At 39.8% G+C, this 57,338-nt stretch carries 63 protein-coding genes (2 of these 63 cut by a window edge); 26 read left to right on the top strand and 37 right to left on the bottom strand.

The window, feature by feature from the left end:
* Positions 1–471 carry the beginning of a peptidase domain-containing ABC transporter gene (locus tag AACM45_RS11305; RefSeq protein ID WP_339142747.1) on the bottom strand. It extends 1,194 nt beyond the left edge of the window, so the window shows 471 of its 1,665 coding nt (coding positions 1–471); it begins with the start codon at positions 469–471; the stop codon falls past the left edge of the window.
* Between the two features lie 8 nt (positions 472–479).
* Positions 480–1,151, bottom strand: coding sequence for a TetR/AcrR family transcriptional regulator (locus AACM45_RS11300; RefSeq protein WP_339142745.1), 672 nt, complete (start codon positions 1,149–1,151; stop codon positions 480–482).
* 137 nt (positions 1,152–1,288) lie between these two features.
* Here AACM45_RS11300 and AACM45_RS11295 point away from each other — a divergent pair, with 137 nt between their 5' ends.
* The 3 genes from AACM45_RS11295 (at position 1,289) to AACM45_RS11285 (ending at position 2,489) form a co-directional block, all read left to right on the top strand.
* On the top strand, positions 1,289–1,663 hold the full coding sequence (locus AACM45_RS11295) for a hypothetical protein (RefSeq protein WP_339142743.1): 375 nt from the start codon (positions 1,289–1,291) through the stop codon (positions 1,661–1,663).
* Positions 1,664–1,671: 8 nt separating this feature from the next.
* Positions 1,672–2,055, top strand: coding sequence for a hypothetical protein (locus AACM45_RS11290; protein WP_339142741.1), 384 nt, complete (start codon positions 1,672–1,674; stop codon positions 2,053–2,055).
* Between the two features lie 113 nt (positions 2,056–2,168).
* Positions 2,169–2,489: a hypothetical protein gene (locus AACM45_RS11285; RefSeq protein WP_339142739.1), complete on the top strand. Its 321-nt coding sequence runs from the start codon at positions 2,169–2,171 to the stop codon at positions 2,487–2,489.
* Positions 2,490–2,498: 9 nt separating this feature from the next.
* Here the strand turns inward: AACM45_RS11285 and AACM45_RS11280 are convergent, their stop codons facing one another.
* On the bottom strand, positions 2,499–3,434 hold the full coding sequence (locus AACM45_RS11280) for a LysR family transcriptional regulator (RefSeq protein WP_339142738.1): 936 nt from the start codon (positions 3,432–3,434) through the stop codon (positions 2,499–2,501).
* An 80-nt stretch (positions 3,435–3,514) separates the two neighbouring features.
* Here AACM45_RS11280 and AACM45_RS11275 point away from each other — a divergent pair, with 80 nt between their 5' ends.
* Genes AACM45_RS11275 through AACM45_RS11250 form a run of 6 tightly spaced genes read left to right on the top strand, consistent with a single transcriptional unit; the run spans position 3,515 to position 6,839 of the window.
* On the top strand, positions 3,515–3,757 hold the full coding sequence (locus tag AACM45_RS11275) for a hypothetical protein (RefSeq protein ID WP_339142737.1): 243 nt from the start codon (positions 3,515–3,517) through the stop codon (positions 3,755–3,757).
* An 11-nt stretch (positions 3,758–3,768) separates the two neighbouring features.
* Positions 3,769–4,062, top strand: a complete 294-nt coding sequence (locus AACM45_RS11270) for a hypothetical protein (protein WP_339142736.1) — start codon at positions 3,769–3,771, stop codon at positions 4,060–4,062.
* A 3-nt stretch (positions 4,063–4,065) separates the two neighbouring features.
* Complete coding sequence (locus tag AACM45_RS11265) at positions 4,066–5,028, top strand: sodium-dependent bicarbonate transport family permease (protein WP_339142735.1); 963 nt, start codon at positions 4,066–4,068, stop codon at positions 5,026–5,028.
* Between the two features lie 6 nt (positions 5,029–5,034).
* Complete coding sequence (locus AACM45_RS11260) at positions 5,035–5,598, top strand: DNA-3-methyladenine glycosylase I (protein WP_339142734.1); 564 nt, start codon at positions 5,035–5,037, stop codon at positions 5,596–5,598.
* On the top strand, positions 5,588–6,163 hold the full coding sequence (locus tag AACM45_RS11255; RefSeq protein ID WP_339142733.1) for a hypothetical protein: 576 nt from the start codon (positions 5,588–5,590) through the stop codon (positions 6,161–6,163). The genes AACM45_RS11260 and AACM45_RS11255 overlap by 11 nt, the downstream gene beginning before the upstream one ends.
* Positions 6,150–6,839 carry a DUF2490 domain-containing protein gene (locus tag AACM45_RS11250; protein ID WP_339142732.1) on the top strand — a complete coding sequence of 230 codons (690 nt, stop codon included), beginning with the start codon at positions 6,150–6,152 and terminating at the stop codon, positions 6,837–6,839. Before AACM45_RS11255 ends, AACM45_RS11250 begins: the two co-directional genes overlap by 14 nt.
* Here the strand turns inward: AACM45_RS11250 and aat are convergent.
* From aat to AACM45_RS11235, 3 genes are read right to left on the bottom strand one after another with little or no spacing between them, the layout of a single operon-like run.
* Positions 6,822–7,490: a leucyl/phenylalanyl-tRNA--protein transferase gene (gene aat, locus AACM45_RS11245; RefSeq protein ID WP_339142731.1), complete on the bottom strand. Its 669-nt coding sequence runs from the start codon at positions 7,488–7,490 to the stop codon at positions 6,822–6,824. The genes AACM45_RS11250 and aat overlap by 18 nt on opposite strands.
* Positions 7,491–7,526: 36 nt before the next feature.
* A complete protein-coding gene (locus AACM45_RS11240; RefSeq protein WP_339142730.1) occupies positions 7,527–8,903 on the bottom strand; it encodes a short-chain fatty acid transporter in 1,377 nt (458 codons plus the stop codon).
* 3 nt (positions 8,904–8,906) lie between these two features.
* Positions 8,907–9,284, bottom strand: coding sequence for a DUF3127 domain-containing protein (locus AACM45_RS11235; RefSeq protein ID WP_339142728.1), 378 nt, complete (start codon positions 9,282–9,284; stop codon positions 8,907–8,909).
* Positions 9,285–9,406: 122 nt separating this feature from the next.
* On the opposite strand from AACM45_RS11235, the gene AACM45_RS11230 reads away from it, so the two are divergent.
* Together AACM45_RS11230 and AACM45_RS11225 are read left to right on the top strand one after the other, a co-directional pair.
* Complete coding sequence (locus tag AACM45_RS11230) at positions 9,407–10,555, top strand: sensor histidine kinase (protein ID WP_339142727.1); 1,149 nt, start codon at positions 9,407–9,409, stop codon at positions 10,553–10,555.
* A gap of 1 nt (position 10,556) precedes the next feature.
* Complete coding sequence (locus AACM45_RS11225; RefSeq protein WP_339142725.1) at positions 10,557–10,907, top strand: hypothetical protein; 351 nt, start codon at positions 10,557–10,559, stop codon at positions 10,905–10,907.
* Here the strand turns inward: AACM45_RS11225 and AACM45_RS11220 are convergent.
* Both AACM45_RS11220 and greA read right to left on the bottom strand, forming a co-directional pair.
* On the bottom strand, positions 10,900–11,292 hold the full coding sequence (locus AACM45_RS11220) for an HIT family protein (RefSeq protein WP_339142724.1): 393 nt from the start codon (positions 11,290–11,292) through the stop codon (positions 10,900–10,902). The two genes, AACM45_RS11225 and AACM45_RS11220, sit on opposite strands and share 8 nt — an antisense overlap.
* 69 nt (positions 11,293–11,361) lie before the next feature.
* Positions 11,362–11,838 (bottom strand): transcription elongation factor GreA, encoded by a 477-nt coding sequence (greA, locus tag AACM45_RS11215; RefSeq protein WP_339142722.1) that lies wholly within the window; start codon positions 11,836–11,838, stop codon positions 11,362–11,364.
* 173 nt (positions 11,839–12,011) lie between these two features.
* Between greA and AACM45_RS11210 the strand changes: the two genes are divergently transcribed.
* Positions 12,012–12,449: a Rieske (2Fe-2S) protein gene (locus AACM45_RS11210; RefSeq protein ID WP_339142720.1), complete on the top strand. Its 438-nt coding sequence runs from the start codon at positions 12,012–12,014 to the stop codon at positions 12,447–12,449.
* A 1-nt stretch (position 12,450) separates the two neighbouring features.
* Here the strand turns inward: AACM45_RS11210 and AACM45_RS11205 are convergent, their stop codons facing one another.
* The 6 genes from AACM45_RS11205 to AACM45_RS11185 form a co-directional block, all read right to left on the bottom strand.
* Positions 12,451–13,434 (bottom strand): Gfo/Idh/MocA family protein, encoded by a 984-nt coding sequence (locus AACM45_RS11205; protein ID WP_339142719.1) that lies wholly within the window; start codon positions 13,432–13,434, stop codon positions 12,451–12,453.
* Between the two features lie 21 nt (positions 13,435–13,455).
* Positions 13,456–14,361: an ABC transporter substrate-binding protein gene (locus AACM45_RS11200; protein WP_339142718.1), complete on the bottom strand. Its 906-nt coding sequence runs from the start codon at positions 14,359–14,361 to the stop codon at positions 13,456–13,458.
* A 4-nt stretch (positions 14,362–14,365) separates the two neighbouring features.
* Complete coding sequence (locus AACM45_RS11195) at positions 14,366–16,522, bottom strand: TonB-dependent receptor (RefSeq protein ID WP_339142717.1); 2,157 nt, start codon at positions 16,520–16,522, stop codon at positions 14,366–14,368.
* A gap of 60 nt (positions 16,523–16,582) precedes the next feature.
* Positions 16,583–16,747 (bottom strand): hypothetical protein, encoded by a 165-nt coding sequence (locus tag AACM45_RS20395; protein ID WP_445227728.1) that lies wholly within the window; start codon positions 16,745–16,747, stop codon positions 16,583–16,585.
* Positions 16,748–16,822: 75 nt separating this feature from the next.
* Positions 16,823–17,137 (bottom strand): hypothetical protein, encoded by a 315-nt coding sequence (locus tag AACM45_RS11190; RefSeq protein WP_339142716.1) that lies wholly within the window; start codon positions 17,135–17,137, stop codon positions 16,823–16,825.
* A gap of 289 nt (positions 17,138–17,426) precedes the next feature.
* Positions 17,427–17,636 (bottom strand): hypothetical protein, encoded by a 210-nt coding sequence (locus tag AACM45_RS11185; RefSeq protein WP_339142715.1) that lies wholly within the window; start codon positions 17,634–17,636, stop codon positions 17,427–17,429.
* A 161-nt stretch (positions 17,637–17,797) separates the two neighbouring features.
* Here AACM45_RS11185 and AACM45_RS11180 point away from each other — a divergent pair, with 161 nt between their 5' ends.
* Positions 17,798–20,257, top strand: a complete 2,460-nt coding sequence (locus AACM45_RS11180) for an ATP-binding protein (protein ID WP_339142714.1) — start codon at positions 17,798–17,800, stop codon at positions 20,255–20,257.
* Here the strand turns inward: AACM45_RS11180 and AACM45_RS11175 are convergent.
* From AACM45_RS11175 to AACM45_RS11150, 6 genes are all read right to left on the bottom strand, one after another.
* Entirely contained in the window at positions 20,232–21,587 is a 1,356-nt protein-coding gene (locus AACM45_RS11175) for a sigma-54-dependent transcriptional regulator (RefSeq protein ID WP_339142713.1), read from the bottom strand. The genes AACM45_RS11180 and AACM45_RS11175 overlap by 26 nt on opposite strands.
* 113 nt (positions 21,588–21,700) lie before the next feature.
* Positions 21,701–22,000, bottom strand: coding sequence for a hypothetical protein (locus tag AACM45_RS11170; protein WP_339142712.1), 300 nt, complete (start codon positions 21,998–22,000; stop codon positions 21,701–21,703).
* A gap of 201 nt (positions 22,001–22,201) precedes the next feature.
* Entirely contained in the window at positions 22,202–24,301 is a 2,100-nt protein-coding gene (locus AACM45_RS11165; protein WP_339142711.1) for a DUF4301 family protein, read from the bottom strand.
* Positions 24,256–24,894, bottom strand: a complete 639-nt coding sequence (pnuC, locus tag AACM45_RS11160) for a nicotinamide riboside transporter PnuC (RefSeq protein ID WP_339142710.1) — start codon at positions 24,892–24,894, stop codon at positions 24,256–24,258. The genes AACM45_RS11165 and pnuC overlap by 46 nt, the downstream gene beginning before the upstream one ends.
* Positions 24,878–25,138: a hypothetical protein gene (locus tag AACM45_RS11155; protein WP_339142709.1), complete on the bottom strand. Its 261-nt coding sequence runs from the start codon at positions 25,136–25,138 to the stop codon at positions 24,878–24,880. The genes pnuC and AACM45_RS11155 overlap by 17 nt, the downstream gene beginning before the upstream one ends.
* A 147-nt stretch (positions 25,139–25,285) precedes the next feature.
* Positions 25,286–25,918: a 4'-phosphopantetheinyl transferase family protein gene (locus AACM45_RS11150; RefSeq protein WP_339142708.1), complete on the bottom strand. Its 633-nt coding sequence runs from the start codon at positions 25,916–25,918 to the stop codon at positions 25,286–25,288.
* A 67-nt stretch (positions 25,919–25,985) separates the two neighbouring features.
* On the opposite strand from AACM45_RS11150, the gene ahcY reads away from it, so the two are divergent.
* Together ahcY and AACM45_RS11140 are read left to right on the top strand one after the other, a co-directional pair.
* The gene (gene ahcY / locus AACM45_RS11145; protein WP_339142707.1) at positions 25,986–27,302 is read left to right on the top strand and encodes an adenosylhomocysteinase; all 1,317 of its coding nucleotides are present in this window, start codon (positions 25,986–25,988) and stop codon (positions 27,300–27,302) included.
* A gap of 86 nt (positions 27,303–27,388) precedes the next feature.
* Positions 27,389–28,492 (top strand): SDR family oxidoreductase, encoded by a 1,104-nt coding sequence (locus AACM45_RS11140; protein ID WP_339142706.1) that lies wholly within the window; start codon positions 27,389–27,391, stop codon positions 28,490–28,492.
* Here the strand turns inward: AACM45_RS11140 and AACM45_RS11135 are convergent, their stop codons facing one another.
* Both AACM45_RS11135 and AACM45_RS11130 read right to left on the bottom strand, forming a co-directional pair.
* Entirely contained in the window at positions 28,493–29,248 is a 756-nt protein-coding gene (locus AACM45_RS11135) for a LytR/AlgR family response regulator transcription factor (protein WP_339142704.1), read from the bottom strand.
* A gap of 1 nt (position 29,249) precedes the next feature.
* Positions 29,250–30,335, bottom strand: a complete 1,086-nt coding sequence (locus AACM45_RS11130) for a sensor histidine kinase (protein ID WP_339142703.1) — start codon at positions 30,333–30,335, stop codon at positions 29,250–29,252.
* Positions 30,336–30,570: 235 nt separating this feature from the next.
* Here AACM45_RS11130 and AACM45_RS11125 point away from each other — a divergent pair, with 235 nt between their 5' ends.
* A complete protein-coding gene (locus tag AACM45_RS11125) occupies positions 30,571–32,955 on the top strand; it encodes a TonB-dependent receptor (protein WP_339142702.1) in 2,385 nt (794 codons plus the stop codon).
* 159 nt (positions 32,956–33,114) lie between these two features.
* Entirely contained in the window at positions 33,115–33,654 is a 540-nt protein-coding gene (locus tag AACM45_RS11120) for a DUF1569 domain-containing protein (protein ID WP_339142700.1), read from the top strand.
* Between the two features lie 51 nt (positions 33,655–33,705).
* Here AACM45_RS11120 and rpmA read toward each other — a convergent pair whose 3' ends face one another.
* The 3 genes from rpmA to AACM45_RS11105 all read right to left on the bottom strand — a co-directional run bounded on the left by rpmA (position 33,706) and on the right by AACM45_RS11105 (position 35,256).
* The gene (gene rpmA, locus AACM45_RS11115; protein ID WP_339142699.1) at positions 33,706–33,966 is read right to left on the bottom strand and encodes a 50S ribosomal protein L27; all 261 of its coding nucleotides are present in this window, start codon (positions 33,964–33,966) and stop codon (positions 33,706–33,708) included.
* A 40-nt stretch (positions 33,967–34,006) separates the two neighbouring features.
* Positions 34,007–34,705, bottom strand: a complete 699-nt coding sequence (gene rplU, locus AACM45_RS11110) for a 50S ribosomal protein L21 (protein WP_339142698.1) — start codon at positions 34,703–34,705, stop codon at positions 34,007–34,009.
* Between the two features lie 104 nt (positions 34,706–34,809).
* Positions 34,810–35,256, bottom strand: a complete 447-nt coding sequence (locus AACM45_RS11105; protein WP_339142697.1) for a DUF4199 domain-containing protein — start codon at positions 35,254–35,256, stop codon at positions 34,810–34,812.
* 172 nt (positions 35,257–35,428) lie between these two features.
* Between AACM45_RS11105 and AACM45_RS11100 the strand changes: the two genes are divergently transcribed.
* Positions 35,429–36,751, top strand: a complete 1,323-nt coding sequence (locus tag AACM45_RS11100; RefSeq protein ID WP_339142696.1) for a M16 family metallopeptidase — start codon at positions 35,429–35,431, stop codon at positions 36,749–36,751.
* A gap of 1 nt (position 36,752) precedes the next feature.
* On the top strand, positions 36,753–38,825 hold the full coding sequence (locus AACM45_RS11095; RefSeq protein ID WP_339142695.1) for a M16 family metallopeptidase: 2,073 nt from the start codon (positions 36,753–36,755) through the stop codon (positions 38,823–38,825).
* 20 nt (positions 38,826–38,845) lie between these two features.
* Here the strand turns inward: AACM45_RS11095 and AACM45_RS11090 are convergent, their stop codons facing one another.
* Entirely contained in the window at positions 38,846–39,760 is a 915-nt protein-coding gene (locus AACM45_RS11090; RefSeq protein WP_339142694.1) for a DMT family transporter, read from the bottom strand.
* Between the two features lie 56 nt (positions 39,761–39,816).
* Between AACM45_RS11090 and AACM45_RS11085 the strand changes: the two genes are divergently transcribed.
* The gene (locus AACM45_RS11085) at positions 39,817–40,230 is read left to right on the top strand and encodes a hypothetical protein (protein ID WP_339142693.1); all 414 of its coding nucleotides are present in this window, start codon (positions 39,817–39,819) and stop codon (positions 40,228–40,230) included.
* A 32-nt stretch (positions 40,231–40,262) separates the two neighbouring features.
* Here the strand turns inward: AACM45_RS11085 and gldD are convergent, their stop codons facing one another.
* The 4 genes from gldD to mutY are packed head-to-tail and all read right to left on the bottom strand — an operon-like array spanning position 40,263 to position 43,671.
* Positions 40,263–40,820, bottom strand: a complete 558-nt coding sequence (gldD, locus tag AACM45_RS11080; RefSeq protein ID WP_339142692.1) for a gliding motility lipoprotein GldD — start codon at positions 40,818–40,820, stop codon at positions 40,263–40,265.
* Entirely contained in the window at positions 40,810–42,138 is a 1,329-nt protein-coding gene (locus AACM45_RS11075; protein ID WP_339142691.1) for a gliding motility-associated protein GldE, read from the bottom strand. Before AACM45_RS11075 ends, gldD begins: the two co-directional genes overlap by 11 nt.
* A gap of 24 nt (positions 42,139–42,162) precedes the next feature.
* The gene (locus tag AACM45_RS11070) at positions 42,163–42,618 is read right to left on the bottom strand and encodes a single-stranded DNA-binding protein (protein WP_339142690.1); all 456 of its coding nucleotides are present in this window, start codon (positions 42,616–42,618) and stop codon (positions 42,163–42,165) included.
* A 15-nt stretch (positions 42,619–42,633) separates the two neighbouring features.
* Positions 42,634–43,671 (bottom strand): A/G-specific adenine glycosylase, encoded by a 1,038-nt coding sequence (mutY, locus tag AACM45_RS11065; protein WP_339142689.1) that lies wholly within the window; start codon positions 43,669–43,671, stop codon positions 42,634–42,636.
* 112 nt (positions 43,672–43,783) lie between these two features.
* Between mutY and AACM45_RS11060 the strand changes: the two genes are divergently transcribed.
* The 4 genes from AACM45_RS11060 to AACM45_RS11045 all read left to right on the top strand — a co-directional run bounded on the left by AACM45_RS11060 (position 43,784) and on the right by AACM45_RS11045 (position 47,220).
* Positions 43,784–44,074, top strand: a complete 291-nt coding sequence (locus AACM45_RS11060) for an HU family DNA-binding protein (protein WP_010516435.1) — start codon at positions 43,784–43,786, stop codon at positions 44,072–44,074.
* 257 nt (positions 44,075–44,331) lie between these two features.
* Entirely contained in the window at positions 44,332–45,879 is a 1,548-nt protein-coding gene (locus tag AACM45_RS11055; protein WP_339142687.1) for a ribonuclease E/G, read from the top strand.
* 156 nt (positions 45,880–46,035) lie between these two features.
* Positions 46,036–46,734: a DUF3667 domain-containing protein gene (locus AACM45_RS11050; protein ID WP_339142685.1), complete on the top strand. Its 699-nt coding sequence runs from the start codon at positions 46,036–46,038 to the stop codon at positions 46,732–46,734.
* 9 nt (positions 46,735–46,743) lie between these two features.
* Positions 46,744–47,220, top strand: coding sequence for a regulatory protein RecX (locus tag AACM45_RS11045; protein WP_339142683.1), 477 nt, complete (start codon positions 46,744–46,746; stop codon positions 47,218–47,220).
* A gap of 24 nt (positions 47,221–47,244) precedes the next feature.
* On the opposite strand, the gene AACM45_RS11040 is transcribed toward AACM45_RS11045, so the two are convergent.
* The 6 genes from AACM45_RS11040 to AACM45_RS11015 form a co-directional block, all read right to left on the bottom strand.
* The gene (locus AACM45_RS11040; protein ID WP_339142682.1) at positions 47,245–48,132 is read right to left on the bottom strand and encodes a cupin-like domain-containing protein; all 888 of its coding nucleotides are present in this window, start codon (positions 48,130–48,132) and stop codon (positions 47,245–47,247) included.
* Positions 48,133–48,190: 58 nt separating this feature from the next.
* Positions 48,191–49,291 carry a biotin synthase BioB gene (bioB, locus tag AACM45_RS11035; RefSeq protein WP_339142680.1) on the bottom strand — a complete coding sequence of 367 codons (1,101 nt, stop codon included), beginning with the start codon at positions 49,289–49,291 and terminating at the stop codon, positions 48,191–48,193.
* 117 nt (positions 49,292–49,408) lie between these two features.
* Positions 49,409–50,833, bottom strand: a complete 1,425-nt coding sequence (locus AACM45_RS11030) for a flotillin family protein (RefSeq protein WP_339142678.1) — start codon at positions 50,831–50,833, stop codon at positions 49,409–49,411.
* A 4-nt stretch (positions 50,834–50,837) separates the two neighbouring features.
* Positions 50,838–51,416 (bottom strand): hypothetical protein, encoded by a 579-nt coding sequence (locus AACM45_RS11025; RefSeq protein WP_339142677.1) that lies wholly within the window; start codon positions 51,414–51,416, stop codon positions 50,838–50,840.
* Positions 51,417–51,482: 66 nt separating this feature from the next.
* Positions 51,483–52,664: a beta-ketoacyl synthase N-terminal-like domain-containing protein gene (locus tag AACM45_RS11020; protein ID WP_339142676.1), complete on the bottom strand. Its 1,182-nt coding sequence runs from the start codon at positions 52,662–52,664 to the stop codon at positions 51,483–51,485.
* A 124-nt stretch (positions 52,665–52,788) separates the two neighbouring features.
* Positions 52,789–53,859 (bottom strand): hypothetical protein, encoded by a 1,071-nt coding sequence (locus tag AACM45_RS11015; RefSeq protein ID WP_339142674.1) that lies wholly within the window; start codon positions 53,857–53,859, stop codon positions 52,789–52,791.
* A 158-nt stretch (positions 53,860–54,017) separates the two neighbouring features.
* Between AACM45_RS11015 and AACM45_RS11010 the strand changes: the two genes are divergently transcribed.
* Complete coding sequence (locus tag AACM45_RS11010) at positions 54,018–55,256, top strand: hypothetical protein (RefSeq protein ID WP_339142672.1); 1,239 nt, start codon at positions 54,018–54,020, stop codon at positions 55,254–55,256.
* Positions 55,257–55,313: 57 nt separating this feature from the next.
* Here the strand turns inward: AACM45_RS11010 and bioA are convergent, their stop codons facing one another.
* Complete coding sequence (gene bioA / locus AACM45_RS11005) at positions 55,314–56,588, bottom strand: adenosylmethionine--8-amino-7-oxononanoate transaminase (RefSeq protein WP_339142670.1); 1,275 nt, start codon at positions 56,586–56,588, stop codon at positions 55,314–55,316.
* Positions 56,589–56,710: 122 nt separating this feature from the next.
* On the opposite strand from bioA, the gene AACM45_RS11000 reads away from it, so the two are divergent.
* A protein-coding gene (locus AACM45_RS11000) for a glycosyltransferase (protein WP_339142668.1) crosses the window boundary here: on the top strand, positions 56,711–57,338 show its 5' portion. The gene runs 107 nt beyond the window's last position; the window shows 628 of its 735 coding nt (coding positions 1–628); its start codon is at positions 56,711–56,713; its stop codon lies off the right edge, out of view.

The raw sequence follows: 57,338 nt of genomic DNA, 5'->3' as shown, positions 1-57,338 counted from the left end.
AAGTGACAACAAGAGTAAGCCAAATATAATCTGTAACAATGCCGTTGGAAAGTCAATCAATAACTTCGACACCCCTTTTTGAATATTCAAAGTATCAAAAAATCGGTTGGCCAGCTCAGGGGGATAGTAATCACGTAACTCTGACATTTTGATTTTCGGGAATCGATATGCGAATTCAAAAGAACTTCTTGTAAAAATCTTTTGTTGAATGTTTTCAATAATGCGTATCTGCATTAATTGTAGCAACCCGCCAAATGCCACTCCCAAGGTGACCAAAATTACAAGTATTATCCAAGAAGTACTTACCTGGGCACCTTGAATCAGATTAATGATGGCCTGTATACCCAATGGAAGGGTAAGTGTAACGAGACCCGCGAAAATTGCGTAATAGAATACTTGTCGTACATCTTTCTTGTCAAGTTTTAGTAGGTTGACCAGGCGTTGCCACGCCGTCAATATGTTTTTAGCCATTTGTACTTTTACTTTAAAGTTTTGAAAACCAAATCAGTGAAAAATTGACCTGGTGTTTTTGAAGTATCACAATTCGTAAGTGTAGGAAAATGATCCTTTAAAAAGTATTGATGAAGCACACCTTCCAATACGGTACTTGCCAGACTGGAAGGATATTCATATTGGGGCGCGATTTCACTGATCATCGCCTCAAACCTGCTGACCATTCTTTTATATATGGTAAAATACCCATCTTTATTTTCTATGTCGACCTCTTTTGTCAAAAAAGATTTTGAAGATTCATTGACCACTATCTTACTCAAAAGAGGTTCGTTGATATGTGAGAACGTGCTATCTTCCACGATGGTCTGGCTTACGATATCGATGGCCCTTTTTAGTTTCTCTTTGGGATCTGCCATACTGTTGGTCGAGAACACCAGTTGATACTCTAACCAACCCCAATACCATGACGTCAAGTAGACCAATAGTTTGTGCTTATTCTCAAAATAGCGATAGATGGAACTCTCATTTGAACCAATGACGGCTCCAAGCTTTTTAAAAGTGAAGCTTTCGAAACCAATATCATCGATCATCAAAATACTATGCTCGATGATTCTTCGACCCAGCTCTGAAGATTCAGGGTCTTTCAAATAAATGTTGGCATTTATGGCAATTTTTACGGTCTGTAATAGCTTTTCCATATTCAAGCATATTTTGGTTTCTCAAATTTAATAGTAATACTTCTATAAAATAATAGTTTAACTTACTTTTAACGAATGTATACCATACTTTTAAAATAGTATCCATTATATTTATGTTCAGCAAAATTCTATAGCCTATGCGAAAAATTACTTTTTTAGTGTGTGTTGCATTTTTAGCCAATACCGCTTTCGGGCAACAGGAGGCCATCCTCAAAAAATTCGATCATTTCCAAGAAAGTCGTGGAAATATGGAAAGTGGTTTGATTTTGACCCTTCCCCATCAGGAAATGGTGCGTCTTGAACAAAATTTAAAATCAAATTCAGGCTTAGGTCCTTCATTTAATTATTACGGTACCGTGGTTGTGATAGACCAAGTGAATGTCTTGGAAAATGGCAACAAACAGGTCATATTACGTCGTGAGGACGGACGGGATTTTTATGGTTACAGGCCTACCTTAAAGGCTATTTTGGTAACCAACATCGATGAAGATACTAGTATAAACGTTAACTAAAACAAGCCATGAAAAAATTATTTTTTTTAGCACTTGCACTGTTCTTTTTAAACGGTTTGAGCGCACAAGAAAATTTCAAAAATTCCATTAACGTCGGTGATGAACTTATAATTTCAAAGCCATCTTCGAATGATTATCGGTTCATTGACGTACCGAGAAAGAATTTCATCATTAAAAGGGGGGGCATCGCCAATATGGCGTCTTTAGAAAATAATATAGTACGCGTCACCAAAATAACGGATTCAAAAAATCCTACCATCACCATTGAGAAAGCGAATGGCAGAAAGTTTTTTAGGGTGTATCGAACCCTGAAGGCCAATCTCAATGGAGCCATAAACAACGGGGAATTGAAATTTCCCCAGAACGGTAAGAAAGACTCATTGGCAAAATAGTTTTGTTCTCCAAAGCATTTGTCTTTTTTTGGCATTCGCTAGCTGTCAAATCTAGGCAGATGCTTTTTTAAGGGAGTGTCACCCATATCATTGAACCATGATAACCCTGAATAATGGACCTCAAAAAATTAAACCCTTTTCATACTTCATCCCCAAAACGGAATAGCACTATATTTCAATTGGTATCGGGCACTTTTGGACCCGGGGAGGCGGCCGATGTTCTTCTTTCATTGGTCAACTACAAGATTAAATTTCATTCCGTACAACTTTTAAACCTACCTGATAACGAAAGGGCCGCAATCGAACAGTCAGAGCAACGGATTGCAGAACTCAAAATCGTGAAGCAACAAATGACGGCCCTTATTCTGGATGCCCGAAAAAATGGACAGCATCTTGAAATCAATAGCGACCTTTCCGTTACGCTCAAACCATAACCTTTATAATCAAAGACTTTCCGTGTACTGGGTAAACCAGTCGAATTTAGATTTTATAATGTTTTTCTTTTCTTCCCCCAGGTACTTTAAAAAAGCCATTGCAACAGGTGAAAACCGCTTCGAAGGCATCCATATAAGGTTCCAATTGGTCTTTATCGGCAAACCAGGCAAGCTATAGATTTTCAAGCTATCGTTCATTAATTCGTTCTTAATCCCTATCAGTGGCATGATTGAATACCCTAAACCAGCTACCACAGCTTGTTTTACCGCTTCGTTCGAAGTAAGTGCCATCTTTTTCGACACTGTGATATTCTTTGAATTTAAATAGTTTTCCATCGCCATACGTGTTGCCGAACCGTTTTCCCTGAATATCAACGGAGCTTTAGCCAAGGTACTTATATCCATTTTTGTTCTTGCAAAACCAAGGTCATGGCTTCCCACGAGATAAAGAATGTTCTCCATAAGTTCGACCCTGTCAACGGTCAAATGTTTGGGCAATACCGAGACCAGTGCAAAATCAACTTCATTGTTCTCCAAATTTTGAATAACCGATGCCTTATTGGTCACATCCATAATGAGATCAACCCCTGAATGTTCTGCCATGAAACCCGATAAGAAATAAGGCATCACATACTTTCCTGTAGATACTACGGCAATTTTCAATTGCCCCGCCAGCTTTCCACCATATTCCAATGTCTTATAGTTTATGGCGTGGATTTCACTCAATGCCTTTTCGGCTACTATTGCAATCTCCTTTCCGAATTCCGTCAAGAACAACCTTCTTCCAACCACTTCAGTCAATGGAATCGGAAACTGATCTTGAAAATTTTTCAACTGAATTGACACCGCGGGTTGTGTCAAATGCAGCTCCTCAGATGCCTTTGTAATACTTTGATTTTGAGCGACTTTAACGAAAATTCGCAGTTGATTCAAAGTGTAATTCATAAATATTATTTATATAATTCATTATAAATATAAATAATTATATATAAATAATTTCACTCAACTTTGTCAAAAAATCGATTATGCTGTTCAAACTTACTATTTCACAAAAACGTGCCGAAAGAAACAACGCCTTGCTTTCAAGTGATGCGCTATATCCTGTTTATTTCATTATCATGGGCCTCATTTTTGGTGGTGTTTTAATGTTATCAGCGCTAAATGGTTTTCTCTTTTTCGGATGGTTGGCCGGTTCAATGGCAATAGTCTTAGGTTTAATGACCATCCATTTGATTGGAAACCAACAAACAAAAAAATACGAACATTAAAAAATCGAAACATGGAAACAATGACGAAAACAGATCAAAAAATTCAATTGGTAGATGGTAGTTTCACTCCTTCTGAAGCTTCAGATGTAATTCTTGCCCTGCTTGACGAAAAAATAAATTTCCACAAGCTTCAAAGAATCTCATGGTGTGAAGGTAGTTCTGATGCGGATACCAATTACCCAGATGGAAGAATCCAAGAATTGGAAAACGAAAAAAGAATTACAAAAGAATTCATCGCAAGCGTCAGAAATCAAGGCAAAAGGTTACGAATCAACGGTACCCTTGAGATTTCGCTAGAAGAATAGTACATGGATCTACACCTACTGGTTGATAATTTGACAAATCCGGCATTATTGTTCTTCTTTTTGGGAATACTAGCCGTACAGCTCAAAAGTGATTTAGAAATACCACCAAACTCATCAAAGTTCATATCATTATACCTGCTTTTTGCTATAGGTTTCAAAGGGGGAATCGAGCTTTCGCACAGCGAGCTGAATATGGAAATTATTTGGTCACTCATCTTCGGAATCGTGCTCGCCGTTTTAGTACCCATTTATGCCTATTTTATACTGCGAAGAAAGTTCTCGGTGGAAAACTCGGGTGCAATTGCAGCGGCCTATGGTTCAGTAAGTGCGGTCACCTTCGTGACCGCACTTACTTTTCTTGAGATGGAGCAAATTCATTTTGGTGGACATATGGTTGCCGTTATGGCCCTTATGGAAGCTCCCTCGATTATTGTCGGGGTGCTCTTGATGGCTTTCTTTAAAAAGGAAAAACCTAAAAATGGTGACATTAAAAAAGTATTGCACCATGCCTTGACCAATGGCTCGGTACTTTTGATATTAGGCAGTTTGGTCATAGGGTTTTTGGCCAGTGATCAACAGGCCGAGGGTATTAAACCGTTTACCACGGATATCTTCAAAGGGTTTTTGGCCGTATTTCTTTTAGACATGGGAATTACCAGTGGTCGAAAACTCAAGGATTTTATAAAAAAGGGGAGTTCTGCACTTATATTCGCCCTTGTCGTACCCATTATCAATGGCATCTTTGTGGCGTGGTTCAGTCAATTTATCACAGGTACTGAGGGTAATCGCTTTCTTTTTGCCATTCTTGCGGCAAGCGCATCTTATATTGCGGTGCCGGCAGCAATGCGATTGGCAGCGCCCAAGGCGAACCCCAGCCTATACCTACCCATGGCGTTGGCCATAACCTTTCCATTCAACATTACCTTGGGCATGCCCCTTTATATGTATATTGTACAAAACTTCTAGTACAAGATGGAAAAATACCGATGCGGATGGTGCGTGGGTGACACGCTTTACGAGGCTTACCATGATGTTGAATGGGGCCTACCCCTAAAAGATGACGATAAACTGTTCGAATTTTTGATATTGGAAACATTTCAGGCCGGCTTAAGTTGGATTACGGTTTTAAGAAAGCGCGAAAACTTCAGGCGGGCCTTTGATAACTTTGACTACCAAAAAATAGCATTATACGATCACGAAAAAATTGCTGCCCTTTTACAAGATTCCGGTATCATACGAAATAAGCTCAAGGTGAATGCTACAGTATCAAATGCCCAGGCCTTTATTGAAGTACAAAAAGAGTTCGGGAGTTTTAGCCGGTATATTTGGGGGTTTGTTGACGGAAAACCGATTAAAAACAGCTTTGAAAACTATAAAGATGCCCCAGCAAAGACCGAACTTTCAGATAGGCTTAGTAAAGATTTAAAGAAAAGGGGGTTTAAATTTGTAGGCAGTACAGTAGTTTACGCTACCATGCAGGCCATTGGTATGGTCAACGATCATGAAACCAATTGTTTTAGATACCATGAAGTTTAAGCTGTTCATTTTATTGTTTATCGGTTGCCTCGCCCTCACGGCCCAAGTAAAGAAGGAACAAGAGTTTCGAATTGAAGGGGATGAATTTCCAGAAATCGCCTTAAAATCCCTTCAACCTTACTTTACCGACGCAAAACGTATTCGATTCTATAAAGAGTTTGACGGAAAAAAAATCAGTTATGAATCCAAATTCAAAAAAGACAGGTTAAAGTATAGTGTAGAATTCGATTCGTTGGGCAAACTAGAGGACGTAGAATTCATTATAAGGGAAAAAGACCTCCCCAGCGAAACCTGGCTTACCCTTCAACACTATTTAGGGGCCAATTACGAAAACCCTAAAATCAAGAAAATACAACAACAGTACCCCCTTGGAAACCGAAGTACTCTTCAGGTATTGAAAGCGGCGTTTCAAAATTTACTGTTACCTGACATCAACTATGAGCTCATCGTAAGCACTAAAACCAAAAGTGGTTACGTATCATATGAAATTACATTCGACGCCAATGGAAATTTTTTAAGTACGCGAAAATTGGTAGATCCAAATTATGACCATGTACTATACTGAATGCCGTAAATGGTTCTTTTCTTTGGTGTGCCTTTTAAATGCGTCACTCGGTTTTTCACAAGAAAACTTTACGGCATTTTGGCAACCTTCCGTAGCGGTAAACTACGATTTGACCAGTACCTATTCGCATAACTTTTCAGTTCAAAACCGTAATTTCATTTATGAGGATGAAACTGCCACGCTAAACACACGTCAAGTGGATGTCGTTCATTTTTCAAATCTTCGCATTAGGGAAAATCAAAGTATTGCGCTCGGAATTTTGTACCGATTTCGAGACGTTTTTGAAAATAGTTCGAATGAACTTCGATTAACACAACAGTACAATATTCAAAACAGGCCGTTAAGCGTTCGTTATGGCCATCGGCTTCGATCAGAGCAACGAATTTCAACTATCCGTACAGTTCATCGGTTTCGATACCGTTTTAGTTTGGATTTCCCTCTAAAGGGTGAAAAATTAGATATTGGAGAACCCTATTTGGTAGGAAACCTAGAGAACCTACTTAGTGTGGCAAAATCGTTAAAGCCCCAATATGACTTGAGGTTGACGGCACACATCGGTTGGAAATTAAGTCAGAAGACCAAAGTTCAAATCGGTTCTGAATATCGATTTGAAGACTATGGCCAAAATCTCGAAAACGTCTTCTTTATATTGACCAATCTAAACTTTTCCCTTTAAGATCTCAATAAAATCAGCCCTTGCTATTTCTTCAGCACCCAAACTCTCTAAATGTCTGGTGTAAACTTGACAGTCGATAAGTTGGTACGCTTTCTTTTCTAACTCTTGCGCAAGCTTAATGAAGGCGAATTTAGAGGCGTTTGACACCGAACTGAACATGCTTTCACCACAAAAAATAGTTTCAAGGTCTATACCATACAGCCCGCCGACCAATTTATCATCTTGCCAAACCTCATAAGACCTTGCAAAACCTTTTTCATGCAATTGCGCATAGGCTTCCTTCATTTTAGGGGTGATCCAAGTACCTTCTTGTCCTTTTCTTTTCAATAGTGCACATTGTTCGACTACCTCATCAAAGCAAGTGTCCATGGTCAACCTAAATTGATCGCCGTTCATGATTTTTTGCATGCTTTTCGATACTTTGAGCTTTTGGGGATAAAGCACCATTCTGGGATCCGGCGACCACCACAGGATAAGGTCATCTTCATTAAACCAAGGAAATATTCCGTTTTGGTAGGCAAGAAGTAGTCTTTCAGGAGACAGGTCGCCCCCAACTGCCAACAAACCCTCGGCATTGGCCTCCGTTACCGGAGGAAAATACAACCTATCATTCAAAAAAAACAATGGCTTATTCTTACCCTTGTTTTCCATCGCAGCAATTTTCGACTAAAATTAGCCAATCTTCCACTAAAACAGTAGCAATCCTACAATATAAATTATACTTCCGACCAACATAAACAACAGGGTATAGGGCAATATTTCCTTTGCACGCAACTTGGTAATCGCCAATAGCGGAAGTGCCCAGAAAGGTTGTAACATATTCGTAATCTGATCGCCGTAGGCCAATGCCATTACGGCTTTTGGTAGCGGTACGTTCAATTGTAAAGCGGACTGGATTACCAGAGGGCCCTGAATCGCCCATTGCCCTCCCCCACTGGGCACGAAAACATTTACGAGGCCTGCACTGAAAAATGTGAAGATAGGTAAAGTAGCATCCGTACTTATTGTCACAAAAAAATTGGAAATCCGATCGATCATTCCGCTGTTGGCCATAATGCCCATAACCCCGAAATAAAGTGGAAATTGTATCAAAATACCAGCTACGTCTTTAATGGCACTATCTACAGCAGCCAAAAAACTTTGAAAATTACCATGAAGTATGATGGCGAGCCCCAGCATAAAAAAATTAAGCATATTCGGTGTAATATTCAACTTACGTAATGCCGGCAGGTATTGAATTAAAAATACCAGTAGAATCAAAACACCGAACGTCAGCGCCAATGGTCTCGAAAAATCCAACTTCTCAGCACCGACAAGTCCTTCTTTCGACCTAGCTTTGAAAGCGTACTTGGTCAAATCCATTTTGGTTGGCGCGGTTCGTTTACCTAAATAAAAGACCAAAAGTGAGATGGTGATCAGCACTACGGTGAAAATTAGAATATTTGAAAGACTGAATACCGTGGACGAAGTAGAAATTGATACTGGTAATTTCGTTAGCCATTCATCAGTTGAAACAAACTGCATTAGGCTTTTTAAGTGTCCATCCTCTGAAACCTTTATGGGAGCTGAGCCACTTATTCCGCCATGCCAAACCATAAGCCCGGCGTAACCACAAGCCCCTATAAGTGGATAATTCAAAGGTATTCCATTCCCTTGTGCATACTCTCCCACCTTACGGGCCAATAGCGCCCCAAAAATCAATCCCAATCCCCAATTGAAAAAAGAAACCATCATGGTCGATACCACTACTAAAACAGCAGCATTTGAAGTATTCCTCACATGCTTTACAATGCTTGAGATAACACCTTTCATGGGCTTACTAAGCACCAATACATGGCCTAATACCAAAATCAGCATCATTTGGTAAGCGAATACCAATAGGTCATTGTTCCAAATACCATTTTCCCAATAAGAAAATATGGCGAATAGATGGTTTTGTTCTACCGAACTGCTTGTGAAGAAAAACGCTATTGCAAAGGTTAAGAGCGTCAAAAGTACCGCAATAGTGAAGGGCGAAGGCAAATACCTTCTAAAAATATGCGCTATAAACTTGGTAAGGCGCATTCGTTAGAATGGCAGATCGTCATGCTCTTCTTCGTTGAGATCATCAGCCGGCTCAAAAGCTTCCATCGGAGGAACCGGGGGCATACCCCCTGGTGCCGTTTCTTGTTGTAAATTCTCGATACGCCAACCTTGAACGGAGTTGAAATACTTAGTCTCACCTTGGGGATTCACCCATTCACGCCCCCTAAGGTTGATACTTACCTTCACCATCTGGCCCTCATTGTAACTGTTGAGCAAATCACATTTATCTTGAACAAATTCGACCAAAATATGCTGCGGATATTGCTCTTCCGTCGTTATAACCACCTCTCGTTTTCTGAAACCGTTATTACCATATGTCTTGGTTTCATCTATCATTTTTATTCTTCCCTGAACTTCCATTATATTCTCATTTAATAAGAGCCAAAAATACGTAAAATCACATCCAATCAAACGGTCTGACGAATGGGGTTTTCAACAAATCCTTGCTTTTTACGTTATCTTTGATAGCAATACGTATTTTAATGAAATTCAACCCTAAAAGGCGAACTTCAAATATCATCCTACTGATTTCGGCTTTTGTCATTGTCAGCCTAATCCTCTGGAACACAAATATCTTCTTTGAAAAATTCAAGCAGGAAGAACGGTTGAAAATTGAAAATTGGGCCGCGGCCCAAGCAGAGATCGACAACGCCCCTGTAGATGTGGAACTGGGCAACCTACCCGTTCAAATTCTACAGAACAATACGACCACCCCAATGATCTTGGTCAATAAGAATGGATCCGTAAAAACGCATAACATTCCCCCAGATGGCATACAAGACTCTATGCAGCTGCAACGTACGATTAAGAAATTCAAAAACGAAAATGAACCGATTCCAATGACCTATAAGGGTGAGGAACTCGCGATGTTGTATTACGGAAATTCCGAAGTATTGAATAAATTGAAATATTACCCCATTGCCCTATTACTTATTATATTTTTATTTGGGGCCGTTATATTCTTCTTCTTTAAAACCAATAAGGCTTCTGAACAGAACAAGCTATGGGCCGGTATGGCGAAGGAGACTGCCCACCAAATAGGCACACCCCTTACTTCTTTATTGGGCTGGAACGAAATTTTGAAGTCAGAAAAAATCAGTCCTGAAATCACCAAAGAGATTGAAAAGGATATTGACCGTCTTCAAACGATTACAGAGCGTTTTTCAAAAGTGGGTTCGGTACCTGAGCTTGCTTTGCACGACATTGTATCAGAAACTGAAAAGGCATATCAATACCTGAAACGAAGAAGTTCGAAACTCATCCATTTCACCTTTGGTTCTGACATTGAAAAACTACCGGTCTTGCTAAACCCGGCGTTATACAATTGGAGTATCGAAAATCTGGTCAAAAATGGTATCGATGCCATGAAAGGCAAAGGCAACATCGCCATTCATATTGAAAAAAACGGAAACCTGGTCCATATCCTTATTTCAGATACCGGACATGGTATTTCAAAAAGTGATTACCAAACCATTTTCAACCCTGGTGTGACAACTAAGAAAAGAGGTTGGGGGCTCGGCCTGTCTTTGGTTAAAAGGATAATTGAGGAATACCATAAAGGTAGGATCAAAGTTCTTACTTCCAGTAAAGAAGGCACTATTATGCAAATTTCATTAAAAGCAGTCGATTAACATGGCAAAGCAAAAAATGGTCGTAATCAAAGAAGCGGATATTACCAACAATTGTCCGGAATGTTTTAATCAAGAACTGAAATTATCGTTCTATCAAAAACATACCTACAACGCCTTATTCAAAAAGACGACAAATGAGGTAACCCATGAAATCAAGTGCAAAAAATGCTTTTCAATGATTTATCCCGTGAACTGGACCCCAGATATTGAACGTGTTTTTGAGTATTATAATAAACTAGTGACCCCGGCGAAAACGGCAATCAAATTCACCTCACTATTTTTTATCCTTCTCATGGTCGTGTTAATCATCGCTGCGGTGGTAGCCTATCTTTTTCTTGAGGGCATCATTTAAGCTGCGCCCTAATCCGTTCCGCAACGGTTTCAAATTCTTCTTTAGTATGGCTTGCTTTATGTTGAAATGTCGCGTCTTGCATCGATTGAAGCGGTATCAAATGTACATGTACATGGGGTACTTCGAGACCAATAACCGTCATTCCCACCCGTTTGCAATCGATTGAGGCCTCAATTGCCTTGGCCACTTTTCTGCTAAAGGCCATTAAACCGGTATAAGTGGCCTCATCTAAATCGAAGATTTTATCCACTTCCTTTTTAGGTATACATAATGTATGCCCCTTAGCATTCGGATTGATATCTAAAAAAGCAAAGAAATTAGCATCTTCCGCAATCTTGTAACATGGAATTTCTCCGTTAATGATTTTGGTAAAAATACTTGCCATTGCCCTTGGTTAAACTAGATGATCCTAATGAAAATTTAATCAGGATTAAATATACTGTTTTTGCCTATCCTATGATCTGGTGATTTCTAAAATATCAAATTTCATGGTGCCGTTAGGTACCGTAATCTCTGCTACATCGCCCACCGATTTTCCTAATAACCCCTTACCTATGGGGGAATTGACTGAGATCTTACCTGCCTTTAAGTCCGCTTCGCTCTCTGCCACTAAGGTATACTTCATTTCCATACCGTTGGTCTGGTTTTTTAACTTAACGGTAGATAGCACTAATACCTTTGTGGTATCCAATTGTGATTCGTCTATTAAACGGGCATTGGCAAGGGTTTCCTCCATTTTGGAAATTTTCATTTCAAGCAGCCCTTGGGCCTCTTTGGCCGCATCATATTCTGCATTTTCAGACAGGTCGCCTTTATCACGAGCCTCGGCAATTGCCTGTGAGGCCTTGGGGCGTTCTACATCCCTTAATTGATCTAATTCTTCCCGTAAGTTTTTCAATCCTTCTTTGGTATAATAAGATACTTTACTCATGGTCATACTATTTTGGGCAGTATGACGTTTGAAGGGCAATGTATCTTCATGATGTCACACTGTTATTTTAATTGAAAAAATCCTCTGCTAAGCCTATATACTGTTATAGTTTTAGCGAGGATTTAACGCAAAGATATATAATTTTTAATGATTTTTACAGGAAATTCCCACTTATGAAGCTACGGTTATCATTGATTTTCTTGGTGTTATGCCTGTCTTGCGAAAATGACCCCACAAATCGGAATCCCTTCTTACAAGAGGTAGGTTTTAATTTTGAAGTCAATTTGAACTTACCGCTCTACACCAATTTGAACAATATTGGCAACCCGGTCTATATTGATAATGCCAACGTTGGTACCCGCGGTGCTTTTGTAATGAAAACAAGCCTGGATTCTTTCTTTGCTTTTGAAGCGAGTTGCCCAAATCACGTACCCAACGCTTGTTCTACCATGACCATTGATGGACAAAATGTAGTTTGTTCTTGTGAAGACTTCACGTATAGCTTGTTTACCGGACAATTATTGGACCGCCCCGATGACGGTAATCGCTATTATGACCTGTTATTTTACAATACTAGGGTAAGCGGAAATTCCATCATTATTTCCAATTAAATCAAATAGTACCCAGTATTTTATCCATTACCCAACTGGTATGCAAGCCAGAAGCCCCGGTGGAAGGATGTACAAACCCTCCATTCAAGTGTTTTTTCATATTGGCCACGTGGTATTGATGTAGGTGTCTTGGGTGTGCTATCGACAACGACTCATTCTTGGTTTCTGATTGCAGTTCAATGGGAAGCTCATCTAAAACCGAAAATCGAATTACTCCTTTAGACCCAAATAGCTCTACCTTATCTTCACGTTCTTGTACGCCAAAAACCCAACTGCCCTCACCTGTTGTTCCATTTTCATGTATCCAACTACCCGTTATGGCGTCGTAAGCGGAATACAAGCCCTGTTGGTTTATTGCAAAACCACTTGCATCTTTAATAGCACCTAGTAGAAATGTAAATAGATCAAGTCCATGACTTGCCAAATCGTCAAAGTAGCCCCCAGCAGCAATACGCTTGTCGGTACGCCAGTTGTATTCACCACTCAGATCCATTGGGCTGGCACTTCTGCTTTTGTACCAACGTACATGGCGTACCGCACCAATATATCCATTATCAAGCCATTCTTTCACCTTTAAAAACCTAGGCAATGATCTTCGATAATAGGCGATAAAAAGCGGAAGCTTCTTTTCTTGGAATGCCTGGTAGATTTCTAAACTGTCGTTATAGTTAGGTGCCATTGGCTTTTCAATACAGCAGGGTTTGCCTACCCTTGCGACTTGAAGTCCATAAAATTTATGGGTATCTGGTGGCGTTGCAATATAAACGGCATCTATGTTGGGGTTTTCAATTATCTCAGAAGCATTATCGGTAGAGAATGGTACCTGATGCCTTTTTGCATAATCTTGGGCCTTTTCAAAATCTCTACGCATCACCCCGTGCAACTCAAAACCCTCTGTCAAGTTATAGGCAGGACCACTTTTGACTTCGGTAACATTGCCACAACCAATAATTCCCCAACGTAATACCCCTAAATTTTTTGACATGAAGTGAAATTATGGAAATAATCAAAGTAAACCTTCAAAAACCAGATCTTGGTATTGTAATTGAGCAGTTTCGAACTTGGTCTCGTACAGCCAGTTTAAAAAGGCTTTTACTTCTTCTTTATCTAAAATTCCCCAGTTGGTTTCATCACCATAATAACGATTTGAGAATTTTTGGCTTTCCAATACGTCAATATCCTTATCGCCTTTAGCCAAAAAAGGCTTGATGCTATCTACCGCATAATCAGGATTATCCTTGGCATATAAAAAACCCTTTTTAGTGGCCTTGAGAAAGGACCGGTACATGGATTCATGGCTATGAACGCTATTTTTACCGGCCATGATAACCGGAGAGTATCCGTACGGGATTGCATAATCGGCCATTTTGAACGTATTGAGTGCTATTTTCCTTGACGAGGCATGTACCCCTTCCCAATTCATAAAAATCCAGGTGGCGTCATATTTACCGGTAAGTAAGGTTTCCCATATTCCCAATTTTTTAGGATTGACCAGCTCTAAAGCCCCAACACCACCATCATTCTTAATCATCTGCTTGACAATCCCATCTTCATATCTGGCGTTGTACGACGCATAGACCTTATCATCCAAATCTTTTGGGGAGTTGATCCCAGAATCTTTCAATGCTACTATCGCGCTAATATCCTCCCTAAAAATCGATGCAATGGCCACGGCATGAAACTTTTGCATTTTGGTATTATAGCTTATTATGCTCTCAAACGGACATAGTGCCAATTCGGCCATTTCCAATTCCACCTTTTTTGCCGGGGTCAGGGCATAATTATCCATGTCTGGCGTAAGCAGTTCCACTTCAAGGCCTTGTTCTTCGTAAAAGCCTTTCTTTTGAGCTACATAAAAACCACTATGATTGGTATTTGCCGTCCAATCCAAAGCCATTCGCATTCTTTTCATGGCACTAGAAGTTTAAGGTTGCCCCTACTAAAAAGTTTATCCCCGCCTGAGGATAGAAAAACGATTCCCCAAAAAATACATAGCCATTGTTCTCATACTCCAAATCAAAAACATTGTTTACCTGACCTGTAAATACAATGGATTTCAATATAGGGATATCGCTTAATCGGTATTGGACGTTAATGTCGTTTACGAAATAAGCCTCAATAGGATTTGAATTTGTATTGGTGATAAATTGCTCCCCAACATATTTAGAGAACAGACTGGCACTGAATGCCTCTGAGACATTAAACGTAATTACGTTGCCAGCGACCAACCCAGGGGAGAACGAGATATCGGTATTACCAAGATTTGTGAATCCGCCATTGTTATCTTCGACTAAAAAGTCACTGTTTTTATTGGTGCTTATGGCAAGGTTCGGTCTAAGTTGCCATTTGTTCAAAGTTATTGCAGCGTCAATTTCCAATCCTAGGCGATAACTATTACCGCTGTTCTGACGAATTGGAAAACCTACCTCATCCAATTGTCCGGTCAAGACCAACTGGTTTTCAAAATCAAGATAATAGACATTGGTATTTAATTGAAATTGAGGGGAAACATAGCGCCAACCCAATTCAAAATCATTCAGGCTCTCTGGCTCTGGATCACCCGTTTCGAAATCTACACGAGCGGGTTCGCGATTTGCACGGGCATATGAAAAATAAATGTTGTTTTTATTGTTTGGGCGATAGGTAAGACCGGCTTTCGGATTGAAAAAGGTATAGTTTTCATCTACATCTAAAAATCCGCTTGGGTCAAAGAGTTCGCCAGAGGCTTCATAATCAATGTTGCGAAGTTGTAGATCACCGAACAATGAAAGTTTTTCATTTAGTTGATAGGTTGCCTTGGTGTAGATATTAAAGTCTTTTTTATCGCTCACATTGCTGAAAAATCGAAAAGGGATACTTGGCAATTGGGCAAATTCAGCCACGGTAACATCACCAAACTGCTCGCCATCATATCTATTGAAGCCCCCACCCAAAACTATATTCCATTTCGTATCTGTATAATTTAGGCTAAATACGGTACCATAAAAATCACTGTTTAAAAATCGTTCCGTAACGAGGTCAGAACGTTCAATGGTCTCACCATTAGATTCAAAACTGGGCAATCGATAAAAGGCCAAATCACCATTGAAAAAGCTTGGGTCTGACTCGATATATTGCTCAAAAAATCCGCGACCATAGGTGTAATGAAAAGAAATGTTACCGACCCAGTTCTCGTCAAACCTTTGAGTTATATGTAGCTGATAGTGATCTTGTTTATAGTTGTCGGTTTGCCGATCATAGAACTGTACATTACCATCGCCATCTAAAAAGAGGCCATCATCATTAAATCTTCTATCTTCGGCCAAGCGTGCTTCGTTCAAGCCAAAAAAAGCAAGACCGGTAATTTCTTCCCCACCAAATACCAGTGCCTTGATAAGGGTATTATCATCTTTATAGACCCCATCTAAAAAATAGGAGCTCAAATCAGAAAAAGCACGATCTACATAGCCATCAGATTCAATTCTTGAAAGTCTTCCTGAAAAAGCAAAATGGTTGTTTAAAAGTCCCGTGCCAAAACGCACGGTATGTTTTCTTGAATTAAAACTGCCAAAACTATTTGAAATCTGTGCAAAGGCCTCTTCAGAATAATTATCGGTCAATATATTAACACTTGCCCCAAATGCCCCAGCACCATTGGTAGAAGTACCTACGCCTCGTTGCACTTGAATATTCTCTATTGAGGAAGCAAAGTCTTGTAGGTTCACAAAAAAAGTGGTCTGACTATCGGCATCGTTATAGGGAATACCGTTAATGGTGACATTAATACGTGAATTATCGGCTCCTCGAATTCGAAAATCCGTATAACCAATACCCGTACCGTCAAAGGTGGTGGAGACTACCGATGGCAAATAGTTTAAAAGCACGGGAATATCTTGCCCAAGATTTACTTTTTGAATTGCCGTCTTGTCTAAATTGGTAAATGTTACAGGTACCTTATCAGTGGCCCTAGAGGCGGACACCACAACTTCGTCAAGGTCGATTTTTTTGTTTTTTAAAGAATCCGTTTGTTGCTGTGCGCTTAATGACAATGACCATGTCACGAAAAGGAAAAAAGCGAAAATAGATGGTTTCATTCGTAAAATTTTACGAATAAAAGGGGCTATTATTCTGGTTGTTAATTGATTTTTGTTGTTCTAGCTTTTTAAATGGCCAGTTTGACAACTATAAAAGTACCGAATGGCGATCATCGCCTCCCTTGGCAGCATTACCTGCCCAGGTTCGTTGGGTGTAATCTCAGCCTGTTTTACAAGCACCCCTTTGAGATAAGGCAAATGTAATACAGTGATAGCTTCTTTCATAGTAAAAAAAGAAAATATTCGAACGTATGAAAACGTTCAAAACCATCCCTAAATGGGTAAGCTAAAATTTAATGGCTACGGTTTCTTGAACCAGATACCATTGGCATCTATATACACCGTTCTACGTGTGCCACTCTGTAGCACCATAACCAACTTAAACTGACTCTTGTTATTTTTATAGACCGCAGCTAATTTTGAAGTAGGGTATTGTTTTAAAATCTCTTCAACAACCTTAGGTGTTAGTTCACTGGAATCTACTTTTTTGAAATCATCTTCAATGCTGCGTTCAACTTGAAAAGCTATTTCAAAGTCATTCGCGTTTACACTTGCTGTCATGGTAATAGCCACAAACATGGTAAAAAGAACCTGTCGTCTGATATTTTTGTTCATACCTTTTTTTTTAGGTAATTAGATACGGACGTTCGCTTTGCATGGATGTTACCTACTTGGTTTTTTATGAATAATTAAGAAAAAAGGCTGCGTTTGCAGCCTTTATCAACCTTTCTACATTAAATTTCATGGGGTCGACTCCATCAAACTTCATTTGAAATTATTTGCCATGTAGCAGGCTTAGGATAATATATGGTTAGTGTCGCATAGCATTATCCCTGTTTTTTTAAAAAGGGCCGCAATTGAACGACGCGGCCCTTTCAACCAATCAACCAACCAAACTGGACCGCTATAAATGCGCCCCAGTGTTTTTGCGCTCTAAATATTTTACCCCTTTCAACCCAGGGTCTACTATTTTATCATCAACGGTAACCTCTTTTCTTATGTTCATGGATTTTTCCATATCCGTTTGTTCCACATTCTTGGTGAGATGGGCATCAAGCATCCAGAATACTAGGGTCAGTAATCCAAAAATTCCCGATTTTACCATGTCACTCATTTGTTCCCTGTTTTACTATTATGACACAGGTATTTTTAAAAAGTCACATGACCCCTAGAAAATCACACTTTTTATGTATTTAGATTGGTATTAACAGTTTTTTTATATCCGCTTTTCGATATCACACGTAACTACTATGGTGGGGTGCCAATCTGTAGGTTATGAAAGACAAGTCTAGAAAAAGGTTCACGGTAAAAATAATCGTAAGCTATTCCGTTTTGGCACTTTTAGCGCTTTTGGCAAGTATTTTCATTTATACCGAAATCACGAAATATACTTCATCTGAAATATTGGAGGGGAACGAAGGAAAATTATTGCGAACCAGTTCTTTTTTAACGGAGATCTATAAGTCTGAAAATCTTTCAAAACTGGTGCAACAGCACTACGGTAGAAAAAGTCTTAAAAATTATACCCGAAAAATAGACTCCCTTCTTTTAGAAATAGATACGCTAAAAGTTAATTCGCAAAATACCGTCCAAAAACAATTACTGGACAGTGTTCGACTGCTATTACGACAAAAGGTGGCTAATGTTTCAGAGCTTCGCAGTCTAAGACAGAAAAACGACAAGAGTGGCTCTATAGATTCCCTTTTGCAAAAATTCAATAAAATAGCCCTATCCGTAGGGCAAATCACCCCTGAATCTTTTGTTTCAAATTTCGATGAATTACCAAAAAGAAGTCAAGAAGTGCTAAAGGACTATGTTTCCTATCTTAACAAGAACATTCCCAACCAATCGAAACCCGGAAGCAATGCCAAAAAAATAGATTCCATCCTATCCGCCTCTAAGGCGATTTTATCCGAAGCAAAAATTCAAAGCGAGAAAACAAAGTATGATCTAAGTAAAAAAGAGCGAGAGCTGTATCAAGCTGATATTGAACTGTCACAAAAGCTACAGCGAATTATCTCTGCAATTGATAACGAGATCACAGCGAATACGTTAAAAAGCAAAAAACAAAAAAAAGAGGCCCTTACCAAAAGTATATATTTAGCTGGATTTACTGCCCTTATCGGACTTTTGGTGGTCATCTTGTTTACATTTTTAATCCATAAGGATTTTTGGAAAATCGAGAGCTACAAAATGAAATTGGAAGCCGAGAAAAAATTTTCGGAATCGGTATTAAAAAGTAGGGAGCGGTTGATTGCCACGGTAGGGCATGATCTTAAAACCCCGTTGACCACTATTTTAGGTTATTCAGAACTAATGGCTACCACAACCTTAAACGGAACCCAACGGACCTATGTGAATACCATAAAATCCGCATCAACTTATGTGGAAGCTCTGGTCAATGACCTATTGGATTTTTCAGAAATAGAAGCTGGTAAAATAACCCTAGACTGCAAACCTTTCAGGATTGACAAATTGATTCGCGAGATTACCGAACACCTAGGTAAAATTCACAACAAAGATGAAGTGGTGGTTCATTTGGATATCTCAAAAAAACTGCATAAGACCATTATTGGCAATCCTCTTAGGGTCAGACAAATATTAAACAACCTCATCGGCAACGCCCTAAAATTTACCGAGAAAGGCTCCGTCACCATTCAAGCAACCGTAATCAAAGAAAATCAGATTTGTGTCTCCATAATCGATACTGGTATTGGAATCGCAAAAGAAAGACAAGAGCTTATTTTCAACGAGTTTTCACAAGCAGAGGAAACTATTGGAAAAAAGTATGGTGGCCATGGTCTTGGTCTGACCATCTCGAAAAAACTGAGCGAACTTTTGAAAGGCCGAATAGCGCTACAAAGTAAATTGGGTGAAGGTAGTACTTTTCAACTCTACCTACCCTTGGTCTTTGCTACAGAGGGCAATCATATAGCGAGTAAAAATACCATAGACCCAACAACTATTTCACTTCTTATCATTGATGATGACCCCTCTTTATTGGGCCTATTGAAAGAGTTGTGCAAAACCGAGGGGATAGTACCCCATACTTTTTCAGATTTCAAAGAAATCAAAAAAAATAAAGCCCTTGATTACCATGCAGTGCTTACCGACATTCAAATGCCCTTGACTGACGGGTTTAAGGTGTTGAAAAAATTACAATCTGGAGACTATACGCATTACAGGCGGCAACCGATTCTTGCCATGACCGGGCAGACGAATATTGACGAAAACGAGTACCTTTTAAAAGGGTTTGCCGATGTACTCAAAAAACCCTTTTCTAAAGCGCTTTTTCTAGAAAAAATTCAAGCGTGTATCACGGCTAATGGTGGGGTAAAGAAAAATGCCGATTCACCCGAACCAAGGTCGCTTGCTACAGAACAACCTATTTTCTGTTTAAAAGGTTTAGTATCTTTTTTAGATAATGACTATGGGGTACTTAATGAAATAATCGCCACATTCTTAGCGGATACCAAAAAAAACATGGAGAAACTTTCAGATGCGGTCAGCACTGAAAACATTGAACAAGTGAACGAAATAGCCCATCGTATGTTACCGATGTTCCGTCAATTGAAGGCATCTAATGCTGTCTATGACTTAGAAAAATTAGAGACCATTCAAAAAAAGCAATCAAAAAAAATACAGGAGGTATTTAATTCACTTAAGAACTATGTTACGGAATTGGATAATGCCTTGACTAACCAAATCTTTACAAATCGAGATTGTAATGGTTGATTCTATTGTACAGTGTTTTTCTGGTAATCTTTAATAATGCAGCGGCCTTGGATTTATTGAAATTGGTCGTCTTCAATGCTTTTAGGATCTGTTGTTTCTCATAGTTCGATTTCGAGAATAGACTTAAGGTTTCATTTTCGGGCGTTACGGTTTCAACGACCTCTTTTGGTAAGGCACCTGTCTCTATATATTCGCCCGAAGAAAGTAATACCGCCCGCTTTATTACATTTTTGAGTTCCCTCAAGTTACCCGGCCAATCGTATTTTTGAAAAAGAAGTATCGTCTCGTCTGTAAACCCCTTAATTTCTTTATTGAGATTATTGTTTGCTTTTTTCAAAAAATGGTCTGCAAACAACATCAAATCTTCAAAACGTTCCCGCAAGGGTGGTATCGCTATGGAAAACTCATTCAGTCTATGATAGAGATCTTCCCTAAAACCGTTTTCATGAACAGCTTCTTGTAAGTTCTCATTGGTGGCACTTATGATTCGAACATCAATCGAAATTTCGTCGGTACCCCCTACTTTTTTGATTTTTCTTTCTTGTATCGCCCTAAGCAGTTGCACCTGATTTCCATAACTAAGGTTCCCTATTTCATCTAAAAAAATCGTGCCTCCCTTGGCCGCTTCAAAATGGCCTACTTTATCTTTAACGGCACCGGTAAAACTACCCTTCACATGGCCAAAGAATTCACTCGTAGCCAATTCTTTTGGTATTGCACCACAATCTACCGCAACGAAGTTTTTATTTTTTCTGTTACTATTGCTATGTATTGCTTTTGCAGTTACTTCCTTTCCTGTACCGCTTTCACCGGTAATCAACACCGACATATCCGTAGGGGCCACTAATTGGATATACTCTTGAAGCTTTTTTGATTTTTCATTGATTCCCGTTAACACGGAATCTGAATCATCTTTATCCCCAATACGGACCGCACTGGGTACTATTCTATTCGCAAGTTTTTCCTTGGCGCCCTGCAATGATTGTTCAATGAGCATTAGAATTTCGTCGGGTGTAAATGGTTTTGAGATGTAATCGTCTGCTCCCTTTTTCATGGCGTCGACAGCTATACGAACTTCAGCGTGTCCCGTCATTAAAATTACCGGGGTGCCCGGCTTCGCGATCTTTATTTCTTGCAATACGTCAATCCCATTACTATCAGGTAGTCGAAAGTCTGACAAGATGATGTCAAAATCAATTTTCTTATAATTATCCCTAGCTGAGGTGGCGTTAGGGCAAAAAGAGGTTTTAAAGCCTTTTTTTTCAAAAAAACGTTGTAACATTTTACCAAAGGCAATGTCATCTTCGATAATCAAGATTTTGGGGACCATGAATATAGCTTCGTACTATAAAGATACGTTTACAATGAGGCCCCATAGTTCTAAAATTATCATAAAAAAAGAGCTGTAAAACAGCTCTTTTTCCCAAAAATCCAGTACTACGACTACATATTAACCCAATTTCCTTCTGCATCGGCGTACAACGTACCCGTTGTACCATCTGATCCAGTAACCTCTAATTTGTATATATTTTCATCATTCATATAAGCTTTATTGACAGTTGCACCTGCATAGTCGGCCTCTAAAGCGTCCGTTACCGCAGAAGGTAGATCTGCAACGGCGATTTCCTTAAAGTCACTTACGAGTACTTCATCCATAATTCCATCGTATACCATAGGGGTTGAAGCTATTGCTACTGATAAACTACCAAGGGTCAATGCTGTCGCAAAAAATAATTTTTTCATTTTTCTTTATTTAGATTAAACTTTTATTTGATTAACCTAAAGGGAAAATAGTGCCATGACATGTATTGCCTTCAAATTTTATGTAAGCAATTGATTTTTAGTGTTTTAATTTTTCAAGAGGAAATACATCATTGTGTAAAATTGTTTATCCATTTAGTAGGACTGTATATTGTTTACACACTTAATGCGACTTTTAGGCAGTTATGCCTGATGACTTGGTTTTAGAAGGTCATTTACCGTTTTCACGGGATTGAAGGTCACCAAGGGCACTTCAACAAAAATGGTATTCCAATGTGCCATAGCCCCATTCCATAATCCAGGGAGCTCCAGTGCTTTTAGCGCTTTGCCCTCTTTGGTCTTTTCGGTAATAAAACCTTGTTTTTCATCGACAAATCGTAAAAGATCATATTTTTCACCTTTGTGGTTCTTCACCGCACAAACCAAATCAACAGGGTTGAAGTGTGTAGCATTTTTGAGTATAGAGACCTGTTGTGCATTGTCCATATCAATTTGGGCAGATTCAATTATCTGAAGGGAGCTATTGCCCTGTTGATCTTTAATATAAAATGGTCCCCCACCTGGTTCTCCTTCATTTTTCACCATTCCACAAATACGAATGGGCCGATTTAGTTTGCCGTTCAATAGTTCAATTTTTTTGGCGTCGTCTAAATCGTCATAATCCGATAAAAAGCTGGAATTCAATTCCGTTTCTAAAAATTCTTTAGCCTCTGATACTATAGCGCTATTGATTTCACCAGATTGCAACAGTTTTACAAACTCAAAAGCCTTCGCTTGAATTTTTAAAAGAAGCCCTGCCAACATCTTTTTGCTGTTTGCCACTTCTACTAAGTTTTTTTCTATCACAACATTATCAATATTCTTGATAAAAATGATATCGGCATCTTGGTCATTTAAATTTTCTATCAGCGCTCCGTGACCTCCCGGTCTAAAAAGAATACTTTCATCACTGTTTCTGAAAGGTTTATTGTCCATAGTAACGGCCAAAGTATCCGTAGAAGGTTTTTGGTTTGAATATGAAATCGAGAAGCTGGTGTCAGTGGCCTTAGATACTTTAGGCGAGGCTTCGTGCTGTTCTTCTTTGAACATACTATTATGCTGTTCTGAAATGGTAAAATGCAGGTTCGCATTGCCATTTGCCTTGGCGTAAAGTGCGGCTTCTTTCAAGTGTTCTTCAAATGGGGTGGCTGAACCTGTTTGATATTGATGAAAGGGCAATAACCCTTTTGGGTAAAAACCATAATTAAGCCCTTCTTCTTGAAGCATCTCTTTCACAAAAGTGTGGGCTTTTTCTCCAGTCGAAATCGCTTCTGATGGAATTCTTGCCATAATCAAATCGTAAAATGGAAGTTTGGTCATATCGGCAACGAACTGGGCTACGGCAGTATCATTGGTTCTTTCGATATACTCGTCAAAACCTTCAGCACTTGGGTCGTACGCGTCGATAAAATTGAACATTGCCTTAAACATTCGGCTTGCCGCACCTGAGGCTGGAACAAACTTCAATAAGGAGAGGGAAGAGCTATTTGCTTCGAAATAGCGAACCAGGTCTTTTTGTTCTTCTGATGAAAACCTTGAGATACCTTCATTTACCACAGCTGCTTTTTCAAGATTCACAAATGGAATTCCTTCTTTAAATGTTTCTATTTGTCCTAATACCTTATCCTTTGAAATTCCTTTCTTATTGAGTTGTTCTAAATCTTTTTTAGTAAAATCCATTCTCTTGGCTTTGAGTTTTTCAATGTGTTCAACAGCTATTTTGAGCCTTGTTTCCTTATCCCCGCTTAAAGTAATAAAATTCTTATCATATTTTTCTAGGGTAGCCTTAAAATAAGCAAACATTGCTTCCCTTTCGTCAGGTTTATCCCTTAAGTCGTCAGCTTCCCAAGGAGTATCGATATTTGTAAGTAAATAGAGGTCATAACGATTCCGGAGTGCATATTTCTCTAGTAAAGGATCGCAATTGCCTACATAATACGCCTCCGAATATACTTTTGTTTCCAACAGGTCCGTATCACAAAAAAGAATTTCTTTAGCCCTTTTACTTAATTCGTTCTCTAAGCGCATTTGTCCTTCAGCTATTGGCAACAAATCATGGGGCTCACAAGTTTTTTGTTCACGATTCCATTTCTTTTGAAGATACTCGCGGGCATACTCGGGCACCCACATTGTATTGTAATATTTGGCCAATTGTCTTGACAGGGTTGTTTTGCCCGTAGATTCAGGACCAAATAAAACTACCTTAATAAGGTTTGAGGGCTCTTGTTTAAGTTTTTCTTCCATGCTTGATAGCCATAAATGGCAATGATTGTAAACAACAAGTATTGAAAGGATGAAAAAACCAATCCTTTATAAAGATACAATGGAACGGAAATTAGATCGCCTACAATCCAGAAAATCCAGTTCTCCAATTTTTTTTTGGCCATCAACCACATTCCCACAAAAAAGATGGCCGTGGTAAATGTATCTACATAAGCGGTCCAAGAATCAAATCGTTCAAAAATCGAATACACAAAAACGACCAATACTATGGTTGCGATAAAAAGTAGCACCCCCCATTTTCTATCGATGGAATCCATCTGGGTAATGGGAATAAAGTGGGTAGCATCAACTTTTCTTGTCCAAATGTACCATCCATAAATACTCATGACGAAATAGTAGGCATTGATCATCATATCACCCAACAGGCCATATATAAGTAATATATATACTGCTATTGCGGTTGCAATAATACCTGTAGGATACACCAATATATTTTCACGTTTTGAGAACCAAACGCTCAATAACGCAAAAAAAACACTGATTGATTCAAGAACAACGATATGGGTCGAAACCCCTTCATACTGGGAAAAAACCCAATCAAAAATGTGGTTCATAATCGCTTCGGTCAGATTTTACGATTTTCATGTAAAGTAAGCCCTTATCCATCAATTCAAAGGCAATCTTGATTTCATCATTCAATACTTGCATTACTTTCGAATACTCCCCAAAAACCTGGGTGCTTAATGGGTTCTCTAACAGGGTCAGCCCTGAGGCACGGAGTTTTTGGATGAAATTAATAATATGCTGCTCGAAATCATCTTGTAAGGGGGAAAAGGTAAGTTCTACGGAGATTTCCATTATTTGTTTATGGTTTATGGTTTATGGTTTGTGGAAATTATAAATTTCATCCATATCTTCCATATCCTTTGATTTATTTCCTACTTCCTACTTCCTACTTCCTATTTCCTATTTCCTGACTCCTGACTCCTGACTCCTGACTCCTGATTACCTACTTAGTGCATAAACACAGGTAAACCCTTCAAATTCCAAATAAAAAACATCATAATTTGATTTTTTGCCCTCATAGCTAATTTGAGCTGTAGTCGATTGATCTTCAAAAGAAAAATCGAGCACATTGATATGTTTTAAAAAACTTAACCCCGGTTGGGCATATATTTTATAAAGTGATTCCTTGATTCCCCACACTATAGTTAGCTTTCTGACAATGGCCTCAGCATTTGCCAAGGTCCTGTATTCCTCAATTGGAGTGAACTTATGGGCGATACGCAATATTTTGTCGCGTTGCTTTTCGATATCAATGCCCACCTCAACCGAGTTGCTTACAATAATAGCCGTGAAGTTATGGGAATGTGTAATCGAAATATGCCTACCATCATGCAAAAAGGGCTTTCCAAATTCATTGTAGAAAACATCCTTATCCTCAAATCCAGCTTCCCAGAACAAATGCCTGATACTCAAAAAAGCACGACGGTGTAGTGCTGATTTCATGCCAAGCATACGACTTTGACAATGTTCGGTCAATACGACCTTTTCTGCCAAGCTGGTTTCGGGTTCCGTGACTTTCCAGATAAAAACCCGGGTATCGTGAGAGACTGTTATCGTTTTGTAAAGAGGCACGGCTGAAAGTTATGTAATTTGTACCTTTGCACCCTAAAATTGCTAGAAAATAAATCAAAAATACATTATGAACACAAAGACGATTCCATTTGTACCTTTTAAAGTTAAAGATATTTCCCTTGCGGACTGGGGAAGAAAAGAAATAGAATTGGCAGAAGCTGAAATGCCAGGTTTGATGGCCCTCCGCGAAGAATATGGAGACGAACAACCCTTAAAGGGCGCGCGAATCGCCGGTTGTTTGCATATGACCATTCAGACAGCGGTCTTGATAGAGACCCTAGTTGCCTTGGGTGCCGATGTTACGTGGAGCTCGTGCAACATTTTCTCTACACAAGACCATGCGGCCGCCGCTATTGCCGCTGCAGGAATTCCCGTTTACGCTTGGAAAGGTATGAACGAAGAGGAGTTTGACTGGTGTATCGAGCAAACCTTGTTCTTTGGTGAGGATAGAAAACCATTGAACATGATCTTAGACGATGGTGGCGATTTGACCAATATGGTCTTAGATCAATACCCTGAATTGGCCGCTGGTATCAAAGGCTTATCAGAAGAAACCACCACTGGGGTACACCGTTTGTACGAACGTGTGAAAAACGGCACCCTACCCATGCCCGCAATCAACGTTAATGACTCCGTTACCAAATCTAAGTTTGATAACAAATACGGTTGCAAAGAAAGTGCGGTTGACGCGATTCGTAGGGCCACCGACACCATGTTGGCAGGAAAAAGGGTCGTTGTGGCCGGTTATGGTGATGTAGGTAAAGGCACCGCTGCTTCCTTTAGGGGGGCCGGGGCAATCGTCACGGTAACGGAGATTGATCCCATTTGTGCTTTACAAGCTTGCATGGACGGATTTGAGGTTAAAAAATTGGAATCGGTAGTTCAGAATGCCGATATCGTAATCACCACGACTGGAAATAAGGATATCATTCGTGAAGAGCATTTCAGGGCTTTAAAAGACAAAGCCATTGTTTGTAATATTGGTCATTTTGATAATGAAATTGACATGGCTTGGTTGAATGGGGAATACGGCCATACCAAAGACGAAATCAAACCACAAGTCGATAAATATACCATCGAGGGTAAAGACGTCATCATCTTGGCCGAAGGTCGTTTGGTCAATTTGGGTTGTGCTACCGGTCACCCAAGTTTTGTGATGAGCAACTCATTTACCAATCAAACCTTGGCGCAAATCGAACTTTGGAAAAACAGTGCCAACTATGAAAATGAGGTGTACATGTTACCAAAACATCTAGATGAAAAAGTAGCTAAACTACACTTGGCAAGGTTAGGTGCCGAGTTAACGGAGCTGAAAGAAGATCAAGCAGCTTATATCGGCGTAACCGTAGAAGGGCCGTATAAGCCAGAATATTACCGCTATTAAAAAACGGTATGATTAGAAGTAAACCCCCGACCATGGTCGGGGGTTTACTTTTTGTGGCGATATTTACATTTCGAATTTGAAAGGCTATGAAAATTATATTGACTGGGGCAACGGGCACATTAGGTTCCCAAGTGCTTTTTTCTTTGCTCGAAACCCGCTTTAAGGAAATTGAACAATTATTCTTAATCGTCAGAAAGAAAAAGAAGGTCTCAGCTAAGCAAAGGGTTGAAGCGATGCTTCAAAGCGAGGTCATCCCCAATTTTATCATAAAAAATAAGGAAGCGGTACTCAAAAAAATCAGCGTGATTGATGCCGAACTGGCCTTACTGCCCTCAAACTTTTTAAAAACCGGGGCCAAATATAATTTTATCCATTCCGCCGGTTACGTGAACCTTTCCATTGACCCCAACAGTAAAGACGAAATATTTAAGGAAAACCTGACATTTACATCACAAATTTTTGAGTCTTACCAGCCATACCTTGAAAAATTCACCTATATCAGTACTGCGTTCTCGATTGGAAAGTTGAGCGGTCTACTCGAAAACAATTACGTTGGTATTGAGCAAAACGAATACCGAAACCATTACGAAGCTTCTAAACATGCGACTGAAAAATATTTGGTAAAAGCCGGGGGGCAAGCGAATATCCCTATTCAAATATTACGCCCTAGTGTACTTGGTGGAAACATTATGGACAAACCTAGTTTCTTTATTTCGAAGTATATGGTCTTCTATCTTTTTGCCAAGTTTTTCTATCGAAGTAATTCTTCGGAAACGGTTCGTATACAGGCCAATAAATTCAGTAAGCTCAATATTATTCCGACGGATTATGCGGCAAAAGTTATTGCCAAGGTTTTTGATATGGCCATTGAGCAACTTAATATCGTGAATTCAAAAGGCACTGATATCTTTCATGGTATCTCAAAAATTCTGGAAACCGTCAATTTTAAGAATTTTAAAATGACCCAGGAAGTATTGGAAACGGCCAATGAATTTGAAAGCACCTTAGAACAGTTCTATTATGAAACTATTGGTATTCATCTAACCCCATACTTAACAGCAAAACCGTATGAGTGGGATACCACGCTTTTAGAGAGTATTTTACCCATACCGAACTATAATCTAGAAGATTACTTGGTTTCAACAATAGAATACGCAAAGTCAAATGGCTTTCGAAACCAGCGATGGTAACTACATGTCCAACCACCGTTTAAAATTTGTGGTACGCTCTCGCGATACGATGACCTGTTCTTCTTCTTTGGGTAATAGCTTTAATAAGAGTCGGCTATTGAAATAACTGTGTATTTCGACGACGGCCTTTACCGAAACCATAAATTTTCGGTTAATGCGAAAAAAGTGGATGGGATTCAAAATATTCTCCAATTGATCTATGGTGTATTCAATAGGATAAGCCTGAGCAGAATGCGTATATAGGTAAATTAGCCCCTCATGTGACTTAAAATAGGCAATATCAGCTACATTGAACGATTTGAACATGTTACCCACCTTAACCATAAATCGATGTTTATACTCTTTATGGAACAACTGTTTTAGATGTTCAAGATTCTCAGTGGAACTGCCACCACTTTTGGTAAGGTTCTTTTCGAATTTTTCCAGTGATTTTTTCAAATCATCCTTGACTATCGGTTTTAAAAGGTAGTCTAATCCATTATATTTAAAACCCCTAATCGCAAACTCATTGTAGGCGGTCGTGAAAATTACGGGCGGGTGGTCTTTCAAACTATCCAAAATATCAAAACCATAGCCATCATTTAGCTGGATATCGCAAAAAATCAAATCTGGTATCGGATTTTCAGAAAACCAGGTCGAACCATGCTCAACGGATGTTATGTTGGTGATAATATCAATATTTGGCGACAGCTCGGCTACTAACCGGCTTAATCGTTTTGAGGCAAACTCTTCGTCTTCTATGATTACGGCTTTCATCTTATGATATCGCTAATACGTTCATTTCGGTTATGCCTTTATCCAATAAGGGAATAATCACCTCAAAAGATGCTGTTTCTTCGCGTACCAAAACCTGTTGGTTCGTATAGAAAGAATACCGTTTCTTAATATTCTTAAGTCCCAATCTTGTCGTTTCTTCCTTAAGGTCCCGTTTTCGAAGGTTGTTTTTGACCGCTAGGGCAGCATCACCTATGGTGGTTATTTGAATATGTAGAGGGCGCTCTTTACTGTATAAGTTATGTTTTAAGGCATTTTCCACCAACATTTGAAGGGAAAGTGTGGGAATACTGTAGTTTTCGGTAACCACATTGATATTCGTTTCTATAACCACTGCCTCTTTATGCCGAACGTTCATCATAAAGACAAAAGCATCTAAAAAACCAAGCTCTTTCCGAAGGCTGACCAAGTCATGTCCACGGTTATCCAAAATATAACGATACGAACTTGCAAGTCGGGTAACGAAATCAGAGGCTAGGTCCCTATCCTCATACATTAACGAGGTCAAGGTATTTAGACTATTGAATAAAAAATGGGGGCTTATCTGATTTTTCAAGGCCGTGTATTGTGATGCCATCATCTCACGCCGTAAATCTTCCATTTGCCGAGTAAGTTCGTCTTTTTGCTTTATGGAAAAGTAAAAAAGGTTTATAAAAACCACTGCTGTTGCAAGCAACCATGACCTAAAAATATTGCTGCGAAATTCAAGAACGGGATCTTCGCAAACGATACCTATGGTATCTTTAAATGGAAAAAGTGCCAAATAGTAGATTAGGGTCGTCATAGGCACCAAAAGCAACATGGTCTTACCGAAAATGAGGAGGCTATTTTTCAGATCAAGGCCACCCGCTTTCAATTGTTCGTAAATGAGGCGATCATTATACTCCCAAGTAACCATAAAAAATAGGAAGGCCGTTACATAATAGAAAATGCCGGTAGGATCAACGAAGTCTAAAAAACCCTCTCCCTCATGCTCAACGGTGGCCTTGATCATTAGATAAACCACATTCACCACCATCCATCTGAAAAAGAATTTTCGAAGCCCCTTTTTGGTAAAATAATTTTTCATATCAACCCTAAAGATACTTAACTCATATAGTAATGGGTCTTATACTGCCATAGATCGTTAAAATGACCGTTGAATCGTAACAATATCTTTTAAACCGTAAATCTTCGAAATATGACCTTTAAAATCAGTACAACTGCTTTACCTAATCCATCAAACCCTAAATCAACAACCTGTCGATTATGGACAATATCACATGATTTTTAAAAAACATATTTGGGCAACAAAATAAAAAATCATGAATAAACTAGGTATTCTATTCGTATTGCTTTTAGGACCATACGTAATGGCACAAACGGGTACCATCAAAGGTGTTGTCTTGGACAAACAATCTGAAGCACCCCTCATTGGGGCTACCATAGAGCTTTTAAACCAAAGTACCGGTATTGGTGTGGTAACCGATATCGATGGAAGGTTTACATTGGATAATGCCCCAGTAGGCCGGCAAAATATTCGAGTTGGTTATATCGGTTATGAAAGTATAACGCTTCCAAATATCGAAGTAACTGCCGGTAAAGATGTTTTGCTTACCATTACCCTATTGGAATCTTTCAATCAATTGGATGAGATCGTACTGACTAGTGATACCAATAAAGATCGCGCCAACAACAAATTGGCTACGGTCTCTGCCAGACAATTCGGGGTAGAAGAGGTCACCCGTTTTTCTGGGGGCAGAAGTGATGTAGGCCGTCTCGCCGCCAACTTTGCAGGGGTATCAACACCAGATGATAGTAGAAATGATATTGTAGTACGCGGAAATTCCCCTACTGGATTACTATGGCGGGTTGAGGGTATCCCCATTCCCAACCCCAACCACTTTTCGACTGTCGGCACTACGGGAGGTCCCGTATCGGCCGTGAATCCGAATACCCTCAAGAACTCTGATTTCTTGACCTCTGCCTTTGCTTCTGAATACGGTAATGCCTTGGGCGGTGTTTTTGACCTGGGGCTTAGAAAAGGAAATGTTGACGACTATGAATTCTCTAGCCAAGTAGGCATATTTACCGGGGTTGAAGCCAATGCCGAAGGCCCTTTAGGCAAAAAGAACGGCTCATTTTTGGTTGCTGCCAGATATTCTTTGATCGGCTTGATAGGCGCTGGTGCCGGGGGCACCTCGGCAACACCCAATTACAGTGACCTTACTTATAATATTGATTTTGGAACGGGTAAACTAGGGCGACTCTCGTTATTTGGAATGCTAGGAAATTCAGATATCGAGTTCTTAGGTGACGATATCGACGCAGATGACCTTTTTGCGGCTGAAGATGAAGATACCTTTGTCGAAAGCAGGTTTGGTTTAATCGGTTTAAAACATCAAATCCCTTTAGGGAAAAACTCGTATTTACGTACCATCGTTGCTACATCCTTTTCTGGAAACGACTTCACCGCAAATCGTTTTATTGATAAAGATACCCCACAAGAAAGAAGTATTTTGTTTACCGAATCGGATGCCTCTGAATCGCGACTTTCATTTTCGACCCTATTCAATTCAAAATTGAGCAACCGCGCAACATTAAGAGCCGGGTTATTGATAGAAAATTTTAATGTTGAACTCACCACAAGGGATCGAAATGAACAACCAGATACTAATGGGGATGGAGATCCAGACCTGTTTACCTTTTTAAGTGTTGACGAAAACTTTTCCATACTGCAGCCCTACGTACAGGCCCAGTTTAGATTGACCGAGAAACTTACCTTGGATGCTGGTCTACATGCCCAGTACGGAAGCCTAAACGAGCAGTTTGTGCTAGAACCCCGAGCGGCATTCAACTATCAAATAGCGCCCAAACATAAAATCAATTTTGGATATGGATTACACCACCAAAACGTACCCTTTCCATTGTTGTTTCTCAATGAAGATGTTAACGGTAATTTGATTCAGACCAATAGGGAACTAGATTTTGTACGAAGCAATCATTACGTGGTAGGTTACGACGTAAAATTGGGTAACGCTTGGCGCGGAAAGGTTGAAGTTTACCATCAAGAAATAGCCAATGCCGCCGTAGAACCATTTCCATCAAGTTATTCGTCACTAACGGAAGGTTCTGATTTTGGGTTTTCAAATGATCGCGTGTCATTGGTCAACGAGGGTACCGGATTCAACAGTGGGGTCGAACTGACCTTAGAGAAGTTTTTTAGCAACAATTACTATGGCTTGCTAACGGGGTCTTTTTTTGAGAGTAGGTATGAAGGTAGTGACGGTATAGAAAGAAATACCCCATTCAATAACGGTTATGTGATCAATGCGTTGGCGGGCAGGGAGTTTCCATTGGGTGCAAAGCGAAACAAAGTCTTCTTTTTTGATACCAGGGTTTCTTTTGCAGGTGGGCGTTACTTTACCCCGGTAGACTTGGCAGCTTCGCAACTTGCAGGTTTTGAGATCCTTCAAGAAGATATTGCCTTTAGCGAACAATATGATGCCTATTTAAGGTGGGATGTAAAGTTCGGGTTAAAGATAAATAGTCGAAACAAAAAGCAATCACATCGGTTCTACGTAGACCTTCAAAACGTAAGCAATCGAGAAAACGTTTTTGTACAACGCTACAATCGGTTAACGAATCAAATAGATCAAGTAGATCAAATTGGTTTCTTTCCAGATTTTGGTTACAAATTTCAATTTTGAGCGTCTTATAATCATCAATCAAAAAGTAGATCATCATGAAAAAAGTGAACACTACAGAAAAAATGAAGCCTCCAAAACCTACAAAGAAGGTTTTTAAAATGAAAAAAAAGGAACTGACCCCAAAACTGATTTGGTGGGGGTGGAAAACGGCATAATAGCATGAAAAAAGTTGGATTAGCATTACTCGTTATCGTTCTGATATTCATGGGTATGTATTTGCGTAACAATCGGGAATCGAATGGAGATTTCTTGGATGATGAATTGGCAGAAATTGAAAACTACCTTCCAAAAAGGGATGTACTTAATATAGAAGTATCTCAAGCTGATGTAGCCTGGCATTTAGATTATATGCTCAAAACCATAAACCAAATCAGCAAAACTGTTCAAGATTCCAATCCTGAAGAATACGAATATAGTTTCAGTTTGCAACAGGTCGTAGTGCACACCTTGGGCATGATACCAAGGGGAGCGGCGCAATCACCTAAAAGTGTAAGACCGCCCGAAGTGATTCTAACCGACAGTATTAATGTACAGCTTAAAGAAGCGAGACATCACATTGCCCAATTAAATTCACTTAATGAAAAGGCTTATTTCAACCACCCGGTCTTCAATACCTTAGACAGGGACCAAACACGGCGTTTTCTTGCTATTCACACCAAACATCATTTAAAGATTATAAAGGATATTTTGAAAGAATAAAAAAAAGCCCTCATCAAAAGATGAGGGCTTTTTTTATTCAAGACTGGTCTCTTAAGCCTCGAAAGGCTCAATGGAAACATAAGATTTTCCACCTACCTTTTTCTCGAACTTTACCAGACCATCAACCCTCGCATGCAATGTATGATCCTTACCGGCATATACATTTTCACCTGGGTTATGTTTTGTTCCGCGCTGTCTAACGATAATGTTACCAGCAACTGCAGCTTGGCCACCAAAAATCTTAACCCCTAAGCGTTTCGATTCTGATTCCCTACCGTTTTTAGAACTACCTACACCTTTTTTATGTGCCATTTTTCTACGGTTTTATTGTTATACTTTAGGGTTGGACTTATTATGCTTTACCCCCGTCTAATTCGTCTTGCCATTTCTTCAACTCATCCCACTTGCCTTCTGCAGCCATTTTGGCTTGTGCTGGCCACGTATCCGTAACGTGGTTACCGCGAACATCAGCAATGATTTCAGAAATTTTAGCCGGCTTTGCTTTTGCCAAATCGGCAAAAGTCGCAATACCCGCTGCTACCAATGTCGAAGCGATTTTAGGTCCGATACCTTCAATCTTCTTCAAATCATCCGCTTTTGCTTTTGCAGGAGCCTTTTTAACCGGGGCTGCCTCTTTTTTAGGCGCAGCTTCTTTCTTTGGGGCCGCAGGCGCTTTGGCCGTTTCAGCTTTAGGCGCTGCCTCTTTCTTGGCCTTTGCCGGGGAAGCTTTCTTGGCACCTTTGGCAACAATACTTTCAACAACAATTTCGGTCAAAGATTGTCGATGCCCATTTTTCTTTCTGTAACCCTTACGTCTCTTCTTGTGAAAGACGATTACTTTATCACCCCTTAGGTGCTTGACGACTTTGGCCTCTACGGCCGCACCGTCTATGACTGGGGCGCCAACGGTAACGTTACCATTATCATCCAAAAGAAAGACCTTATCAAAAGTTACTTTTTTACCTTCTTCTGTTTGCAAACGGTGAACGTACACTTTCTGGTCTTTTGCAACTTTAAATTGCTGCCCTGCCATCTCTACAATTGCGTACATAATGCGTTGAATTAAATTTATTGAACCCCTATTTTTGTAAATAGCGGGTGCAAATATACTGCTAAATCCTTAATTTACAAGCATTATTTACCATATGGAAAAATTTATTTTTTCGGATTGTTCGAAGTTTTGAACAATTGCATGAAAGTAAGGGTCAAGACGATTGTTGTGGCGAAACCCATGACAGCAACGGTAAAAAATACAATGGCCTCAAAATTGTTGTAGTCCTTTGACCAAGTCTCAGAAAGTCTTCTTAAAAAATCAGGGTTGAGCTCCGTTGCGTAAAGTGCAAAGAAAAAGGTGAACAAAATCGTAGCCACGGCACCTGTTATGATTCCTGCCTGAAAACCACTGGTATAATTAAAGCGAGCTGCTTGCCTCAATTTGGTGTATTTCAAGGTTTCATAGATTCCGAAACCTGTGATTACCCCATTGAAAAGGCTAAAAAACACATTGGTGTGTTTTCCCAATAAGGCCAAGAGCAAAAAATAAGCAATCAAACAAGCACTTGTCACAAGTCCGAAACGAAAGGGCAATGTGAATCTTTTCATTTAGAATGGTGGTTTTGTGTTCTCCATGAATATAAGGATTTATTACTTTAATTCTTGTTAAAGAAAGTGCCATTTTCAAACTTGATGCGTAATTATAGATTAAATTCGCGTAACACTTTTAAGAATACCACTACTAACAACAGGATAATTAGTAATTCTAAACCTTTTGAAAATGAAAAAAATGTTATGCTGCATAAGTTTTATGTTAGCTTTAATGGGCTTGGCCATTGGGCAAGAAGTAGCCTTCGAAGAGTATGATTTGGATAACGGACTCCATGTTATCCTACATCAAGACAATAATGTTCCGGTAGTGACCGTAGCGGTTTCCTATCACGTGGGATCTAAGAATGAGAATCCCAATAAGACCGGCTTTGCACATTTTTTTGAGCACCTTTTGTTTGAGGGCACCAAGAACATTGAGCGAGGCGAATGGTTCAAACTGGTATCCTCGAATGGAGGAAGCAACAATGCCACGACCAACTACGACAGAACCTACTATTATGAAAATTTTCCCTCGAACAACCTTGAATTAGGCCTTTGGATGGAATCTGAACGACTATTGCACCCTATTATCAATCAAATAGGTGTCGACACCCAAAAAGAGGTCGTGCAAGAAGAACGCAGACTTCGTGTTGACAATGCACCCTACGGAAGATGGCAGGAACAGATGTTCAAAAACCTCTTTGACAAGCATCCCTATCGCTGGACCGTTATCGGCTCCTTAGAACATTTGGCCAGTGCTTCTTTAGAAGACTTTCAAAATTTCAACAAGAAATTCTATGTGCCAAATAATGCCGTTCTCGTGGTCGCAGGCGATTTAGACATACCCACGACAAAAAAAATGATACAAGATTACTTCGGCCCTATCCCTGAAGGGGATCCAGTAGTTCAAGAAACGTACAATGAAGCTCCTATCCAAGGTCCGGTAAAGGTAAAGTTTGAAGACCCGAACATTCAAATCCCCTTGATTATGATGGGCTACAGAACTCCGGCCCAGACGGAGCGTGATGCTTACGTGTTGGATATGATCTCTACCTATCTCAGTGATGGAAAAAGTTCTAAGCTTTACAAAAAGCTGGTTGATGACAAAAAAATGGCATTACAGGTTTTCGCATTCAATGGTTCTCAAGAAGACTATGGTGCGTATATTGTTGGCGGACTTCCTGTTGGGGAGACTTCCTTGGAAGCGATCATGAAGGAAATTGATGAGGAAATCGTCAAGGTACAGACAGAATTGATCTCAGAGAAAGACTTTCAGAAACTACAAAACAAGGCAGAGAACGACTTTGTCAATTCCAATAGCAGTATTGCGGGCATAGCTGGATCTTTGGCCAACTACTATTTACTTTACGATGACACGAATCTCATCAATACCCAAATAGACATCTATAGGAGTATCACTAGGGAAGAAATCAGGGATGTGGCCGCTAAATACTTAAAAACGGACCAAAGGGTTGAGCTAGAATACCTACCTAAACAACAAAACGCCAACTAAGATGAAAAAGATATTTTTATTTTCGATACTGTCAGTTTTCTTTACGGTATCCTACGCACAGATAGACCGATCACAACAACCAAAACCAGGGCCTGCCCCAAAAATAAACCTTGAAGAGCCGAACACTTTCGAACTCAAGAACGGTTTAAAAGTGATGGTGGTGGAAAACAAAAAATTACCTCGGGTACGAATTCAGTTGGAATTGGATAACCCTCCCGTACTTCAAGGGGAAAAAGCCGGTGTTTCTGATTTGATGGCCAGCATGTTGGGCAACGGATCAAAATCGATACCCAAGGATGATTTTAATGAAGAGGTCGATTTTCTTGGTGCCAATATCAGTTTTAGTGCAACCAATGCCTTTGCGAGTAGTTTGTCCAAATACTTCCCAAGGGTTTTGGAGATGATGGCTGATGCCGCAATCAATCCGAATTTTACCCAAGAGGAATTTGAAAAAGAGAAAGCTAAACTAATCACCGGTATTAAAGCACAAGAGAATGATGTTTCCGCCATTGCCAGTAAAGCACAATTGGCATTGGCTTATGGTAAAAATCATCCCTACGGCGAAATTACCTCAGCCGAAACAGTGAACAATGTGACCTTGTTCGACGTTGAACAATACTATCGCAAAAATTTCGTGTCGGCCAACGCTTATTTAGTCGTTATCGGTGATGTGGAGTTCGACCAGGTAAAAGACTTGGTGACAAAAGCCTTTACCCCATGGACAAGGGCGGTACCCCCTACCTACAGTTACTCTGACCCAAAAGATGCGCAGTATACGCAAATCAATTTTGTTGATATGCCCAACGCAGTGCAATCAGAGGTAACCGTTCAGAACATCATCAACCTCAAAATGAAGGATGATGATTATTTACCGGCACTGGTAGCCAACCAGATTCTAGGTGGCGGTGGTGAAGGAAGGTTATTTTTAAATCTTCGTGAAGACAAAGGATATACTTATGGATCTTATTCCTCCATTCGCGATGACAAATACGAACCCGTACGTTTTACGGCCCAAGCTCAGGTCAGAAATATGGTCACGGACAGTTCGGTCGTAGAGATCCTTAAAGAAATCGATCGGATCAAAAGCGAACCGGTAACCGCAGAAGAGCTAAAAAACACCAAGGCGAAATATGTTGGTCGCTTTGTTATGGCGCTAGAACGCCCTGAGACCGTAGCAAATTATGCACTGAATATTGAAAAAGAGGGGTTGCCAAAAGATTTTTACAAAACCTATTTAGAACGTATCAATGCCATTTCAGTTGATGATGTACAGAAAGCGGCCCAAAAGTATTTCAATACCGACAATGCAAGGGTAGTTATCGCTGGCAAGGGAAGTGATGTTATTGAGAATCTTGAAAATGTAGCATTCAATGGCAAAAAGATTCCTGTGCTTTACTACGATAAAAATGTCAATAAAACTGCCAAGCCAGACTATAATAGTGCTATTCCTGAAGGTGTTACGGCAATATCAGTGATTGAAAACTATATCGCGGCCATCGGTGGAAAAGCCAAACTAGATGCAGTGGCATCTTATGCCATGCTTGCCGAGGCAGAAATGCAAGGTGTAAAACTGGAACTGGAACTAAAAAAAACATCAAAAAATCAGTATTTGCAAGATGTTCGTATGATGGGTAACTCCGTGCAGAAGCAGGTCATTGATGGTGATAAAGGCTATATGCTGGCGCAAGGGCAACGCAAAGACCTCTCAGAAGAGGAAATAAAGGCGTTAAAGGAAGAATCTGCAGCCTTCCCCGAGCTTAATTATTTGATTGCGGGAGCTATTTCCCTTGAAGGTATTGAACCTGTCGGCGAAAGCAAAGCATATAAGGTAAAGATAACCGATGACAAAACGGTTTTCTATGATGTTGAATCGGGCCTAAAACTTAAAGAGGTCAACACACAGGAAGTGCAGGGACAAGCCATTGAGCAAACTTCAGTATTCAGCGATTATAAAGAAGTCTCAGGAATCTTTTTTCCTTTTAAGATATCGCAAACTGCCGGTCCCCAAAAATTTGATTTCATTGTAAAGGAAATAAAGGTCAATGAAGGGGTAAGCGCTTCAGACTTTGAATAAATTCAATAGGTCGAACAATTTTAAGACGCCTCTTCGGGGCGTCTTTTTTTGTTGACCAAGTAAACACCCAATAGAATTAATAATGAGGCCAAAAGTTGTTTCACCGTGAACCTTTCCCCATCTAAAATACCCCAGAATATGCCGACTATTGGAATTAGATAGGTTACCGATACTGAAAAAACAGCTGATGAGATTTGTACCAGCCTGTTGAACATTACCTTGGCAATGCAGGTACCGATAACACAAAGGATCACAATATACCCCAAAGAGCTCCAGAAATACTTACCCGAAGTGACCTCAACATTGAAAAACCCTGAAAAAGGAAGCACCACCAATGCGGGGACAAAGATAAAGGCAAAATTGCCGACTGCTATACCCATGGGTGTTACATGCTGTAATTTACTTTTTATGATATTAGCGTTACAGGCGTAACAAATAGTAGCTACGATCACAAAACCTGAATACCAATAATTTTGATTCGGGTTAATATCCTTTCCAAAAAATATTAAAACCCCGGCCCCTAACAATCCTACAAAAACCCCCAACAATTGGTTTCTAGTAAATGATATTCCAAAAGCAAACAAGCCCACAAAGAGGGTAAACAAAGGTACCAAAGAGTTTAAGATTGCGGCAATACTACTATCAATTTCGGTTTCGGCATAAGCAAATAAGAACATAGGGAAAAAACTACCGATAAAGCCCGATAAAGCCACCCATTTCCACGCTGCTTTCGATATGGACCGTAATGACTTAAAACCAATACCGAATAGGAAAAGACCGGCTATCACTATTCTTGCAGCACCCAATTGAATTGGTGTAAAACCCTCAAGCCCTTTTTTTATCAAAATGTAAGAGGTACCCCAGATAAAGGACAAGACAATCAAATAAACCCATTTTCTATTACTTAAGGTCAAATCTTTGCAATTGAGCTGCAAAAATGGGGTATTTAATTCATCTTTCTTGTTTAATTTTACAGGAATAAACAAATTCTATGAGAACAGTAATCTGCCTATTGGCCCTACTAGTTTCGATTTCTTGTAAACAAGAAAAAAAGACTGAAACAGAACCAACCCAAATGGAAAAGGTCATGATAATCCATGATGAGGTGATGCCGAAGATGGGAAAGCTTTCAAAGTTGGTCAGTGAACTAAAGGAAAAAGTCGATACTACGGAAACTGGTAGAAAATATGAAATGGCGATGAAAGATTTGCAAAAGGCAAATAAGTCAATGATGGATTGGATGATGGGATTTGGGGACCGTTTTGATTCTGATGAAATCTTAAACGGTAAAGAACTTACAGCTGAAAAACAGGCCTGGTTAAATGAAGAGGAAGAAAAAGTCGTTGCCCTAAAAGAACAGATCAATTCGAGTATCGAAAAAGCCGAAGCACTTTTGAACGACTAGCCGATTTTAAACAATCCCCTAAGAAAAGATGGTCATTTCCATTGTAAACTCTCCATGATTTTACGGATATCATTTTGAAGATAGATTGCCGCAGGATAGATGGAATCGTAATTTGGCCTGGCGTAAAAATAAAGTGACCCCGTTACAAAATGATTGATACTGTCGGTAACATAGAATTGTGATTGTGAGGCCGCGTTGCCCGTAACTTCATAAAACATACCGTATACCTTGTCTTCATCATTGATATAAGGCTGTTCGACAATGTTATCCGCTTTTGATACGTGTTCATAAGAAAGTTTTTGGGCATCGGTCAGCAATGTCCTTAGATTGCCCTTATCCACTTTTTTATAGGTAATATAAATGGATCCCTTCATTATCGGATAATCCAACACCAAAGAGCAATCATTTGTTTCTTTTATTCTTGATGAGGCGTTTTGTTCAAATTCATAAGAACATTCCAAATCGGTAGTATGGTAACTTCCCGATTCGTACTGCAATCGCAACATTGCCTTGGGTTTTGGTAATACATCATCTTTACATGATGAAAAAAAGGCCAACAACAGTACTAAGGCAATTACACTATACTTCATGGGGCAATTTTACTTTGATTTGCTTTAATCGTTTTTTGTCCAGACTTTCAACAGTGAAGATGTGACCATCGAAAACCACATTTTCTCCCCGTTTCGGAAAACTTCCCGATATTTCCAGAACAAAGCCTGCAATGGTCTCCGACTCCCCTTTTCGCTGCTCAAAAGCTTCTTCGTTCCCTAACTTTACAACCCTATAAAAATCCTTTAAGGTCGTCTTTCCCTCAAAGACATAGGTGTATTCGTCCAACTTTGAGAATACCAAATCCTCATCATCGAATTCATCACTGATATCACCAACGATCTCTTCAATGACATCTTCTAGCGTAACGATGCCTGAGGTACCTCCGTACTCATCTACAACAATGGCCAGGTGTTTTTTTTGTTCTTGAAATTCCAACAACAGGTCATCCAGTTTTTTGTTCTCTGGCACAAAATAAGGTTCTCGTATCAGCGACATCCAATTGAACGACTTTCTATCAATATAAGGTAGCATATCCTTCACGTACAGTACCCCGAGCACATTATCCATATTATCAGAGAAAACAGGGATACGGGAATACCCATTTTTCTTTATTTCTTCAAGTACCTCAAGAAATTTCATTTCTTCATTAAGGGCAAAAATATCAATACGTGGCCGCATGACCTGTTTGGTGTCGGTATTGCCAAAAGATACAATGCCTTCTAAAATCTTCTGTTCTTCTTTTGTGGTATCGCCCTCTGAAGTCAGTTCTAAGGCCTGTGACAAATGATCGACCCCAAAGTTTGACTTCTGTCTACCCAATTTATCTTGAAGAAACAAAGTGGCAGAACGCATTGGCGCACTAATAGGTGTGAAAATGATATCTAGAAAACGTAAGGGTAAGGCCATAAAATGTGCAAACTGCACCCGATTTCTATTGGCATAGATTTTCGGAAGTATCTCCCCAAACATCAAAATCAAAAATGTCGCTACCAGTACCTCCAATAAAAAACGGACTGAAATGACCCCAAATACGGTATGATCAATTTTCGAGAATAGGGTATTGCCCAGTGAACTGAACAAAAGCACGATTCCGATATTAATGGCATTATTGGCAATCAGAATTGTCGCCAGCAGTTTTTTGGGTTTGGCAAGAAGTTTTAAAATTAGTTTACCCTTAGCCGTTTCCTTTTCATCAATTTGATTTAAATGGGTCTGTGAAAGACCGAATAATGCTACTTCTGCACCTGAAATCAAGGCCGAACAGGTCAAAAGAACAAGAAGCACAATGACTTTCAACACAAATACACCTTCAAAAGCTACTGCCAATACTAGTAAACTAAAGGGGTCAGGGTCCAACGAACTGCAATTTAATTAGACTCGTTAAAATGGTAAATCATCATCGTCTTCCGTTTCAACTACTGCTGCAGGGGTCTGTGACGTGTTTGATGGTGCTGACGATTGTGGTGTTTGAACAGGCTGCATACTTGCCCCTGCCTCATTCTTATTGGTCAAAAAAGTGAAATCTTGCACATGTACCTCAGTGGTGTAACGCGTATTACCGTCTTCGCCTTGCCATTGTCTATTCTTCAGCCTTCCTTCGACATATACCTTGTCACCTTTACTTAAATACTTTTCACAAATCTCAGCAGCCTTGTTTCTAACGACAACATTATGCCAATCGGTATTGGTCACTTTCTCACCCGTTTGTTTATTGGTGTACGTTTCATTAGTTGCCAAAGGAAACCTTCCAATACAACCGCCCCCTTCAAAATAGTGCATTTTGACTTCGTCACCTAGATGCCCGATAAGCATTACTTTATTTACTGTTCCACTCATAGTACATCAAAAGTACTAAAATTTAAAGCTTTTTATAAAGTCAGCGATTAAAACAGGTACCGGAAATTTTTCAAGATTCTCCCAGGCAAGCCCGTCATCGAGCAATCCATCGGTTCTTACGATCCAAAATGTCGTATACAAATGCTGGTGCGATAATTTATGAACAATCGGTTTCTGATTGTATTCGTAGGGTTTCCCTACTTCAATTGCATCGAAACTTTCAGAAATTCCATGTTCTATAACCTCTGAGGTAACTTGTCCCTCACTTTCAATTAAAGGAAATTGATATAGATTTTGCCAAATTCCCCGTCCGGTACGCTGCTCTAAAATCGTATTCTTCTTTCCATCAAGAAAAACCAGGTAATTGAAATGTTTTATCTTGACTTTGGTCTTTTTCAGCTTTTTAGGAAGCTCATTTACCAAATTTTTTTGAAGAGCAATACAACCTTCATTCAATGGGCAATGCAGGCAATAGGGTTTTTTGGGGGCACACTGCATGGCACCGAACTCCATAATGCCCTGATTGTAATCGCGAATCTCATCTTCGTTCATGAGTTCCCTTGCCAAAGCCTTAAAGTGCTTGATGCCTTCAGAGGAGTTTATGGCAAGTTCTACACCGAAATACCGAGCCAAAACCCGATATACGTTACCGTCAACAACAGGTTGGGGCTCATCAAAACTAATGGATGCTATGGCACTTGCGGTATAATCACCTACCCCTTTTAGTTTTATAAGTTCCTTATACGTACTAGGAAACTTGCCATTATAACTACCTACCACCATCTTGGCCGTTGCGTGCATATTGCGTGCCCTTGAATAATAACCCAGTCCCTGCCAAAGCTTTAAAACCCGTTCTTCACTCGCCTTGGCTAAATCATGTACGGTCGGAAAGGCCGAAACGAACTTCTCATAATAGGGCAAGCCCTGTGCTACCCTTGTCTGTTGCAACATTATTTCTGAAAGCCATATTTTATAGGGGTCCCGGGTATTGCGCCAAGGCAACTCCCGTTTATTTTCGGCATACCATTTTAGAATAATTTGTGAAAAAGTCATGTAAGAAAATACTAACGAATCAAAGTAACAGTTTATATACTTAAATTTTAGGGCTTTAAGTAAAACATTTATATATTTGCAAGCCTAAAAAAAACGAAAATATAAATACGAAATGACGAAAGCGGATATTGTATCTAAAATCTCAGAAAAACTGGGTATTGAAAAAGGTGACGTACAAGCGACTGTGGAATCTTTTATGGAAGAGGTAAAAACGTCCTTAGAGAATGGTGATAATGTTTATTTGAGAGGTTTTGGCAGCTTTATCATAAAGACAAGGGCTGAGAAGACAGGAAGAAATATTTCGAAGAATACGACCATTAAAATTCCTGCACACAATATTCCGGCATTTAAGCCAGCGAAGGTTTTTGTTGAAGGAGTAAAAAGTAACGTACAGGTAAAATAAATAACTAACGATAAAGCAACGCGAATATGCCGAGTGGAAAAAAAAGAAAGAGACATAAGGTAGCGACCCATAAGCGTAAAAAACGCCGGAGAGCTAACCGACACAAGAAAAAGTAGTCAGTAGACTACTTTTTCATTTTAATACGTTCTTTGACATTACGGTTCAAAAATTAAGTACTTGATCGGTCCAATGACCGAACAATATATATGTTTAATCTATTTGTTCTTTTAAAAAAGAACAGATAAAAATCGAAACAAGTGAATAGAGAATTAATCGTAAGATCTAGTTCTGACGCTGTCGATTTTGCCTTATTAAAAGATGGAAAACTTATTGAACTTCACAAAGAGGAAGATAACAATAGCTTTTCGGTCGGGGATATTTTCCTCGCCAAAATCAGAAAACCCGTTACGGGCCTAAATGCAGCCTTCGTAAATGTTGGTTATGAAAAAGATGCCTTTCTGCATTACCATGACCTTGGCCCACAGCTAGCTTCTATGCTAAAGTTCATTAAGCAAGCACGTACAGGAAAACTCAGAGATTTTTCCTTAAAAGATTTTCCATTTGAAAAAGATATTGATAAGAATGGCTCGATAAACGAAGTTATCAAAGCCAATCAATCGTTATTGGTACAAATTGTAAAAGAACCCATTTCCACCAAGGGACCAAGAATAAGTTCCGAGCTTTCCATAGCCGGGCGTTATTTGGTCATGGTACCTTTTTCTGACCGCGTTTCAGTTTCCCAAAAAATTGAAAGCAATGAAGAGAAAAGTAGGCTGAAAAGACTCGTAAAGAGTATTAAGCCAAAAGGGTTTGGGGTTATAATCCGTACCGTAGCCGAAGGCAAAAAAGTCGCAGAGCTCGACAAAGATCTCCAAAACTTGCTGAACAAATGGACAGCAATGTGCAAGACGTTACATAAAGCCGAACACCCTTCTAAAGTACTAGTGGAACTCAATAGGGCCTCTTCGATACTTAGGGACGTTTTTAATGATTCCTTTACCGGAATCCATGTAGATGATGAAACGCTTTATGATAACATTAAAGACTATGTGCACGAAATAGCTCCGCAAAAGGAGTCCATTGTAAAATTATATAATGGTTCAGCCCCGATTTTTGAAAAATTTGGGATTGAACGACAGATTAAGACCTCATTTGGTAAAACTGCCACAATGAGCAAAGGGGCCTACCTTGTAATCGAACATACCGAAGCTTTACATGTAATTGACGTAAACAGCGGTAACCGTTCCAATAAAGCAAAAAATCAAGAAGACACTGCCCTTGAGGTAAACATGCTCGCCGCGGCTGAAATAGCACGACAGCTTCGCTTACGGGATATGGGTGGTATTATCGTGGTTGACTTTATTGATATGACCAGGGGCGATCATCGAAGAAAACTTTTCGATTATTTAAGGGACGAGATGAAAGATGATCGGGCCAAGCACAAAATCCTACCTCCAAGTAAATTTGGTTTAGTACAGATTACAAGGCAACGTGTAAGACCTGAGATGAATATTAAAACAAGTGAGGAGAACCCCAACGGTTCAGGAAAGGAAGTGGAAGCGCCTATCGTATTGCTCGATAAAATCAATTTTGATTTGGAAAAAATCCTAAAGGGCCCAAATAAGAATAAGGGTATTGTATTGAACATACATCCTTTTATAGCGGCTTATTTGACCAAGGGAGTCCCTTCAATTCGCCAAAAATGGTTTTTAGAGTATAAAAAATGGGTTAAGATCCAACCTCGTGATGCCTATACTTATCTTGAATATAGATTTAAGGATAGCGAGGGCAAAATAGTTAAGTAATAAAAAGCGGCCTCAGATAGGCCGCTTTTTTGTTTTATACAGGTGTTGTTTTTTTGTAAATTTCGTGGGCAATACATTATAATGTCAAACTGTCTAAATTGTACATCCGCTTTAAGCGACCATATGCACTATTGTTCTAATTGTGGTGCAAAAATCGTGTCGCAAAGAATCACCTTAAAACGTATACTCTCTGAGGTTGCCGAAACTATTTTAGGATGGGACAATAAATATTTTTTCACCCTACGCGCGCTAATCATAAAACCTCATATTGTTCTTGAAGAATATGTTTCTGGGGTTCGCAAAAAATATGTGCATCCATTTACCTTTTTAATAATCGGAGCGACTTTAACCCTGTTCACTTTTACTTTTTTATTGGACAACTTCGTCGAGAACCTACAAGCGTTCAATATGCGATTGGTAGAACGCTACAAGGCGTTCGGAATTCAAGAATGGGACTTGGAACGTGTAGATCGGTTACAAGCTGAAATCTTAAAATATTTCAATATCGTCACCCTATTATTCATACCCCTGTATTCTTTACTGACCTACATTATATACCGTAAAACCTACAATTATGCCGAACATCTTATTTTCAATGCCTATGCCCGGGGAACCATTTTTATAATTACATTGATTTTCTTTTACCTTAGCCTTATTACACACCCCATACTTTTTTTCATTTCTACTTTGGCGACTTGGTTCGTTCATGCATATATATTCGGTAGACTGCATAATCTGGGGATAGCAATGTCAATTTTAAAGCTAGTGCTTTTCAATATTTTGCTTTCTGTTTCGATTATCATACTACTTGCCTTAATGGTCTTGGTAATGATTTTAATAGCCTATATCAACTAATCCCTGGCAATGCATTCAAAAGCCTACTCTGTTACCGAAGCCAAGCGAAAGCTAGAATCTTATTGTGCCTATCAAGACCGTTGTCATAAAGAGGTGGTCGATAAATTAAAGGGAATGCGAATGATTCCAGAAGCTATTGACCAGATTGTGGCCCATTTGATCCAAGAAAACTATTTGAATGAAGAACGGTATGCCCAAAGCTTTGCGCGGGGCAAGTTCAACATTAAAAAATGGGGTAAAAACCGTATTGTCAACGAGCTAAAACAACGACAGATCTCGCGATTCAATATCAAAACGGCATTAAAGGAAATTGATGAGGAAGCATACTTGACGACTTTGCATCAGCTATCTTTGAAAAGGCTATCCCAAATTACCGAAACCAATGTTCAAAAGAAGCGAAAAAAACTGGCGGACTATCTATTGTATCGAGGTTGGGAGAGTCATCTGGTCTATCGTAAACTTCAAGAACTGATTCCGAATACTTAGGGCGCGATTACACTTCAACTCCGCTCAGTGCGATACGCTCGACCTTACAATATTATAGTTTCTATTAGTCTTGATTATCGCTTGCTGATTTTTCTTATCAATCCACTGTTGCCCTTTTAATCGCCGCATCATATTGTCAAAATGGCGCATGACCATAATATTGTATACTGCCCTCCCCAAGTTTTTGGGTTTTCGCGCTATGGCCCTTAAACTCATAGAGAAACCTGGGGTCAAATATTTCATATGGTGCCAATATCCTTCGGGAATATAGACCAAATTTCCATGTTGTAATTTTGTAATATAGCCCTTAGCGTGTTTCAAGGCGGGCCACTTTTCAAAATCTGGATTTGAAAAATCGATATCTTCCCGCACAATCAGGGAATGTGGAATCTTGTACAAATATTTCGTCTCACTCTGCGGAAAAATTATGCATTGCTTCTCACCATCGAAGTGAAAGTGGAATATGTTGGCCAGGTCAATATCGTAATGCATGAAAGTATGTGAATCAGTACCCCCGAAAAACAACATCGGTAAGCCTTTCATCAGTTTTAATCCTAAATCAGGATAGCTAAAGTCATGCTGTAATTGAGGCACCTCTTTTAGGACATTCCATAGAAAGATGCGATATTTTGTAGGTTGACTTTGAAGCAAGTCAATGTAGTCTGCCATCTTCATTTTGGCATGGGGTTGATTAAAACCTTCGTCATGCTTTACCGGGCGGTCATCGTATAACGGAACCTCTTTATCACCGGCAACCGACTTGATATAGTCTAGATTCCATTTTGAATAGGCAGGCCAATCTTCAATAGACTGTTCGATGACCACAGGTTTTTGTGGTTTGAAGTAGTTTTGGATAAAAGCTTCTTTGGTAAGCGATTTTACCCTAGGTATTTGTTCTAGGTTAAGTCCCAAATTATAAAAATTTAGAAAGTAGCTAAGATACTAAACTAGTGCTTAATCAAAATGGTACTTAGCTCTTGTTGGCCAACTTGGCACCTTCCTTGGCCAATTCGTTACGTTCAATCTTATGCCCTGGTCTTGACCATTTTGGTTTTTCACCCATAGCTTGGTATTGTGAATCTTCGGCCTCAACCGTTTTTGGCTGCGAGATTTTTGTAAAAGGCTTTTGGGGATTCAGGCCCAACAATTTGAATAGCTCCATGTCTTCATTCACATCGGGATTCGGAGTCGTCAATAACTTGTCACCGGCAAAAATGGAATTCGCCCCGGCAAAGAAACACATGGCCTGACCTTCTTGTGTCATTTCAGTTCTCCCTGCAGAAAGCCTAATCTGGGTCTCTGGCATTACGATTCTTGTGGTTGCCACCATACGGATCATATCCCAAATGGCAACGGGTTCGATATCTTCCATTGGGGTGCCCTCAACAGCCACCAAAGCATTGATAGGTACCGATTCCGGTTGCGGATTCAATGATGACAAGGCAACCAACATCCCCGCACGGTCCTCCAATTTTTCACCCATACCGATAATACCCCCGCTACAAACCGTTACATTGGTTTTACGTACGTTTTCAATGGTATCTAAACGATCTTCAAAAGCGCGGGTCGAAATCACATCTTTATAATAATCTTCTGAAGTATCCAAATTATGATTATAGGCATATAAGCCTGCCTCAGCCAAACGTTTTGCTTGATTTTCAGTAATCATACCTAGGGTACAACAAACTTCCATATCGAGCTTATTGATGGTACGCACCATCTCTAGTACCTGATCGAACTCCGGTCCATCCTTCACATTACGCCATGCAGCACCCATACAAACACGCGAACTACCGGAAGCCTTTGCACGCAGGGCCTGTGCTTTCACATGCGATACCGACATGAGGTCATTGCCCTCAATATCGGTATGGTAACGGGCCGCTTGGGGGCAATACCCACAATCTTCGGGGCAACCCCCTGTTTTTATAGAAAGAAGGGTTGAAACCTGAACCGTATTGGGGTCATGATTTTCCCTATGGACGCTAGCAGCGTCGTAGAGCAACTCCATCAAGGGTTTATTATAAATGGCTAGGATCTCTTGCTTGGTCCAGTTGTGTCTTTTCTCAGTCATAAATCAAAAATAGGAATTTCAAAATTAGTAAGAACGGGCAAAAATCATATTTTGACAAAAGTAAAAGCCGAAGTTTTCACTTCGGCTTTCCAAACAAAGAATCGTGATATCTTAGGCTTATTTTTTATTGGAAGTGTCTGGTTTATTTACTTCCGCATCACCTTCTTCTGTGGCAACATCTTTGCCTTTCAAATATTCAGGTAACTGCATACCGGCCATATTGAACATCTCTTGTAATGGTGGAACTGATTTATACATTCCAGAAATGAAATTGGCGGTCGAGTTTTTGCCATCTTCTGTTTTTGCACCAGAATCCCAAACGGTGACCTTATCAATTTTGATATTTTTAATGGCCTCAGCTTGTGTTTTTACCAATTCTGGCAACTTATCGGCAATCAACAACAATACGGCATCTTTTGGATCATTGCCAGCTGCCTTCACAATTTCATCCAAACCTTGGGCCTGCTTTGTCAAGACTTCAAAAATACCCTTGGCTTCTGCCTGTGCCTTAAAAAGAATTGCATCGGCTTCACCCTTGGCTTTTCTTCGAATCATCTCTGCCTCGGCCTCTGCATCAATCTCTACCTTTTTCTTGTCAATTTCCGCTGGTACCACAATATCCGCCATTTGAGAGCTACGTTCCCGTTCAGCCCTAGCCAATTCCGCATCACGTTCAGCCGCGTAAGACTCTTCGAGTGCTTTTGCTGATTGTACTTTCTCAGCAGCAATTGCTGTTCGTTCTGCCTCCGCTTCACGCTGTCTTCTCAACGAATCAGAATTGGCCACATCAATTTTGGCAACATTCTCTCCTTCTACCGCCTTTGCGTTTGCCGCAGCAACTTGGGTACGTTCATCTTGTAGGGCATTGGCCTCACCAATAGAACCATCCCTGTTTTTCTCGGCAACTGATTTACGTGCTGCATTGATGGCATGCGCAGCCGCTTCTTTACCCAAAGCTTCAATATAGCCTGACTCATCAACAATATCGGTGATATTTACATTAATGAGTTTAAGACCTACTTTCTTTAATTCCGATTCCACACTTTGGGATATGTTGGTCAAGAATTTATCCCGATCAGAGTTGATTTCCTCAATATCCATAGAAGCGACTACCAAACGTAATTGCCCGAAAATAATTTCTTTGGCCAATTCTTGCACTTCGGTCATACCTAAGCCTAAAAGGCGTTCTGCCGCATTTTGCATTACCCCAGGTTCGGTAGAGACCCCTATAGTAAACCTAGAAGGTACATTGACACGAATATTCTGCTTGCTCAAAGCATTGGCCAAATCAACCTCAATTGAAATCGGAGTAAGATCCAAATACTCATAATCTTGAATAACGGGCCAAATAAAAGCGGCCCCACCATGGATACACTTGGCCGAATTACCGGTACCTACCTTACCGTAAACTACCAGAATACGATCCGAGGGACATCTTTTATACCTTCTGATGAAAGAAATGATGATGATAAAGAAAAATAGGATGGCAAACCCGATGGCCAGTAAAGACGCACCTCCGCCCAATTGTAATGGTAAAAGCATATGTTTAGTTATTTAAAAGTTGAACGATTAATATTCCATTGTCGGTGACTTGCTTCACCTTGACCACATTACCCTGAACCAAGTCATTTGATTCATCGGTAAGTGCCTCCAATTCGCGTAAAGTGCCTTGAACATTGATGCTTACTTTACCGATTCTAGATCTATTGGCACCAATGGTGAGGTAGACCTCACCAATCTGGTCAAGGGCATTTGTCAATTTTAGCGTACCGCTATGCTGCAGTTTTGCGAGGTAGTAAAATAAAGATGCCATGGCTACCATCATCAATAAACCGCATACTACGGAAACAAGCACGGTCAACCCCGTAGAAAGGCCATTGTCGATACAAGAGATACCCGACCAGCCAAAAATGGTAAAAAAGCCCATAAGGTTTTTAAAAGAAAGAAATTGAAAACCAATACCGGAATCCCCTTCCACTTCAGCATCAACATCCCCACCCATATCATCGGCATCACCACCGACCAAGGTTAAAATTATCAATACCACGAATATCGCGGAAGCTATGATAGCGGTGATCCAGTATATCTTTTCAAAAAGGGTCAAAGCGACAAACCAATCCTCCATAGGTTTTAAAGTTTAAAAGGTTATTTAAAAATTTAAGATAAGACTTTACCGTTAAAATCGATACGCTTAGTTGGAAAGTAAAATAGAAACTGCGTTTCCGCCAAAGCCAACTGCGTTGACCATAATAGTCTCGATTTTTTCAGGAAGCCCGTTTTGATTCAAATAAGGTACGTTGATTACCTTTTGATGTTGCAACATTAAGATGGCCATTTCTATGCTTAACATTCCTGAAGTAGCAAAAGTGTGCCCCACTTTCCATTTGTTTGTCGTCAAAAATGGGATTTTGTTACAGAAAATCTTTTCAACTGCCTTATACTCAGAGACATCCCCTTTAATCGTGCCTGGGGCATGGGTAACGATAACATCAACTTTTTCAGGCGGTAACCCATTCAGTGCCATCATCATGGAATCTTGAAAACATTGGGCATCTGTCGATATGGAAACATTGTGTAGTAAAGGCTCCGTTGCAAAGCCAACACCAATGACCTTGGCCAAGGGTTCTTTGGCATTATCTTTCTCTAAACAGGCCATTACGGCCCCTTCACCCAACACCATGGTATTTTTGGTTTTCCCTAAATCAAGGGCCAAACAGGGGTACGCTTCTTCACCTGCGGCAGTATCATTTTCATCATTCTTGGCATAAATCTTTAGTGCCTGCATTTGGGCAATGGTGAAAGGTGTCAACGGAGCTTCACTGCCACCAACTAAAAATTTATCGGTCATACCACTATTTAACCAGGCAATACCATTTAATAAGGAATGTAACCCTGTTGAACACGTAATCGAATGCGAAATATCGGGACCCTTGGTTTTCAAATCGTGCGCGACCCAAGATGAAATATTGCCTAAAGTCGTGGTGGGGGAAGCTAAGGTGGACGTTTTTCCCTCTTGGATAAAGGTGGTGTGGTGTTTTTCAAAAAGGGTTGTTGCTCCCCTTGAAGAACCTATATTAATACCAAAATTATCAGAGCCTGCCCAACCTGCCATTGCTATAGCCTTTCTTGAGGCATGCAAAGCGTAAAGAACGGAATCATCGAGACCTCTGTACTTGTTGTCACTCGCACGAAGTTTTTCGATTTCGTCATGAAGTGGTTGCAATAGGCGACCGACCCAAATTTTTTGCCCTCCGATAGTAGTATAAATCAGGTTATGATTGTTTGACCGATAGTGTTTCCAAACGGTATCTAAAGCATCTCCCAAGGGGGAAACAGTACCGATAGCGGTAATGGAAATGGGTTCTTTTAGCATACCTCAATGATAGCACATTTTGCACTACTGCTAAAGTAATACTCAAAAAAGTAGGCAGCTGTACCAACAAAGAAACTCGACAATCACATTTTCTTTTATCGTTGCTTTCAAAGATTTATTTTCCCTAATCGAGTTTTGCCATGAGGCCCCAACCTCCGAAGCTCTCCGATACTGCAAAAATAATTTCGTTCCCTCCTTTTTTTAAGGGTAAAAAAACCGAGTCAAAATAGCCTATGGATCCCAAAAATCGATAATCCCTGCTCCTGAATGTGTTGTTTCCGCTATAAATCCGTTTGCCATTGACATAAATCATGACCCTATCGCTAAAACCAAAGGATAGCTTTTTGAAGGTATCGCTTTCAGAATCAAGGGTGTATTTGACCAAGGCCGTATTTTGATTTTCCGACAGTCTTAATTTTTTGGCAAGGTTGAGCCTTCCAAAAGCATCACTCTTCATCGCCAGCCATTTATTACCATTAGCTCGGTTGAGAAGGTCTTCGGTATGTTCCTCTGAAAACAAGTCAGTATAAACGGACCAGTCGGTTATCACTGCCGAATGGGGATTTTCAACTGGTATAGGTTCTGATTTTAATGATACATTGGGTTTTTTGGTGTATGCAAAATTCTTCAGCTTACCGCTTCCACCCCAAAGACCAATCATGCCAGACTTTACTTTACGCTGCAAATAGGGCATATGAAGACCTGGTTCTAGGGAGTCATTGAAATAAACTTCCGCCCTAGAACCGCTGATTATTATCTTGACCGGAATCCATTCATTGAATTGATAGTTCACTACACTGGCGTAACCTTCTCCATGATACAATTGCCAAGCCGATAGATCATTGTATACAGGGGTATATTGGGTAGCATCAGGATTTCCTGATTGGTGCGGTCTCACATAAAAACTCTCGTAATTTTCAAGGTCCTGCATGCGAAAAGCACATCCAAGAAAAGTACGCTCTTCCCTGATTTTAATCTCATAGGTAATCACTCCATCCGTGAAGTCAGCATCCTTTAAGTAGGCGGTGACATCACCACCCGTAAATTCCATAATACTGCTACCTTCTTCTTTATGCAACGTGAAAGCATCCCCTTTAAAACTCCAGCGGTCTGAATCAAATGGAACGACCATACCCTCTTGGGCGAAAAGCTGAGACCCTATCACTGCAAAAACAATAAAACTAAATTTCTTCATGACCATTATTTTTTGATTGTTTAATATTGTAAAGAAAGTTAATGACGGTAAACTATTGCAATTCATATAGATACCAACTTCATACAAATTCATACAAGCCTGATTTTTAGATGGATCCCTCTTCAAAAAATAATACCCAAACCCATATAAGCCGCTGCTTGAAACGTATAGAAGAACAGTTGGGGTGGGGAGATAGTTCGCAATGGTCTTCTCGAGACTTTGACCGACTGGGTGATAAAATCCATGAGCAAACGGGAGTGAACATCAGCAACAATACCCTGAAAAGACTTTGGGGAAGGATTCCGTACCAATCAAACCCGAGTACTGCAACGCTTGATACCTTATCTCAGTTTATCGGTTTCGAAAATTGGAGTGCCTTTGTTGCCCACGGTAGTAGATTAAAAAGCGCCGAGCCAAAACAATTAAACGAGGTTGTCAAAAAACCTGCAGTAAAAAGGGGCCTTCAAAAAAAAATGATTATCGCTGCAACCCTTATTGGATGTGTACTTGTAGTTTTGGCCGTCGTTCCCTTTTCAGGTAGAACCATCGGTACCCCCGACTACATCTTCATTCCTAAAAAAATTGCCAACGGACTGCCTAATTCGGTGCTTTTCAGCATTGACGCATCATATGCCGGTGAGAACGACAAGATCGAGATACAACAGAATTGGGATCGAAGAAGGCGTCAGCTTATCAATAGAAAAGACTCATTGGTCGCTTCACTATACTACACACCCGGTTATTTTGATGCGAAATTAGTGGTGAATGATATAGTGGTCAAAGAACATCCATTGATGATACCTTCAAATGGCTGGATGGCTACCTTGGAAACAGGTGCGGCTCCCGTTTACTTTGACCCATCGGAATTTAAAACCGTTGATGGGGTTGCCATATCCCCTGATTTGATCAAGAAACGAAATACGGGTATTCCAATCACCGAAACCTTCGTGAATTATTTCTGGGTCGAAGATTTTAAAGGGCTTGCCTTAAACGATTTTGTTATGGAAACCACCCTTCGTAATGTTTCATTTGATACGAATATAAGTTGCCAAAAGACCCATATCATTATTTTATGTGAGGGAGAGGTAGTCATCATACCCTTATCGATAAAAGGTTGTATTGCAGACTTAGAATTGTACTATTTAGATAGGGCAATCACTGGAAGTCGAAACGACCTTTCAAATTTTGGTGTTGATGATTTTAACAACTGGGCCACCGTGAAGTGTGTCTCTAAAAACAATAATTTTTCAATTTACGTCAATGACAATCTTGCTTACGAAATTCCGACCAAAGGAGAAGACAACAAAATTTACGGTGTCAAGTATCATTTTCAAGGCACGGGGGCGATTTCGCAATTAAAGCTAAGCAATAGTGGAAAAATCTTTCTGAACGAATAAGTATTCCTTTTTACCAAACACCGGAATCACAATTTTTACTTTGTGGTTTATATGACTTCAAAAAACCTCTAGGGCATCTTCGATGGCACCGTAGATTTTCTGTAATTGCCCTTTCGTAATGACATAGGGAGGTAAGGTATAAATGGTATTTCCCAGAGGACGCAGGTTGACCCCATTATCCATAAAAAAGTCATAGAGCCTGTCCCTGAACTTGCCATAACGCCCGGTATCAATAGCTAAGTCAATAGCCAGAATGACACCTAGACTTCTGGCGTTTTTCACTTTTGGATGATGCTTTATTCGAAGCACAAAATTCTGATGCGCTGCTTCAATATATTTTCGTCGCTCTACAATTTTATCAGATGACAGTAACTCAAGACCTGCCAAGGCGGCTGCACAACCCAAAGGATGTGCGCTATACGTGTGCGCATGAAAAAAACCCTTCGCTAACTGATCACTCAAAAAGACATCAAAGATCTTTTGCGTACATGTGGTGATACTTAAGGGAAACATACCAGCGGTCAAAGCTTTGCTCAGGCATAGTACATCAGGTTTGTGTTCTAAATAGTCACAAGCAAAAGTTCTACCCGTTTTACCAAAGCCGGTCATGATTTCATCAGCGATACATAGCACATCCAATTCTTGACATTTTTTTATCAGTAGATCAAGTCCTTTTGCCGAATGGAACTTCATACCTGCAGCTCCCTGCACTAATGGCTCAAAAACAAATGCAGCGCAAGAATTGTTCTTACAGATATTATCAAGTAATTCTAAAACCGCGTCGATAGTATCTTCTTGTGGTGGTGGTATACGTATCACCTTTAGTAAAAAATCTTCAAAAGGGCCATTATATGACGAAAGTCCTGAAGCACTCATAGCGCCAAAAGTATCCCCATGAAAACCTCCATCGAATGCAATTAGGGTATCTCGTTTTTCCTGTTTGTTATAGTAATACTGCAGTGCCATTTTTATGGCCGCCTCAACTGCCGTAGACCCATTATCATTAAAGAAGATTTTGGCCTGGTTCTTTGGCAAGATTTTCATCAGCTGCTCTGAGAGTTCAATTGCCGGTCTATGCGTGAACCCACTGAACATGACAAAATCAAGTTCTTTCATTTGATTTGTTATGGCCGTACTTATTTTTTCATTGCAATGGCCATACATTGCCGTGTACCATGAGGCAATACCATCAATATAGGTATTGCCCCCTTCGTCCCAAAACAACGCATCTTTTGCTTTTACGACCCCCAAAGGTGGTGCAGCTGTCTTATGTTGGGTCAAGGGGTGCCATAAATACTTTTTGTCGCGATTTTGCAACTTTTGTTCTTGCATCGTCATTGATTTAATAAGCCATCAGCTTATACAAAGATGGTGAAAGCTATTTTGGTTTTCAACAGTATTTTGGTCAAGCCCAAGAAAATCATTTCTATCTTTGTTACTATCAAATTTATGCTTTGATTATAATCGTACCTTGTTACAATGAAGCTGAAAGACTACCCAAAGTCCGTTTTTTAAACTTCTTAAAACAAAATCCGGATGCCAAGGTACTATTTGTAAACGATGCCTCGACTGATAATACCCTAACCGTTTTAGAGTCTATTGAGAAGCAGTACCCCGACCAAATCTCGATACTATCGAATACCCATAATATGGGAAAAGCCGAATCGGTCAGAAATGGGGTATTGAAGGTAATTCAAACAACAGTCGATATCACTATCGCTTATTTGGATGCCGATTTAGCCACTTCTTTAGAAGAATGTTATTCTTATCAGAAATACGTAAAACAGGGTAAACAATTTGTTTTCGCCTCGAGGATCTTAAAAATAGGTTCAATTGTCGAGCGCAAGTTTTCGCGCTTTTTAGCTGGCAGAATTATAGCAACATTCATTTCAAGCATACTGGATCTAAAGGTCTATGACACACAATGTGGATGCAAAGTTTTTAATACAGAGGTGGCAAAAATTGCTTTTAAAAATCCTTTTATATCAAAATGGCTATTTGATGTTGAATTATTCAGTAGGCTCTTAAAGCACTACGGAAAGTCTAATGCTATGGCATTTATGGAAGAGGTACCCGTTAAAG

The sequence above is a fragment of the Croceitalea sp. MTPC5 genome, from assembly GCF_036985505.1.
Lineage (GTDB): Bacteria > Bacteroidota > Bacteroidia > Flavobacteriales > Flavobacteriaceae > Croceitalea.
The sequence above is the reverse complement of the archived record's forward strand: the minus strand, read 5'-3'. Positions and strand labels throughout refer to the sequence as shown.

Coding starts and splice junctions, on each gene's coding strand:
- AACM45_RS11300 (WP_339142745.1), bottom strand. CDS start 1,151: ATGGAAAAGCTATTACAGACCGTAAAAATTGCCATAAATGCCAACATT.
- AACM45_RS11295 (WP_339142743.1), top strand. CDS start 1,289: ATGCGAAAAATTACTTTTTTAGTGTGTGTTGCATTTTTAGCCAATACC.
- AACM45_RS11290 (WP_339142741.1), top strand. CDS start 1,672: ATGAAAAAATTATTTTTTTTAGCACTTGCACTGTTCTTTTTAAACGGT.
- AACM45_RS11285 (WP_339142739.1), top strand. CDS start 2,169: ATGGACCTCAAAAAATTAAACCCTTTTCATACTTCATCCCCAAAACGG.
- AACM45_RS11280 (WP_339142738.1), bottom strand. CDS start 3,434: ATGAATTACACTTTGAATCAACTGCGAATTTTCGTTAAAGTCGCTCAA.
- AACM45_RS11275 (WP_339142737.1), top strand. CDS start 3,515: ATGCTGTTCAAACTTACTATTTCACAAAAACGTGCCGAAAGAAACAAC.
- AACM45_RS11270 (WP_339142736.1), top strand. CDS start 3,769: ATGGAAACAATGACGAAAACAGATCAAAAAATTCAATTGGTAGATGGT.
- AACM45_RS11265 (WP_339142735.1), top strand. CDS start 4,066: ATGGATCTACACCTACTGGTTGATAATTTGACAAATCCGGCATTATTG.
- AACM45_RS11260 (WP_339142734.1), top strand. CDS start 5,035: ATGGAAAAATACCGATGCGGATGGTGCGTGGGTGACACGCTTTACGAG.
- AACM45_RS11255 (WP_339142733.1), top strand. CDS start 5,588: ATGAAGTTTAAGCTGTTCATTTTATTGTTTATCGGTTGCCTCGCCCTC.
- AACM45_RS11250 (WP_339142732.1), top strand. CDS start 6,150: ATGTACTATACTGAATGCCGTAAATGGTTCTTTTCTTTGGTGTGCCTT.
- aat (WP_339142731.1), bottom strand. CDS start 7,490: ATGGAAAACAAGGGTAAGAATAAGCCATTGTTTTTTTTGAATGATAGG.
- AACM45_RS11240 (WP_339142730.1), bottom strand. CDS start 8,903: ATGCGCCTTACCAAGTTTATAGCGCATATTTTTAGAAGGTATTTGCCT.
- AACM45_RS11235 (WP_339142728.1), bottom strand. CDS start 9,284: ATGGAAGTTCAGGGAAGAATAAAAATGATAGATGAAACCAAGACATAT.
- AACM45_RS11230 (WP_339142727.1), top strand. CDS start 9,407: ATGAAATTCAACCCTAAAAGGCGAACTTCAAATATCATCCTACTGATT.
- AACM45_RS11225 (WP_339142725.1), top strand. CDS start 10,557: ATGGCAAAGCAAAAAATGGTCGTAATCAAAGAAGCGGATATTACCAAC.
- AACM45_RS11220 (WP_339142724.1), bottom strand. CDS start 11,292: ATGGCAAGTATTTTTACCAAAATCATTAACGGAGAAATTCCATGTTAC.
- greA (WP_339142722.1), bottom strand. CDS start 11,838: ATGAGTAAAGTATCTTATTATACCAAAGAAGGATTGAAAAACTTACGG.
- AACM45_RS11210 (WP_339142720.1), top strand. CDS start 12,012: ATGAAGCTACGGTTATCATTGATTTTCTTGGTGTTATGCCTGTCTTGC.
- AACM45_RS11205 (WP_339142719.1), bottom strand. CDS start 13,434: ATGTCAAAAAATTTAGGGGTATTACGTTGGGGAATTATTGGTTGTGGC.
- AACM45_RS11200 (WP_339142718.1), bottom strand. CDS start 14,361: ATGAAAAGAATGCGAATGGCTTTGGATTGGACGGCAAATACCAATCAT.
- AACM45_RS11195 (WP_339142717.1), bottom strand. CDS start 16,522: ATGAAACCATCTATTTTCGCTTTTTTCCTTTTCGTGACATGGTCATTG.
- AACM45_RS20395 (WP_445227728.1), bottom strand. CDS start 16,747: ATGAAAGAAGCTATCACTGTATTACATTTGCCTTATCTCAAAGGGGTG.
- AACM45_RS11190 (WP_339142716.1), bottom strand. CDS start 17,137: ATGAACAAAAATATCAGACGACAGGTTCTTTTTACCATGTTTGTGGCT.
- AACM45_RS11185 (WP_339142715.1), bottom strand. CDS start 17,636: ATGAGTGACATGGTAAAATCGGGAATTTTTGGATTACTGACCCTAGTA.
- AACM45_RS11180 (WP_339142714.1), top strand. CDS start 17,798: ATGAAAGACAAGTCTAGAAAAAGGTTCACGGTAAAAATAATCGTAAGC.
- AACM45_RS11175 (WP_339142713.1), bottom strand. CDS start 21,587: ATGGTCCCCAAAATCTTGATTATCGAAGATGACATTGCCTTTGGTAAA.
- AACM45_RS11170 (WP_339142712.1), bottom strand. CDS start 22,000: ATGAAAAAATTATTTTTTGCGACAGCATTGACCCTTGGTAGTTTATCA.
- AACM45_RS11165 (WP_339142711.1), bottom strand. CDS start 24,301: ATGGAAGAAAAACTTAAACAAGAGCCCTCAAACCTTATTAAGGTAGTT.
- pnuC (WP_339142710.1), bottom strand. CDS start 24,894: ATGAACCACATTTTTGATTGGGTTTTTTCCCAGTATGAAGGGGTTTCG.
- AACM45_RS11155 (WP_339142709.1), bottom strand. CDS start 25,138: ATGGAAATCTCCGTAGAACTTACCTTTTCCCCCTTACAAGATGATTTC.
- ahcY (WP_339142707.1), top strand. CDS start 25,986: ATGAACACAAAGACGATTCCATTTGTACCTTTTAAAGTTAAAGATATT.
- AACM45_RS11140 (WP_339142706.1), top strand. CDS start 27,389: ATGAAAATTATATTGACTGGGGCAACGGGCACATTAGGTTCCCAAGTG.
- AACM45_RS11135 (WP_339142704.1), bottom strand. CDS start 29,248: ATGAAAGCCGTAATCATAGAAGACGAAGAGTTTGCCTCAAAACGATTA.
- AACM45_RS11130 (WP_339142703.1), bottom strand. CDS start 30,335: ATGAAAAATTATTTTACCAAAAAGGGGCTTCGAAAATTCTTTTTCAGA.
- AACM45_RS11125 (WP_339142702.1), top strand. CDS start 30,571: ATGAATAAACTAGGTATTCTATTCGTATTGCTTTTAGGACCATACGTA.
- AACM45_RS11120 (WP_339142700.1), top strand. CDS start 33,115: ATGAAAAAAGTTGGATTAGCATTACTCGTTATCGTTCTGATATTCATG.
- rpmA (WP_339142699.1), bottom strand. CDS start 33,966: ATGGCACATAAAAAAGGTGTAGGTAGTTCTAAAAACGGTAGGGAATCA.
- rplU (WP_339142698.1), bottom strand. CDS start 34,705: ATGTACGCAATTGTAGAGATGGCAGGGCAGCAATTTAAAGTTGCAAAA.
- AACM45_RS11105 (WP_339142697.1), bottom strand. CDS start 35,256: ATGAAAAGATTCACATTGCCCTTTCGTTTCGGACTTGTGACAAGTGCT.
- AACM45_RS11100 (WP_339142696.1), top strand. CDS start 35,429: ATGAAAAAAATGTTATGCTGCATAAGTTTTATGTTAGCTTTAATGGGC.
- AACM45_RS11095 (WP_339142695.1), top strand. CDS start 36,753: ATGAAAAAGATATTTTTATTTTCGATACTGTCAGTTTTCTTTACGGTA.
- AACM45_RS11085 (WP_339142693.1), top strand. CDS start 39,817: ATGAGAACAGTAATCTGCCTATTGGCCCTACTAGTTTCGATTTCTTGT.
- gldD (WP_339142692.1), bottom strand. CDS start 40,820: ATGAAGTATAGTGTAATTGCCTTAGTACTGTTGTTGGCCTTTTTTTCA.
- AACM45_RS11070 (WP_339142690.1), bottom strand. CDS start 42,618: ATGAGTGGAACAGTAAATAAAGTAATGCTTATCGGGCATCTAGGTGAC.
- mutY (WP_339142689.1), bottom strand. CDS start 43,671: ATGACTTTTTCACAAATTATTCTAAAATGGTATGCCGAAAATAAACGG.
- AACM45_RS11060 (WP_010516435.1), top strand. CDS start 43,784: ATGACGAAAGCGGATATTGTATCTAAAATCTCAGAAAAACTGGGTATT.
- AACM45_RS11045 (WP_339142683.1), top strand. CDS start 46,744: ATGCATTCAAAAGCCTACTCTGTTACCGAAGCCAAGCGAAAGCTAGAA.
- bioB (WP_339142680.1), bottom strand. CDS start 49,291: ATGACTGAGAAAAGACACAACTGGACCAAGCAAGAGATCCTAGCCATT.
- AACM45_RS11030 (WP_339142678.1), bottom strand. CDS start 50,833: ATGCTTTTACCATTACAATTGGGCGGAGGTGCGTCTTTACTGGCCATC.
- AACM45_RS11025 (WP_339142677.1), bottom strand. CDS start 51,416: ATGGAGGATTGGTTTGTCGCTTTGACCCTTTTTGAAAAGATATACTGG.
- AACM45_RS11020 (WP_339142676.1), bottom strand. CDS start 52,664: ATGCTAAAAGAACCCATTTCCATTACCGCTATCGGTACTGTTTCCCCC.
- AACM45_RS11015 (WP_339142674.1), bottom strand. CDS start 53,859: ATGAAGAAATTTAGTTTTATTGTTTTTGCAGTGATAGGGTCTCAGCTT.
- bioA (WP_339142670.1), bottom strand. CDS start 56,588: ATGCAAGAACAAAAGTTGCAAAATCGCGACAAAAAGTATTTATGGCAC.